The sequence below is a fragment of the Mycolicibacterium celeriflavum genome, assembly GCF_010731795.1.
Classification (GTDB): Bacteria; Actinomycetota; Actinomycetes; order Mycobacteriales; family Mycobacteriaceae; genus Mycobacterium; species Mycobacterium celeriflavum.
Window position 1 is genome coordinate 3,070,461 of sequence record NZ_AP022591.1, and the last position, 56,599, is coordinate 3,127,059.

General features: G+C 67.6%; 54 protein-coding genes (2 of these 54 only partly in view). 23 read left to right on the forward strand and 31 right to left on the reverse strand.

Translation table 11 applies throughout. The features are described from left to right. Window positions 1–296 carry the 3' portion of a type II toxin-antitoxin system VapC family toxin gene (locus tag G6N18_RS14905; RefSeq protein ID WP_109749493.1) on the forward strand. It extends 124 nt beyond the left edge of the window, so the window shows 296 of its 420 coding nt (coding positions 125–420); its start codon lies off the left edge, out of view; the stop codon is at window positions 294–296. Here G6N18_RS14905 and G6N18_RS14910 read toward each other — a convergent pair. Then, window positions 280–1,440: a glycosyltransferase family 4 protein gene (locus G6N18_RS14910; protein WP_083003772.1), complete on the reverse strand. Its 1,161-nt coding sequence runs from the start codon at window positions 1,438–1,440 to the stop codon at window positions 280–282. The genes G6N18_RS14905 and G6N18_RS14910 overlap by 17 nt on opposite strands. A gap of 34 nt (window positions 1,441–1,474) precedes the next feature. Between G6N18_RS14910 and G6N18_RS14915 the strand changes: the two genes are divergently transcribed. Continuing rightward, on the forward strand, window positions 1,475–2,263 hold the full coding sequence (locus G6N18_RS14915) for a class I SAM-dependent methyltransferase (RefSeq protein ID WP_083003768.1): 789 nt from the start codon (window positions 1,475–1,477) through the stop codon (window positions 2,261–2,263). Window positions 2,264–2,277: 14 nt separating this feature from the next. Next, the gene (locus tag G6N18_RS14920) at window positions 2,278–3,753 is read left to right on the forward strand and encodes an aldehyde dehydrogenase (protein WP_083003763.1); all 1,476 of its coding nucleotides are present in this window, start codon (window positions 2,278–2,280) and stop codon (window positions 3,751–3,753) included. Window positions 3,754–3,757: 4 nt separating this feature from the next. Here G6N18_RS14920 and G6N18_RS14925 read toward each other — a convergent pair whose 3' ends face one another. Further along, window positions 3,758–5,593 carry an acyl-CoA dehydrogenase gene (locus G6N18_RS14925; protein WP_067224469.1) on the reverse strand — a complete coding sequence of 612 codons (1,836 nt, stop codon included), beginning with the start codon at window positions 5,591–5,593 and terminating at the stop codon, window positions 3,758–3,760. A gap of 468 nt (window positions 5,594–6,061) precedes the next feature. Between G6N18_RS14925 and G6N18_RS14930 the strand changes: the two genes are divergently transcribed. Then, a complete protein-coding gene (locus G6N18_RS14930) occupies window positions 6,062–6,634 on the forward strand; it encodes a TetR/AcrR family transcriptional regulator (protein WP_083003850.1) in 573 nt (190 codons plus the stop codon). Here G6N18_RS14930 and G6N18_RS14935 read toward each other — a convergent pair. From G6N18_RS14935 to G6N18_RS14960, 6 genes are all read right to left on the reverse strand, one after another. Continuing rightward, window positions 6,631–7,152: a dihydrofolate reductase family protein gene (locus G6N18_RS14935; protein WP_083003759.1), complete on the reverse strand. Its 522-nt coding sequence runs from the start codon at window positions 7,150–7,152 to the stop codon at window positions 6,631–6,633. The genes G6N18_RS14930 and G6N18_RS14935 overlap by 4 nt on opposite strands. Before the next feature lie 82 nt (window positions 7,153–7,234). Next, window positions 7,235–8,089: an arylamine N-acetyltransferase family protein gene (locus tag G6N18_RS14940; RefSeq protein WP_083003755.1), complete on the reverse strand. Its 855-nt coding sequence runs from the start codon at window positions 8,087–8,089 to the stop codon at window positions 7,235–7,237. 60 nt (window positions 8,090–8,149) lie between these two features. Further along, a complete protein-coding gene (locus G6N18_RS14945; protein ID WP_067224476.1) occupies window positions 8,150–8,479 on the reverse strand; it encodes a DUF8129 domain-containing protein in 330 nt (109 codons plus the stop codon). An 11-nt stretch (window positions 8,480–8,490) separates the two neighbouring features. Then, window positions 8,491–8,697 carry a hypothetical protein gene (locus tag G6N18_RS14950; RefSeq protein ID WP_083003752.1) on the reverse strand — a complete coding sequence of 69 codons (207 nt, stop codon included), beginning with the start codon at window positions 8,695–8,697 and terminating at the stop codon, window positions 8,491–8,493. Between the two features lie 39 nt (window positions 8,698–8,736). Next, window positions 8,737–9,519: a crotonase/enoyl-CoA hydratase family protein gene (locus G6N18_RS14955; RefSeq protein WP_083003748.1), complete on the reverse strand. Its 783-nt coding sequence runs from the start codon at window positions 9,517–9,519 to the stop codon at window positions 8,737–8,739. Between the two features lie 115 nt (window positions 9,520–9,634). Next, on the reverse strand, window positions 9,635–10,852 hold the full coding sequence (locus tag G6N18_RS14960) for a serine/threonine-protein kinase (RefSeq protein ID WP_083003745.1): 1,218 nt from the start codon (window positions 10,850–10,852) through the stop codon (window positions 9,635–9,637). 111 nt (window positions 10,853–10,963) lie between these two features. Here G6N18_RS14960 and G6N18_RS14965 point away from each other — a divergent pair, with 111 nt between their 5' ends. Continuing rightward, window positions 10,964–11,773: a lysophospholipid acyltransferase family protein gene (locus G6N18_RS14965; protein WP_083003742.1), complete on the forward strand. Its 810-nt coding sequence runs from the start codon at window positions 10,964–10,966 to the stop codon at window positions 11,771–11,773. Window positions 11,774–11,828: 55 nt separating this feature from the next. Then, window positions 11,829–13,091 carry an alpha/beta hydrolase gene (locus G6N18_RS14970; RefSeq protein WP_083003738.1) on the forward strand — a complete coding sequence of 421 codons (1,263 nt, stop codon included), beginning with the start codon at window positions 11,829–11,831 and terminating at the stop codon, window positions 13,089–13,091. Here the strand turns inward: G6N18_RS14970 and G6N18_RS14975 are convergent. Both G6N18_RS14975 and G6N18_RS14980 read right to left on the reverse strand, forming a co-directional pair. Next, entirely contained in the window at window positions 13,078–14,496 is a 1,419-nt protein-coding gene (locus G6N18_RS14975) for a WS/DGAT/MGAT family O-acyltransferase (protein WP_083003735.1), read from the reverse strand. The two genes, G6N18_RS14970 and G6N18_RS14975, sit on opposite strands and share 14 nt — an antisense overlap. 25 nt (window positions 14,497–14,521) lie before the next feature. Further along, a complete protein-coding gene (locus tag G6N18_RS14980) occupies window positions 14,522–15,745 on the reverse strand; it encodes an alpha/beta hydrolase (RefSeq protein ID WP_083003731.1) in 1,224 nt (407 codons plus the stop codon). A gap of 162 nt (window positions 15,746–15,907) precedes the next feature. Here G6N18_RS14980 and G6N18_RS14985 point away from each other — a divergent pair, with 162 nt between their 5' ends. Further along, window positions 15,908–18,088: an acyl-CoA dehydrogenase family protein gene (locus G6N18_RS14985; protein ID WP_083003728.1), complete on the forward strand. Its 2,181-nt coding sequence runs from the start codon at window positions 15,908–15,910 to the stop codon at window positions 18,086–18,088. On the opposite strand, the gene G6N18_RS14990 is transcribed toward G6N18_RS14985, so the two are convergent. From G6N18_RS14990 to G6N18_RS15000, 3 genes are all read right to left on the reverse strand, one after another. Further along, on the reverse strand, window positions 18,089–18,529 hold the full coding sequence (locus G6N18_RS14990; RefSeq protein WP_067217506.1) for a hypothetical protein: 441 nt from the start codon (window positions 18,527–18,529) through the stop codon (window positions 18,089–18,091). Continuing rightward, window positions 18,526–19,173, reverse strand: coding sequence for a helix-turn-helix transcriptional regulator (locus tag G6N18_RS14995; RefSeq protein ID WP_083003847.1), 648 nt, complete (start codon window positions 19,171–19,173; stop codon window positions 18,526–18,528). Before G6N18_RS14995 ends, G6N18_RS14990 begins: the two co-directional genes overlap by 4 nt. A gap of 94 nt (window positions 19,174–19,267) precedes the next feature. Further along, complete coding sequence (locus G6N18_RS15000) at window positions 19,268–19,459, reverse strand: ferredoxin (protein WP_067217503.1); 192 nt, start codon at window positions 19,457–19,459, stop codon at window positions 19,268–19,270. Window positions 19,460–19,607: 148 nt separating this feature from the next. On the opposite strand from G6N18_RS15000, the gene G6N18_RS15005 reads away from it, so the two are divergent. Further along, window positions 19,608–20,510 (forward strand): alpha/beta hydrolase, encoded by a 903-nt coding sequence (locus G6N18_RS15005; RefSeq protein ID WP_083003725.1) that lies wholly within the window; start codon window positions 19,608–19,610, stop codon window positions 20,508–20,510. Window position 20,511: 1 nt separating this feature from the next. Here the strand turns inward: G6N18_RS15005 and G6N18_RS15010 are convergent, their stop codons facing one another. From G6N18_RS15010 to G6N18_RS15020, 3 genes are read right to left on the reverse strand one after another with little or no spacing between them, the layout of a single operon-like run. Further along, on the reverse strand, window positions 20,512–21,816 hold the full coding sequence (locus G6N18_RS15010; protein WP_083003723.1) for an amidohydrolase family protein: 1,305 nt from the start codon (window positions 21,814–21,816) through the stop codon (window positions 20,512–20,514). Further along, a complete protein-coding gene (locus tag G6N18_RS15015) occupies window positions 21,810–22,928 on the reverse strand; it encodes a CoA transferase (RefSeq protein WP_234806197.1) in 1,119 nt (372 codons plus the stop codon). The genes G6N18_RS15010 and G6N18_RS15015 overlap by 7 nt, the downstream gene beginning before the upstream one ends. Window positions 22,929–22,982: 54 nt before the next feature. After that, window positions 22,983–23,975: a MaoC family dehydratase gene (locus G6N18_RS15020; RefSeq protein ID WP_179962310.1), complete on the reverse strand. Its 993-nt coding sequence runs from the start codon at window positions 23,973–23,975 to the stop codon at window positions 22,983–22,985. Window positions 23,976–24,006: 31 nt separating this feature from the next. Here G6N18_RS15020 and G6N18_RS15025 point away from each other — a divergent pair, with 31 nt between their 5' ends. Beyond that, a complete protein-coding gene (locus G6N18_RS15025; protein WP_083003717.1) occupies window positions 24,007–25,155 on the forward strand; it encodes an acyl-CoA dehydrogenase family protein in 1,149 nt (382 codons plus the stop codon). 1 nt (window position 25,156) lies between these two features. Next, entirely contained in the window at window positions 25,157–25,894 is a 738-nt protein-coding gene (locus tag G6N18_RS15030) for a GntR family transcriptional regulator (RefSeq protein ID WP_083003714.1), read from the forward strand. A 50-nt stretch (window positions 25,895–25,944) separates the two neighbouring features. Here the strand turns inward: G6N18_RS15030 and G6N18_RS15035 are convergent, their stop codons facing one another. The 5 genes from G6N18_RS15035 to G6N18_RS15055 form a co-directional block, all read right to left on the reverse strand. After that, window positions 25,945–26,829 carry an enoyl-CoA hydratase/isomerase family protein gene (locus tag G6N18_RS15035; RefSeq protein WP_083003712.1) on the reverse strand — a complete coding sequence of 295 codons (885 nt, stop codon included), beginning with the start codon at window positions 26,827–26,829 and terminating at the stop codon, window positions 25,945–25,947. Then, window positions 26,826–28,376, reverse strand: coding sequence for a fatty-acid--CoA ligase FadD4 (gene fadD4, locus G6N18_RS15040; RefSeq protein ID WP_083003709.1), 1,551 nt, complete (start codon window positions 28,374–28,376; stop codon window positions 26,826–26,828). Before fadD4 ends, G6N18_RS15035 begins: the two co-directional genes overlap by 4 nt. 218 nt (window positions 28,377–28,594) lie before the next feature. Further along, entirely contained in the window at window positions 28,595–30,424 is a 1,830-nt protein-coding gene (locus G6N18_RS15045) for a phosphoenolpyruvate carboxykinase (GTP) (RefSeq protein ID WP_067217474.1), read from the reverse strand. A gap of 153 nt (window positions 30,425–30,577) precedes the next feature. Beyond that, the gene (locus tag G6N18_RS15050; protein WP_083003706.1) at window positions 30,578–32,038 is read right to left on the reverse strand and encodes a hypothetical protein; all 1,461 of its coding nucleotides are present in this window, start codon (window positions 32,036–32,038) and stop codon (window positions 30,578–30,580) included. After that, window positions 32,035–32,979: a hypothetical protein gene (locus G6N18_RS15055; RefSeq protein WP_083003703.1), complete on the reverse strand. Its 945-nt coding sequence runs from the start codon at window positions 32,977–32,979 to the stop codon at window positions 32,035–32,037. Before G6N18_RS15055 ends, G6N18_RS15050 begins: the two co-directional genes overlap by 4 nt. Before the next feature lie 197 nt (window positions 32,980–33,176). Between G6N18_RS15055 and trmB the strand changes: the two genes are divergently transcribed. The 3 genes from trmB to G6N18_RS15070 are packed head-to-tail and all read left to right on the forward strand — an operon-like array spanning window position 33,177 to window position 38,108. Further along, window positions 33,177–34,004 (forward strand): tRNA (guanosine(46)-N7)-methyltransferase TrmB, encoded by an 828-nt coding sequence (gene trmB, locus G6N18_RS15060; RefSeq protein WP_083003701.1) that lies wholly within the window; start codon window positions 33,177–33,179, stop codon window positions 34,002–34,004. Next, window positions 34,001–34,717: an NYN domain-containing protein gene (locus G6N18_RS15065; RefSeq protein WP_083003698.1), complete on the forward strand. Its 717-nt coding sequence runs from the start codon at window positions 34,001–34,003 to the stop codon at window positions 34,715–34,717. The genes trmB and G6N18_RS15065 overlap by 4 nt, the downstream gene beginning before the upstream one ends. Window positions 34,718–34,754: 37 nt before the next feature. Continuing rightward, window positions 34,755–38,108, forward strand: coding sequence for an MMPL family transporter (locus G6N18_RS15070; RefSeq protein ID WP_083003695.1), 3,354 nt, complete (start codon window positions 34,755–34,757; stop codon window positions 38,106–38,108). A 9-nt stretch (window positions 38,109–38,117) separates the two neighbouring features. Here the strand turns inward: G6N18_RS15070 and G6N18_RS15075 are convergent, their stop codons facing one another. Further along, a complete protein-coding gene (locus G6N18_RS15075; RefSeq protein ID WP_083003691.1) occupies window positions 38,118–39,257 on the reverse strand; it encodes an AI-2E family transporter in 1,140 nt (379 codons plus the stop codon). Window positions 39,258–39,331: 74 nt separating this feature from the next. Here G6N18_RS15075 and G6N18_RS15080 point away from each other — a divergent pair, with 74 nt between their 5' ends. The 3 genes from G6N18_RS15080 to G6N18_RS15090 are packed head-to-tail and all read left to right on the forward strand — an operon-like array spanning window position 39,332 to window position 41,992. After that, complete coding sequence (locus tag G6N18_RS15080) at window positions 39,332–40,396, forward strand: lysylphosphatidylglycerol synthase transmembrane domain-containing protein (RefSeq protein ID WP_083003688.1); 1,065 nt, start codon at window positions 39,332–39,334, stop codon at window positions 40,394–40,396. After that, complete coding sequence (locus G6N18_RS15085; protein WP_083003685.1) at window positions 40,378–41,628, forward strand: M23 family metallopeptidase; 1,251 nt, start codon at window positions 40,378–40,380, stop codon at window positions 41,626–41,628. Before G6N18_RS15080 ends, G6N18_RS15085 begins: the two co-directional genes overlap by 19 nt. Continuing rightward, the gene (locus tag G6N18_RS15090; protein ID WP_083003682.1) at window positions 41,615–41,992 is read left to right on the forward strand and encodes a DUF3054 domain-containing protein; all 378 of its coding nucleotides are present in this window, start codon (window positions 41,615–41,617) and stop codon (window positions 41,990–41,992) included. The genes G6N18_RS15085 and G6N18_RS15090 overlap by 14 nt, the downstream gene beginning before the upstream one ends. A gap of 41 nt (window positions 41,993–42,033) precedes the next feature. Here G6N18_RS15090 and G6N18_RS15095 read toward each other — a convergent pair whose 3' ends face one another. Both G6N18_RS15095 and G6N18_RS15100 read right to left on the reverse strand, forming a co-directional pair. Beyond that, window positions 42,034–42,414, reverse strand: coding sequence for a heme-binding protein (locus G6N18_RS15095; RefSeq protein ID WP_083003679.1), 381 nt, complete (start codon window positions 42,412–42,414; stop codon window positions 42,034–42,036). Between the two features lie 190 nt (window positions 42,415–42,604). Then, complete coding sequence (locus tag G6N18_RS15100) at window positions 42,605–43,168, reverse strand: hemophore (RefSeq protein WP_083003676.1); 564 nt, start codon at window positions 43,166–43,168, stop codon at window positions 42,605–42,607. A 349-nt stretch (window positions 43,169–43,517) separates the two neighbouring features. Between G6N18_RS15100 and G6N18_RS15105 the strand changes: the two genes are divergently transcribed. Genes G6N18_RS15105 through G6N18_RS15115 form a run of 3 tightly spaced genes read left to right on the forward strand, consistent with a single transcriptional unit; the run spans window position 43,518 to window position 47,377 of the window. Beyond that, the gene (locus G6N18_RS15105) at window positions 43,518–46,430 is read left to right on the forward strand and encodes an MMPL family transporter (protein WP_083003673.1); all 2,913 of its coding nucleotides are present in this window, start codon (window positions 43,518–43,520) and stop codon (window positions 46,428–46,430) included. Then, window positions 46,427–46,951 carry a helix-turn-helix domain-containing protein gene (locus G6N18_RS15110; RefSeq protein WP_083003671.1) on the forward strand — a complete coding sequence of 175 codons (525 nt, stop codon included), beginning with the start codon at window positions 46,427–46,429 and terminating at the stop codon, window positions 46,949–46,951. The genes G6N18_RS15105 and G6N18_RS15110 overlap by 4 nt, the downstream gene beginning before the upstream one ends. 30 nt (window positions 46,952–46,981) lie before the next feature. Then, the gene (locus G6N18_RS15115; RefSeq protein ID WP_083003668.1) at window positions 46,982–47,377 is read left to right on the forward strand and encodes a CoA-binding protein; all 396 of its coding nucleotides are present in this window, start codon (window positions 46,982–46,984) and stop codon (window positions 47,375–47,377) included. On the opposite strand, the gene G6N18_RS15120 is transcribed toward G6N18_RS15115, so the two are convergent. Both G6N18_RS15120 and G6N18_RS15125 read right to left on the reverse strand, forming a co-directional pair. Continuing rightward, a complete protein-coding gene (locus G6N18_RS15120) occupies window positions 47,374–48,063 on the reverse strand; it encodes a hypothetical protein (protein WP_083003666.1) in 690 nt (229 codons plus the stop codon). The genes G6N18_RS15115 and G6N18_RS15120 overlap by 4 nt on opposite strands. Next, a complete protein-coding gene (locus G6N18_RS15125) occupies window positions 48,060–48,650 on the reverse strand; it encodes an Rv1363c family protein (RefSeq protein WP_083003663.1) in 591 nt (196 codons plus the stop codon). The genes G6N18_RS15120 and G6N18_RS15125 overlap by 4 nt, the downstream gene beginning before the upstream one ends. A 40-nt stretch (window positions 48,651–48,690) precedes the next feature. Between G6N18_RS15125 and G6N18_RS15130 the strand changes: the two genes are divergently transcribed. Then, window positions 48,691–50,670 carry a M13 family metallopeptidase gene (locus tag G6N18_RS15130; RefSeq protein ID WP_083003661.1) on the forward strand — a complete coding sequence of 660 codons (1,980 nt, stop codon included), beginning with the start codon at window positions 48,691–48,693 and terminating at the stop codon, window positions 50,668–50,670. Window positions 50,671–50,722: 52 nt separating this feature from the next. Here the strand turns inward: G6N18_RS15130 and G6N18_RS15135 are convergent, their stop codons facing one another. Continuing rightward, window positions 50,723–51,787, reverse strand: coding sequence for a L,D-transpeptidase (locus G6N18_RS15135; RefSeq protein WP_083003659.1), 1,065 nt, complete (start codon window positions 51,785–51,787; stop codon window positions 50,723–50,725). Window positions 51,788–51,951: 164 nt separating this feature from the next. On the opposite strand from G6N18_RS15135, the gene G6N18_RS15140 reads away from it, so the two are divergent. Then, entirely contained in the window at window positions 51,952–52,245 is a 294-nt protein-coding gene (locus G6N18_RS15140) for an MTH1187 family thiamine-binding protein (protein WP_067224604.1), read from the forward strand. On the opposite strand, the gene ricR is transcribed toward G6N18_RS15140, so the two are convergent. Together ricR and G6N18_RS15150 are read right to left on the reverse strand one after the other, a co-directional pair. Next, complete coding sequence (ricR, locus tag G6N18_RS15145) at window positions 52,242–52,532, reverse strand: copper-sensing transcriptional repressor RicR (protein ID WP_067224606.1); 291 nt, start codon at window positions 52,530–52,532, stop codon at window positions 52,242–52,244. The two genes, G6N18_RS15140 and ricR, sit on opposite strands and share 4 nt — an antisense overlap. A gap of 1 nt (window position 52,533) precedes the next feature. Next, complete coding sequence (locus tag G6N18_RS15150; protein ID WP_083003656.1) at window positions 52,534–53,145, reverse strand: DUF305 domain-containing protein; 612 nt, start codon at window positions 53,143–53,145, stop codon at window positions 52,534–52,536. Between the two features lie 78 nt (window positions 53,146–53,223). Between G6N18_RS15150 and ilvD the strand changes: the two genes are divergently transcribed. Further along, window positions 53,224–54,954 (forward strand): dihydroxy-acid dehydratase, encoded by a 1,731-nt coding sequence (ilvD, locus tag G6N18_RS15155; RefSeq protein ID WP_067224612.1) that lies wholly within the window; start codon window positions 53,224–53,226, stop codon window positions 54,952–54,954. Window position 54,955: 1 nt separating this feature from the next. Here the strand turns inward: ilvD and G6N18_RS15160 are convergent, their stop codons facing one another. Both G6N18_RS15160 and G6N18_RS15165 read right to left on the reverse strand, forming a co-directional pair. After that, window positions 54,956–55,477: an MBOE_33420 family protein gene (locus tag G6N18_RS15160; protein WP_082949418.1), complete on the reverse strand. Its 522-nt coding sequence runs from the start codon at window positions 55,475–55,477 to the stop codon at window positions 54,956–54,958. 72 nt (window positions 55,478–55,549) lie between these two features. Further along, window positions 55,550–56,215 (reverse strand): O-methyltransferase, encoded by a 666-nt coding sequence (locus G6N18_RS15165; protein WP_083003653.1) that lies wholly within the window; start codon window positions 56,213–56,215, stop codon window positions 55,550–55,552. A 141-nt stretch (window positions 56,216–56,356) separates the two neighbouring features. Between G6N18_RS15165 and G6N18_RS15170 the strand changes: the two genes are divergently transcribed. Further along, window positions 56,357–56,599: the 5' portion of a type VII secretion target gene (locus tag G6N18_RS15170; protein WP_083003650.1), read on the forward strand. 471 nt of this gene lie beyond the right edge of the window; 243 of the gene's 714 nt are visible here — the first part of the coding sequence; the start codon lies at window positions 56,357–56,359; its stop codon lies beyond the right edge, outside the window.

Genomic DNA, 56,599 nt, shown 5'->3' on the forward strand with positions numbered 1-56,599 from the left:
CGTTCGAGTGTGCCAACGTCATGCGACGACAAGAACTCGCCGGAACGATCACGCCCGACCAAGCCGTACAAGCGCACACCGACCTTCTCGACCTGGCGATCGAGTATTGGCCCTACGACTTGCTTGCCGATCGAATCTGGGAACTCCGGGAGAATCTGTCCAGCTACGACGCGGCATATGTCGCACTAGCCGAGACGCTGGACGCGACCGTCATCACCCTGGACCGTCGTATCCGCGGTGCGCCGCGCCTGAAGTGCGAGATCGACACGCCGCCTCTACCTACACGACGCCGCTGACGTACTGGCCGCGGTGCACCGCTTCGAGCACCGTGCGCATGGCGGCGGCGCTCTGCTGCCAGGAGAATTCACCGCAGCGCACATGCGCTTTGGTTCCGAGTTGCTCGCGCAGCACCCGATCGGACAGCAGCTCATCCAGGCCGTCGACCAGCCCGTCGAAGTCGTCGACCAAGAGGCCGGTCACCCCGTCGACGATCGAATCGGTCAACCCGCCTGAGGACCGGTAGCCGATCGTGGGTACCGAATGCTGACCGGCCTCGATGACCGCCAACGCCCAACCCTCTTTGCGCGAAGGCAACACATGCACCCAGGACCGCTGCAGCACATGATGTTTCGCCTCGTCGTCGATGTGTCCGTGAAACGTCACCGCGTCGGAGATACCGAGCAGCGCGGCGTGCTCGACGAGTCGCTGCTCCCACCAACCGCCGCCGACGATGTCGAGCGTCAGACCTGCAATGCGGGGCCGCAGCGCCGCGACGGCTTCGAGTGCGTCCTCAATCTGCTTGTGCGGCACCAATCGTGACAACACCGCGACCCGGGGCGTCGACGCGCGCGCAACGGTCAACGTCGAGGCCGGCGCCTCGTCGAGCCCGTTGCGCACCACCGCGATCTGACTGGGACGCACGCCCAACGTCGCCAGATCGCGCGCCGACGGCAGCGACACCGTGACGTACTGGTTGCGCCGGTGCGTCCGCGGCGACAGCTTCGATTCGACGAACCAACCGATCCGACCGATGACCGCGCCTGCGACCGGCCACTGCTCGCGGTGGCAGTGGTGCACGAGCACAGCGACGCGACGCCCGTAGGCGAGACGGGCCATGAACGGGATGCCGTTCTGCGTGTCGATCACCACGTCGGGCTTCACGCGCCGCAGCGGCCCGAGCCCGATGCGGGCCAACACCATCGCCAACCCCGCCCAGATGTAGACGGTGTAGCGCCCGCCGCCACGGCTGACCCGTACCCCGTCGACGACCTCGCGTCGCGGCGCCCCCGGATAGCGGGCGGTGCGCAGCGTGACCTCGACGCCCGAAGCGACCAACTGGGCGCCGATGCGCTGCAGGTAGGCCTCGCTGCCGCCGCCCTGCGGGTGGCCGGTGTCGCGCCAGCAGAGCAGCAACACCGATTTGAGGGGACGGGCAGACATCCGCCCCAGCCTAATGGCTGCGTAGGGTCGCGCTGTGGTCACGGACCTGTTCGCTCGCCGCGCGACGCTGTCGCGGTCGCTGCGCCTGCTGAGCGAATTCCGGTTCGAGCAGCGTGACCCGGCCCGGTTCTACGGCGCGCTCGCCGAGGACACCGCCACGATGGTGGCCGACCTGTGGCACGGCGTCGACGGCTCGTCACCGGAAGGCCGTACTGTGCTCGACGTCGGCGGCGGGCCAGGCTACTTTTCGGAGACTTTCCGCGACAAGGGATTTCGGTATATCGGCGTGGAACCCGATCCGGCCGAGATGCACGGCGGTCCCGCCACGACGACGGCGGCCACGTATGTGCGGGCGTCCGGGATGGCGTTGCCGTTCGCTGACGCCAGCGTCGACATCTGCCTGTCGTCGAACGTCGCCGAGCACGTGCCGCAGCCATGGCGGATGGGGCGGGAGATGCTGCGGGTCACCAGGCCGGGCGGGTTGGTGGTGCTGTCGTACACCGTGTGGCTGGGCCCGTTCGGCGGCCACGAGACCGGGCTGTGGCACTACCTCGGCGGCGCCCGCGCGGCGCGCAGATACACCCGCAAGCACGGCCATCCGGCGAAGAACAACTACGGCTCGTCACTGTTCGCGGTGTCGGCAGCCGACGGGTTGCAGTGGGCGGCGAGCACCGGAGCCCTGGTCGCTGCTTTCCCCCGCTACCACCCGCGATGGGCGTGGTCGCTGACGAACGTCCCGGTGCTCCGAGAGTTCCTGGTGAGCAATCTGGTGCTGGTCCTGCGGCCGCCGACTGGAACAGGTTCTACTTTCGCCGCTTCGTAGGTAGTGTGACGGGCATGACACAGAGCACCACGTTTCGGACCGAATGGGACAAGCTGTTCATCGGCGGCAAGTGGGTAGAGCCGTCGTCGTTTGAGGTCATCGAGGTGCATTCGCCGGCGACCGGCGAGCTCGTCGGCAAGGTGCCGCTGGCCAAGGAGGCCGACGTCGACGCCGCCTGCGCAGCCGCCCGTAAGGCGTTCGACGAGGGCCCGTGGCCGCAGATGTCGCCGCAGGAGCGCGCGGCCGTGATCGGCGCCGCCACCAAACTGATGGAGGAGCGCGGCGACGAGCTGAAGTTCCTGCTGGCCGCCGAGACCGGCCAGCCGCAGACGATCGTCGACATGATGCAGTACGGCGCCGCGATGTCGGCGTTCCAGTACTACGCGGGCGCCGCGGACAAGTTCGCCTGGAAAGAGATCCGCGACGGCATCTACGGCCAGACGCTGGTCGTGCGGGAGCCGATCGGCGTCGTCGGCGCCATCACCGCCTGGAACGTGCCGTTCTTCCTGGCGGCCAACAAGCTCGGGCCTGCGCTGATCGCCGGCTGCACCATCGTGCTCAAGCCCGCCGCCGAGACGCCGCTGTCGGTGTTCGCGATGGCCGAGATGTTCGCCGAGGCGGGCCTTCCCGAGGGTGTGCTGTCGATCGTCCCCGGCGCCGCGGAGACCGGCCGCGCGTTGACCGCCAACCCCGAAATCGACAAGTACACGTTCACCGGCAGCTCGGCGGTCGGCAAGGAGGTCGCCAAGATCGCCGCCGAGCGGCTCAAGCCCTGCACGCTGGAGCTGGGCGGCAAGTCGGCGGCCATCATCCTCGAGGACGCCGATCTCGACTCGACGCTGCCGATGCTCGGCTTCTCCGGCGTGATGAACAGCGGCCAGGCCTGCGTCGCACAGACCCGCATCCTCGCGCCGCGGTCGCGCTATGACGAGGTCGTCGAGAAGATCGCCAACTTCATCTCGGCGATGCCGGTCGGGCTGCCCGACGACCCGAACGCCGCGATCGGCCCGCTGATCAGCGAGAAGCAGCGCGAACGCGTCGAGGGCTACATCAAGAAGGGCGTCGACGAGGGCGCACGGCTGGTCACTGGCGGCGGGCGCCCCGAGGGGCTGGACAGCGGTTGGTTCGTACAGCCGACGGTGTTCGCCGACGTCGACAACTCGATGACGATCGCCCAGGAGGAGATCTTCGGGCCCGTGCTGGCGGTGATCCCCTACGAGACCGAAGAGGACGCGATCCGCATCGCCAACGACTCGGTCTACGGGCTGGCCGGCAGCGTGTGGACCACCGACAACAAGAAGGCCCTCGAAATCGCCTCGAAGATCCGCACCGGCACCTACGCGGTCAACATGTACGCGTTCGATCCGGGCGCGCCGTTCGGCGGCTACAAGAACTCAGGTATCGGCCGTGAGAACGGCCCCGAGGGCATCGAGGCCTACGTCGAGCACAAGAGCGTGCTGCTGCCGTTCGGCTACACCCCCGAGGACTGACGCTTCAGAACGCGGCTTCGGGTAGATCCATCACCTCGAGGCCGACCTTCTCGACGATGCGACGCCGGGCGCTCAACGGCGGCAACATGTTCTTGGCGAAGAAGTTTGCGGCGGCGACCTTGCCGGTGTAGTACGCGCGGTCGCTGTCGGATACGTCGCCGTCCATGGCCGCCAGCGCGATCTCGGCCTGGCGCAACAGCAACCAGCCGATGAACAGGTCGCCGACCGCGAGCAGGAACGGCACCGACTCCAGACCGACGCGGTACAACTCGCGCGGGTTCTCCTGCGCGGAGATCAGGTACCCGGTCAGCGTGGCCGTCATGGCCTGCACGTCCTGCAGCGCAGCGGCCAGCAGGGCGCGGCCCTCGGCGAGCTCGGCACGCGCGGTGTCGCTGGCGATGAACCGCTGGATCTGGTCGGACACGTGCGTCAATGCCGTGCCTTGGTCACGGGCGATCTTGCGAAAGAAGAAGTCCTGCGCCTGGATCGCGGTGGTGCCCTCGTAGAGCGAGTCGATCTTGGCATCGCGGATGTACTGCTCGATCGGATAGTCCTGAAGGAAGCCCGAACCGCCCAGCGTCTGCAGCGATTCGGTCAGACACTGGTATGCGCGCTCGGATCCCACGCCTTTGACGATCGGCAGCAGCAGATCGTTGACGCGGTCGGCCATCTCGGCGTCGGCACCGGAGACGATCTGCGCGACGACGCTGTCCTGGTGGGCTGCCGTGTAGAGGTAGAGCGCCCGCAGCCCTTCGGCATAGGACTTCTGCGTCAGCAGCGCCCGTCGCACATCGGGGTGGTGCACGATCGTCACCCGCGGGGCGTTCTTGTCGGTCATCTGGGTCATGTCGGCGCCCTGCACCCGGGTCTTCGCGTAGTCCAGCGCGTTGAGGTAGCCGGTCGAGAGGGTGGCAATCGCCTTGGTGCCCACCATCATTCGGGCGTATTCGATGACTTTGAACATCTGGGCGATGCCGTTGTGGGTGTCGTTGACCAGCCAGCCCACCGCCGGCACGCCGTGTTGGCCGAACGTCAGCTCGCACGTTGCCGACACCTTCAGCCCCATCTTGTGTTCGAGGCCGGTGACGAAGACTCCGTTGCGTTCGCCGATTTCACCGCTGTCGGGGTCGAAGTGGTACTTCGGCACGACGAACAGGCTCAGCCCCTTGGTGCCCGGCCCGGCGCCCTCAGGCCGGGCCAGCACCAGATGCATGATGTTCTCGAACAGGTCGTCGGTGTCGCCGTTGGTGATGAACCGCTTCACCCCGTCGAGATGCCAGGTCCCGTCGGGCTGCTGGACGGCCTTGGTGCGGCCGGCGCCGACGTCCGATCCCGCATCGGGTTCGGTGAGCACCATCGTCGCGGCCCAGTTGCGATCCACCATCAACTCCGCCCAGTGGCGCTGTTGCTCGTTGCCGATGCCGTTGAGGATGTGGGCCATCGTCGATCCGGCGTGGTAGATGAACACCGCCGGTTGGGCGCCCAGCGGCAACTCGTTGATCGCCCACTCCACGACTGCCGGGGCGGGCACTCCGCCGATCTCCTCGGCCATTCCGACGCGGAACCACTCGCCCTGATGCCAAGCCCGGAACGACTTCTTGAACACTTCGGGCAGGGTCACCTCGTGGGTGGCCGGGTCGAAAGTCGGCGGATGCCGATCGGACTCGGCGAAGGACTCGGCGACCGGACCCTCGGCCAGGCGGGCGGCCTCGTCGAGCATCTGCCGCACCGACTCGCCGTCGAGGTCACCGAACTCGCCGGTCGCCAGCGCCTTGTCGAGGTCGAGTACCTCGAAGAGGTTGAACTCGAGATCGCGCACGTTGCTTCGATAGTGGCTCATGACGAGCGCCTTTCACTCTCGGCGTCGAGGCCGAGCGTAGCCGTCCGGTCAGGCGCTGACCTGCACTTCGCGTGGAGAGCGAGAGGCGGGCGAAATTATGCCGTAGGCCATAATCAACGGTCTTGACTTTGCGCACGGGCACCCAGCGCCCGTCCGCTACCTGCGCACGCTCCTGTCGATTGTGATGTGGAATACAACCATTGCCTCGTTGTGTTGCTGGTTTTATGCTGTTTGTCATAAACAGGGAGGCGCCCGATGTGGGTCATTGAGGTCAACTTCGCCGGCCCACCGCTTCACGCATCACGTGCATGACCGCCGTCGGCCGGTCTTCCGGTTCAGCCCACGTGCCCACGGTTGGCGTCCGGCGCTGATGCGTCGCACACGCGCAGCCTGACCACTCCCCTGGAGGTAGTCCTGTCAGCCGCTCCGACCAAGACCACCAGCAAGCGGGTTTCGACCCGCACCAAGATGTTGATCAGCGCGGCCGAGGTGCTGCGGGAACGCGGTGCTGCCGGCCTCACCATCGACGAGGTGCTGGCCCGCAGCGGCGCACCGCGCGGCTCGGTCTACTACCACTTTCCGGCGGGCCGTAACCAGATACTGACCGAGGCCCTTCAATACGCCGGTGAGGCGATCACCGAGGTCATCGACGAGGCCGCGACCAAGGGCGGCATGTATCTGGTGCGCAAGTTCGTGGCGTTCTGGAACGAGCTGCTCGTGGAAAGCGATTTCGTCGCGGGCTGTCCGGTGGTGGCGGCGGCGATCGGGTCGGCCGACGACGAGCCCCGGTTGACGACCGTCGCCGGCAGCATCTTCGGCCACTGGCGCGATGCGCTGACGCGCGCGTTCGTCTCCGACGGTTTCGACCAGACCGACGCGGCCTCACTCGCGATCACGTGCATCGCCGCGCTGGAGGGGGCGGTGGTGCTGTGCCGATCCACCCGCACGGTGGACCCGCTGCGCGACGTCGCAGAGCAGCTCGAATTCCTCATCAGATCAAGGGAATTCATTCGTCGCTATGGTGTTCCGGACCGGCGCTAGGCCGTTCGCCACCGGGCGCAGACGAACTCCCTGTTGACCGCCGCCTCGACCAGAGTCCATTCCGAACGCACCGGCAACACCGGTGAGCCCGCGCCGAGCGAACACGGCGCGTAGCTCACGACCATCTCGTCGATCAGGCCCGCCGACACGAACTGCCCGGCGATGTCACCTCCGCCGACGACCCAGACATCCTTTCCGGCTGCGGCCGCGACCAATTCGGGGTGTAGGTCGGCGACGTCGCCGGCAAAGGTCCGCACCGGGTGCCCGCGCTCGACGATGTGCTGTCGTCGCGTCATCACCCAGGACGGTTGCTCGTACATCCAGTCGCCCGGATGGTTACGCACGATCCATTCGTAGGTTGTCGAGCCCATCACCACAGCGCCGATCGTGGCGATGAACTCCTCGTAGTTGAAGGGTCCGCTCGGATCGATGTCGCGGCTGGTCAGCCAGTCCAGGCTGCCGTGGTCGTCGACGATGTAGCCGTCCATGCTGGACGCGGTGTAGTAGACGGTCGCCAAATCAGTTGCCCCTCATCCATTCCAGTGGTTCGCCGAATATGGTCGCACCGCGCGCGGAATGACATGACAATTTCTGTTGCGTTCAGCGGTCGAGGACTTCGTGGATGCGGGCCTCGATGTCGCGGTGCTCGCCGAGGTCGTGCAGATCTATCCCGAAGCGGTCGGTCAGCGTGGTGAGGACGTCGGCGGCGGTGTCGAACCGAACTCGTTCTGTGCTTCCGCCGCTGTGGATTGCCAGGTTGCGTCCCCGCAGGTTCCACCGGGCGTCGTCGGTGATCAGTGCCGCCGACAGGCCGGTGACGAAGCCGGACTCGGGATGGGTTGACACATACCAGCTTCCGACTTCGAGATCGATCTGCGGCTGCGGCCGGGTGTCGAAGGTGTACAGCGGCTGCCACTCGCCGCGGATCTCGGCTTCCAGCAGGTAACCGTCGACATGGTGACGCAGCCGGTAGGGCTCATGACGGGTGCTCTGCACGGGTCCGACCTCCAGCCGGATCGGCGATGAGAGAGTCTGCCCGCCGAACCCGACGTCCACCAACCACGGTTCGTCGTCTCCGGGAACGCGGACGGAGAGGGCCTCGTGGGTCTGCGCCGGCAGTGCGCCGGAGGGGTTCATCCACACCACCCGGCCAGCAAGCCGTTGCACGCCGTAGCCCAACTCGGCCAGCGCGTACCCCATCAGGCCGTTCTGCTCATAGCAGTACCCGCCGCGCCGGCGGTTCACGAGCTTGTCGGCGAGCGGGCCCACGCTGAGGTCGGCGACCGGGATGCCGAGTAGGGGATCGAGGTTCTCGAAGGGAATCGACCGGTTGTGCGCGGCGATCAGCCCGCGCAGGGTATCGAGCGTCGGTTGCGTCGATCCGGTCAATCCGATGCGGCCGAGGTAGGCCGCGATGTCGAGGCTTACGTCCAGGTCCGTCGGCGAAGATGTCATGCGAACAATCCTGCGACCTCAACGGCCGTTCAGGTCAACACCGGGCCGACGGCGCCACCCTCAGGGCTTGCCGCGCGCCGGAGTCTGATTCGCGACGCCGTGCCGCAGTGGGGTGTTGGCCTCCGCCGCCGTCGATTCCTGCACGGACGAACCGCCCGGCGTTGCACTGACCCCGGGGGCGTTGGCCGGGTCGCCCGGCGACGGCTCCGCGCCGTGGGTCAGCTCATTGAGCCGCGCATGCAGCACCTCGAGCACCGGGATCCGGTTGCCGTGCTCGGTCTCGTGCTCGAACACCGCGCGTAGCGCCGGCTCGTCGAGCGCCCGGATGCGGTGCCGCAACTCGGTAATGGGCAGCTGGTCGTAGTCGGCAATCGGCAGGTCTTGCGCCATGCGCTGTCTCCTTAGAGGTGAGGGAGGCCGTCGGTTGGCGAGGGCACCGCTGCCGCGGGTCCGTCGGCGCGTCCGCGGTACCGAACGACCAGCGCGGCAACCGCGCCGATACCGGCGAGCGCCAATGTCGGCCACAGCGCGGCCTGCACCAACCACAGTCGCCGCTGTGCTCTGAAGATGCGCTTCCGCGCGTGCCGCGCCCGGGTCAACGTTTCCACGCCTAACGGTTGCCCCGGGCGACGGCTGCAGAAACCCCGCTACGTTCCCGTCCACTTCGGCGCTCGCTTCTCGGCGAACGCGATCGCGCCTTCCTTGGCGTCGTTCGACATGAAGACGGGCCCGAAGATCTCGACCTGCTTCTTCCACATCTCCTGGGAGTTCCAGTCGCGGGATTCAACGATGATCCGCTTGGTCGCCGCCACCGCCAGCGGCCCGTTCGCGGTGATCTTCTCCGCGAAGGCGATCGCCGCCTCGAGCGCCTGGCCCGGCTCGGCGAGCACGTTGACCAGGCCGAGCTCATGTGCGCGTTCGGCGGACAGGCTCTCACCCGTCAGGGCGAGCTCCATCGCCACCGCGTACGGAATCCGCTGCGGCAGCCGCAGCAGGCCGCCGCCGCCGGCCACCAGGCCACGCTTGACCTCGGGAATGCCGAACGCCGACTCCTTCGACGCCACGATCAGGTCGGTGGCCAGCGCCAACTCGCAGCCACCGGCCAGGCAGTAGCCCTCGACGGCGGCGATCAGGGGCTTGGCGGGCGGCCGCTCGGTGAAGCCCATGCCGCGACCCTCGATCGCGACGTTCTCGCCGCGCGCGAACGCCTTGAGGTCCATGCCCGCGCTGAACGAGCCGCCGGCTCCGGTGAGGATGCCCACAGACAGGCCGGCCTCGGCGTCGAGTCGGTCCATGGCGTCGGCCAGGCCGCGGCTGACGTCGGCGTTCACCGCGTTCCTGGCCTGCGGCCGGTTGATGGTGATGATCAGGATGCGGTCGCGCTGTTCGACCAGGACGACTGGTTCAGTGTTGTCACTCACGCGGCTGATCGTAACGGCCTAGGCAGGCAGTCGGTTGCGCGCTCCAGTGTGAATCTGACGACGCTTTTCAGCAGTTTCCGTCGCCAGGTTCACAAACGGGCCGGTAGCGGGGTGCGTGACCCCGTCAGTCGTCCTTCTTGCCATTGCCGTTGCCGTTGCCGCGACCGTTGCCGCGGCCCTGCTCGCCTTTCTTCTCGTCCTTCTTCTTCGGCTCCTCGAAGACCGGTGACGCGGCCGTCGGCGGCGGAGGCGGTGTCGCGGTCGGAGGCGGCGGTGGTTGCACGGGCGTGCTGGTGTTGATCGGTTGTGGCGACTGTGTGCTCGATGACGGGTCCAGCGCCAGCGCGAGGCCGGAGACGACGAACGCGACGAACCCGGCGGCCGCCAGCAGAAGCTTGCGTTCCCGGCTCATCGGCCGCCGCCGTGGCGCCGGAGCGACGTAATAGTTGGCGGACGGCGCGAGTGGTTGAGCCATGACCTTCGTCGCCGGTCGCGGCGCGGACGCCGGCGCGGGTCCCAGCAACAGCGCGGAGGGAGCGCCCGTCAGCGCGGCGCGCATGTGCTCCGCGCTGCCGAACCGCTGGCTCACGTCGCGGCCCATGGCCCGGTCGATCGTCGCGGCCAGTACCGGATCGATATCCGGGCGTATCGCGCTGATCGGCGGAGGCGGCGTGTCGAGGATGGCATGCAGCAGCGCGGCCGGATTCTCCTGAGGGAACGGCCGCTGCCCCGTCAGCGCCTCGTAGCCCATCACGCCAACCGCGTACAGGTCGTCGGCCGCCGACGCCGGCGCTCCTGCGACCCGCTCCGGGCTCATGTAGGCCATCGTCCCGACCAGCTGGCCGGTCGCCGTGAGCGCGGCGCCCGCCGTCTTGGCGATCCCGAAGTCGGCCACCTTCATCGCGCCGCTGTTCGGGGCGATCAGCACGTTGCCGGGCTTGATGTCGCGATGCACTATGCCCGCCGCGTGCGCGCAGCCGAGCGCGCCGAGCACGTCGTGCAGCATCGCGCGGACCCGCTCCGGCGGCATCGGCCCCATCGCGATGTCGTCGTGCAGCGTCCGCCCGGGCAGGCGCTCCATCACGATGAACGGGGTGCCGTCGTGCTCGCCACAGTCGTGCACCGCGACGATGTTGGGATGGTTCAGTCCCGCGGCGGCACGAGCCTCGTCCTCGAACCGGCGCCGCATGTTGGCGTCGGCGTTGAACGCCTGGTACAGCAGCTTGATCGCCACCGGCCGCTGCAACCGGGTGTCCCACCCGTCGTGGACCTCAGCCATCCCGCCGCGACCGAGTACGCCTCGCAGCTCGTAGCGGTCCGCAAGGAGGTCGCGGCCGTCCATGACGAATAAGGTAGCCGTAGCCGCAAGGAGGCAAACAAGCGCCGTTTGGCCTGGACAGCGCCGGTCGGCTAAACTAGAACACGTTTCAGTTTTCGATCCGGAGGAGATCCGATGGCCACCCCCGACACAGAGCCGTCGCAGCTCACCAAATGGGATCCGAAGCTGACCGAACGCTTCATGTCCGTCACCCGGCCTTTCCTCAAGCGCTACTTCCGATCTGAGGTGCGCGGCCTGGAGAACCTGCCGGCAGGCGGGGCGCTTGTGGTGTCCAACCACTCCGGCGGCATGATGCCGATGGACGTACCGATCCTGGCCGCGGACTTCTACGCGCACCACGGCTACGACCGCCCGCTCTACACCCTCAGCCACGACATGCTGATGGCCGGCCCGACGGGCGAGTTCTTCCGCAAGATCGGCTACATCAGCGCCAACCACCGCAACGCCGACGAGGCCCTACGCTCGGGCGGTCTGGTCGTGGTCTTCCCCGGCGGCGACTACGACGTGTACCGCCCGACGTTCTCGGAGAACGTGATCGACTTCGGCGGCCGCACCGGTTATGTGAAAGCCGCGCTGAACGCCGGTGTGCCGATCGTCCCGACCGTCGGCATCGGCGGCCAGGAGACCCAGATCTTCCTGTCGCGCGGGACCTGGTTGGCCAAGCGCCTCGGGCCGATCGCGCGCCTGGCCCGCGCGAAGATCGTGCCGATCTCCTTCGGCTTCCCGTTCGGGCTGTCGCTGGTCGTGCCGCCCAATATCCCGCTGCCGTCGAAAATCGTCATGCAGGTGCTTGAACCGATCGACATCGTGGCCGAGTTCGGCGAAGACCCCGACATCGACGAGGTCGATGCTCATGTGCGCCACGTGATGCAACGCGCGCTCGACGAACTGGCCACCGAGCGCCGCCTACCGGTGCTGGGCTAGCGCTGGGCTAGCGCCGATGTTTTGCCGGCCGTCGCCCGGGCTATGACGGGGTTTGATGACTAAACGCCGCTATCCGCTGCTTCGCGCAGTGGCCGAACTTGCCAACGCCGCCAACGGAGTTCAACCGCTCGGCCGCGAGGGCTACATCACCCTGCCGGTGTTCGCCTTCGGCTGGCCCACCACCGAGATGTCGCCGGTGTACATGGCGGTCTCGATGCTCGACGCGCTGCGCCGCGGCCTGCGCGGTGACTTCCGAGGCGCTCGGGGCCGAATCGCGTTGGTACTGACCGCAATCGCGTGGGCGCTGCTGGGGCTGATCCACTACCGCAACGTCAAGTCGCAGCCGTACTTTGAAGAGCCGCTGCGCGAGGCGCTTGGCGAGGACTACGAGCGCGTCGGGAACCGGTCGCAGCCGGCCCGGCGGCGGGCGCAGATCGGCTTCTGGCCCCACGACTTGATCAGGCGCCGGTACGTCGAGAAGGCCAACACCATCCAGTACGGGCCACACCGCCGCGTCAACCGCGCCGACATCTGGCGCAGCAACGACCTGCCCCGCGACGGCAAGGCCCCGGTGCTGCTTCAGGTGCCCGGCGGGGCGTGGGCCATCGGCATGCGGCGGCCTCAGGCCTATCCGCTGCTGGCCCACATGGCCGACCGCGGGTGGGTGTGCGTCTCGATCGACTACCGGGTCAGCCCGCGGCACACCTGGCCCGCGCACATCGTCGACGTGAAACGGGCGCTCGCGTGGATCAAGGAGAACATCGCCGACTACGGCGGTGACCCCGACTTCGTCGCGATCACCGGCGGCTCGGCGGGCGGTCACCTGTCCTCGCTCGCCGCGCTGACACACGATGATCCGCAGTGGCAACCCGGGTTCGAGGACGCCGACACCTCCGTCGTCGCCGCCGTGCCGATCTACGGCCGCTACGACTGGGTGTCGGCGAAGGGCTCCGGGCGCAAGGAGTTCATCGCGTTCCTGCAGAAGTTCGTGGTCAAGAAGCGCATCACCGAGCACAAGCAGGTTTTCGTCGACGCTTCGTCGATCATGCGGTTACGTCCCGATGCGCCACCGTTTTTCGTGCTGCATGGCCAGGACGACTCGATCATTCCCGTCCGGGAGGGCCGCGAGTTCGCCGAGGCGCTGCAGAAGGTGTCGACGTCGACGGTCGCCTACGCCGAGATTCCGCACGCCCAGCACGCGTTCGACTTCTACTACGGGTCACCGCGGGCGCACTACACCGCGCAGGCGGTCGAGAAGTTTCTGTCGTGGGTGCACGCGAAGAAGACCGAGCAGCCGGTCGCCGCTACTGCGCCATAGCGCTTTCGATCACCGTCAGCTCGTCGGAAAGCCCTGCAGCGCGGCGAATCTCGATGAACGCCTCGATCATCGCGTCGGTCAATTCGTGCGGGTCTTCCAGCGTGGCGCCGTCGGACAGCACGGAGATGTTGAGCTGGTCGACGTAGCTCCACACCGTGATGTTCAACCCACTGCCGGTGGTGAGCGGACCGACGGAGTAGATCTCGGTGACCAGCGCGCCGCCGACGCGACCGGGTTCACGCGGGCCGGGCACGTTGGAGATCGGCAGGTTCAATATCTTGTTCTGGCCGTCCTTTTCGGCCAGCCAGTGAAACAGCCGCTCGGCCGGAGCGGGCGGAAAATACGCCGACCACCGGCTCACCAGTTCCGGCCCCATCAGGTGGTGGGTGTCCTTGGCGTCGGTCGCGGCCTCGTGTACGGCGCGCACCCGCTCCAGCGGGTCGTCGAGCTGGATCGGCACCACCATCATGACGCCGGTGAAGTAGTTGCCCGAGATGCGATCCGGCGAGAAGTCGAAACTCACCGGCACTGAGGCCAACAGCGGGTGGTCGGCCTGGCCGTCGTACTTCAGTGACAGTCCGCGCAACGCGCCGGCGGAGATCGCGAGCACCATGTCGTTGATCGTGACGCCCAGGCGCTTCGCCGTCTCCTTGACGTCGGCGAGCGCCAGGGTGGCGGTGGCGAACTTGCGCTGCGCGTCGACCCGGTGGTTCATGAACGACGGCGGCGGCGTGAACGGCCTGGTGAGCTCGGCCGAGAACTTCTTCGAGCTCTTGCGTACCCGCTGGATGCCCTGCGCCGTGTAGCGCACGACCCCGGGCAACCGGCCGATCTGTCGCATGTGATCGGCGAACGCGGTCCGCACCAACTCCGCCCGGCCCGGTGGCGGGTCGGTGGCATAAGAATCGCGCTCGGCCTGCGGTCCGGTCTGCGGGTCCATCCCCCGGGCCAGCAGATTCGCCGACGCCACCCCGTCGGCCAGAGCGTGGTGGATCTTGCCCAACACCGCAATTCGGCCGTTGGCGAGGCCCTCGATGAAGTACATCTCCCACAGCGGCCTGCTGCGATCCAGCGGTGTGCTGGCGATCCGGCCGACCGCATCGTCGAGTTGCCGGCGGCCGCCGGGACTGTCCACGCGGTACGGACGCACGTGGTACTCGAGGTCGACCTCGCAGTTCTCCCGCCACATCGGGTGGTGGATCTTGAACGGGATGTCGACCAGTTCGTAGCGGAACGGGTCGAGCTTGTAGAGCCGTCCGTGGATGACGCGACGGAACTCCTCGATGCCGAATTGCCGGTCGCCCAGTTCGGACAGGTCGATGACCGCCAGCTTGAGCGTGTGCATGTGTACGGACGGCGTCTCGCTGTAAAGCAGCACGGCGTCCCAGCCGCTGAGCCTCTTCACCTCGTCACCCCCACTCCGGAGGTGCCTATATAACCTCTTTGGCGCCGATCAGCGACCGGTTTCGGTGTATCTGGTTGAGGAACAGGCCGATTGCCGTCGCCACCGAGCCGGTCCGGGCCCCGTCGGTCATGTCGAACGCATGACCCGCGCCCGGCAGCTCGATGTAGCTGACCACCGACCGGGATACCGCACGCATCCGCTCGACGAACGCGCGGGCCTGGGCGACCGGGATGACGCTGTCGCCGCTGCCGTGCACGACCAGGAACGGCGGGGCGTTCCGGTGGACACGGGCGATCGGCGACGCCTTGCGGAAGACGTCAGGGTGGTCGGCCAGTTTGCGCTTTACCACCACGCGCTCGAGGAAGTCGACGAACCGCACCCGCTCGACCGTGGAGCGATCCTCCCAGTCGTAGCGACCGTAGATGGGAATGACCGCGTCGACAGACGTGTCGGAGCCCTCCGGCAGTTCGGCCTGCAGTTCCGGATCATTGGGTGTGAGGCCGGCGAGCGCGGCCAGGTGTCCGCCCGCCGAAGTGCCCGCGACCGCCACGAAATGACGGTCGCCGCCGAACTTGTCTACGTTGGCCCGCGCCCACGCGATCGCGGTCTTGACGTCGGTGATGTGCGCCGGCCACGGGTGATGAGGGGCCACGCGGTAGTCGATGGACAGGCACACCCAGCCCTGCTGGGCGAGGTGGCTCATCAGGGCGTAGCCCTGCAGCAGTCTGCTGCCGTGGACCCAGGCGCCGCCGGGCACGAAGAGCAGCACGGGTGCGGGCTGGGACGGCAGTTCCTCGGGCCGCCACACGTCGAGCAATTGTGACGCCCGCGGACCGTACTGCACCGACGTGCGGTACACGCTGCGCCGATGTTCGCGGATGTTCCACAGCGGCGGCACCGATTGCGGTGCGGGCCAGTCGATTGCGAGGTCCTTGGCGTTGACGACGCCGCGCAGCGCGGCCTCGGTGATGGTGTTGGTGCTGTTGCGCTCAGACCGCTTGAGTTCTGCGTTGCCCGGACTCAACCAGGACTTCGCCGTCGCGTTCAGGAAGTCGGGCAGATGGCGGTAACCCCACACCCCCATCGCGGTCGCAGCGCCAAGTGGCTCAAGGTGTTTACCGATGACCGGCAACGACGCCGAAGCGACACTCATCGCCATCATGTAGTCCGACGGGCCGGCGTTGAGGAACCATCGCGCACGGGTCCAGAAGGTCGGTCCGGGGTACCGGGGCTCCGGTCGTTCGGGCATTGCGCGAGCGTACCCCCGCGCCCCGGGCGCAAACGACAACATTCGGGAAGTGTCTACGCATGACATTTCGCGCCCAGATTGTGACGGCCATCACCTATACCGTGACCTGCGTGTTCGGGCTAGCTTGAGGCGACGACCGTCAACCAGATGAGGACTTCAACCGTGAGCAAGTCAGCGCTAGCCATCACCGAAGAGCACATCGACCTGGCCGATTCCGTGTTTGGCCAGCTCAAGCGGGTCAAAAGCCGGGCGGCCGCCCGCGCCACCCTCGAGGACGGGTCCGCACATCCGGCGGAGATCTGGTCGGCGGCGGCTGATCTGGGATGGCCGGGACTGGCCATCGCCGAGGAGTACGGCGGGTCCGGAGTCGGGCTCGCGGAACTGGCGGTCGTGCTGGAGGCCCAGGGCCACGAACTCTGCCCCGGCCCGTTCCTGCCCAGCGTGGCCGCTGCCGTGGTGATCGACCGGTGTGCGCCGGATCCGGTTCGGGCGCAACATCTCCCGGGCCTCGCCGATGGCAGCGTCGTCGGGGCCCTCGCGCTGTCGGGCAGCGTGACCGTCGGATCGGATCTGACCCTCACCGGTGACTGCCCGGCGGTGTTGGGTGCGCCGGACTCGAACGTGCTGGTCGTGGTGGCCGGAGACGATGTCGTGGTGGTCGACGCCAGCCAAAAAGAATCAGCCGACGGTGTGACGGTGACCGCACTGGAGTCCATGGACACCTCGCGCAGCGTCGGAGCGGTGGCGTTGCGCGGAGTACCGGTCGCAGAGGACCACATCATGCGGGGCGCGGCGCGCAAGGCGCGCACGGTGTTTCGGATTCTGGCATCCGCCGAGGCCGTCGGGGTCAGCTGGGCGACCTTGGAGATGGCCGTCGAGTACGCCAAGGTGCGGGAGCAGTTCGGCCGCACGATCGGCACCTTCCAGGCGGTCAAGCACCACGCCGCCAACATGCTCGTCAATGCGGAGGAGACCGCCGCCGCCACGTGGGACGCCGCCCGCGCCGACGATCTCGACAGCGCATGGTTCGCCGCCGCGGTCGCCGCATCGCACGCGATCCGCACGCAGGTCTTCAACGCCCAGACCAACATTCAGCTACACGGCGGAATCGGCTTCACCTGGGAGCACGACGCCCACCTCTACCTGCGTCGCGCCCGCACCCTCGCCGCTTTGATGGCCGAGGCGGGCGACCCCCTCCTCGACATCGTGGAGGCCCAGCGCAGCGGTCAGGCGCACGGCGCCACGTTCACGTTGCCGCCCGAGGCGGAGCGGTTCCGCGAACAGGCGCGCGAGGCCGTCGCCAAGCTGCGCTCCCTGCCCGACGAGCAGCGGCGCGACTTCCTCGTCGACTCGGGTTATCTTGTGCCGCACTGGCCGAAGCCGTGGGGGCGGGCGGCAGACGTGCTCGAACAGCTGGTGATCGAGGAGGAGTTCGGCGGCGTCGAGCGCCCCGACATGGGGATCACCGGCTGGGTGACGCTGACCATCGCTCAGGCGGGCACCGACGATCAGCGGGAGCGGTGGGTCGAGCCGGTGCTGCGGGGGCAGGTGATGTGGTGTCAGCTGTTCTCCGAGCCCGGTGCCGGATCTGACGCCGCCGCCGTGCGGACGTCGGCGAAGAAGGTCGACGGTGGCTGGCGGGTGACCGGCCAGAAGGTGTGGACCAGCCTGGCGCACCTGTGTCAGTGGGGTCTTGCGACGGTCCGCACCGATCCCGACGCGCCCAAGCACGCGGGCGTGACGATGATGGCGATCGACATGAACGCCCCTGGTGTGACGGTGAACCCGCTTCGCGGACTGACGGGTCACGCGCACTTCAACGAGGTGTTCTTCGATGACGTGTTCGTCCCGGACGCCGATGTGGTCGGCGATGTGAACAAGGGTTGGCTGGTGGCCCGCGCGACGTTGGGCAACGAACGCATCTCGATCGGCGGCGGCTCGGGCGGAGCGACCGGCTTCACCGCAGAGGATCTGGTCAAGCTGCTCGACAACGCACCCGCCGAAACCGCGGCGTATTTCGTGCGGCGAACCGGTGAGGTCATCGCCGAGACGCACACGCTGCGGCTGCTGAACCTGCGCCGGGTGACGCGGGCCATCGCAGGGTCGGACCCGGGACCGGAGGGCAACGTCACCAAGCTGCTGGTGGCCGAGTCGGGTCAGCGGATGACGGAGCTGGCCATGGAATTGGCTGGTTCGGCGGCGGTCGTCGGGCAGACCCCGACATTGACGCAGTCCTATCTCGGCAACCGGGCGATGACCATCGCGGGCGGTACTTCGGAGATCACCCGCAACACCATCGCGGAGCGAATTCTTGGCCTGCCGCGTGACCCGCTGCTGAAATAGTCAGACCAGCAGGGCGACTCCGCCGACGATCAGCGCGATGACTTTCACCGTCTCCAGCCCGACATAGCCGTAGTGGGCGCGTGAGCGACCGTGGCCCGACGGGTTCTCGGCCGGCGGCGTCGACAGTACGGCGTCGGAACGCCGGTTCAGTGCCGGCCGAACCGCCACCAGTTGCACAGCCAGCACGACGACGGCGACGACGATCGCGACGACGGCGGTCGTCGAGAAACCGTCGAGCAGAATGGCGATCAGCAGGATGACGGCCAGCGCGACCTCGATTGTGTTGAGCGCGCGAAATACCAACCGGCCGATGCCCAGTCCGATTTGTATGGAAACCCCGGGCGCCCGGAACTTCAGCGGCGCTTCGATGAACGAGATCGCGACCACCATGCCCAACCAGACGAAAGTAGCCGCCGTTGCGATTGCATGTGCGACGGTCATGAAACTCTCCTCTTCGGTGCCAGATCAGCGACACACAGCCCGGGTTCTGCGAACGGAATCAGCGCGTCCACGGTGAGCGGCGCGTCCCAGGCCTCCAGCGCGCCTTGCATGAGACCGAGATGCACCGGACATATCACGTCTCGCCGGCTGTCCGCCAGCTCCAGGAATGGGCAGTTCCGCAACCCGATCTCGCCGAAATCGCCATCTCCGGAACGTCTTTCGGGCGCGAACCCCAGCTCGGCGAGCAGCCCGGTGAGCCGGTCCAGAGCCTGATCCGCCTTCGGGGCATCGTAGGCGTCGTGCGCGATGGCTTTCTCCTTCGCCCACGTGCGCCCGGCAGCGACCGCCCGGCCCTGCGGGTCCCGTTGGCGCGCGAACGCGTCGGCCAGAACGGTCGCCAGCATTCGGTAGTCGCGGGGGCCGTCGGGGTCCATACCCGTTGCAGCACGGAACATCCGAGGCGGGCGGCCCGGCTTGGTACGGCTGGGTTTGATCGTTTCGGCCCGTCCACGTTTGACCAGCGCTTCAAGATGAAATCGCGCGGTGTTGGGGTGGATCGACAATCGTTGCGCGACGTCGACGACACTCAGGGGCGTCCCTGCATCCCGCAGTGCTGCCAGCACGTCATCATGCCGTAACGCCATCATCGCTCCTGTCGCGACAGTTGCACTCCCTGGTATTTATACAACTCCATGTTGTAATAACAACGTAGTCCCCGGAGCGCTGGCCCGAAAGCCCCTAGTCCTCTCGCGACAGCGCCGCGCGCGGACACTCAGCGACGGCCTTCTCGGCCTGCGCCTCCAGTTCGACCGGCACCGGATCGACGATGGCCACTGCGTAGTCATCATCGTCGAGTTCGAACACCTCGGGCGCGTACTTCACGCACATCGCATTGCCCTCGCATCGATCGCGGTCCACCACGACGCGCATGACGCCTCCTTGACCTCGACGGATCTATCTTGCCGCAGCAGTGAGTTTATACAGCTATAACTGTGCAAACAATGGGAGCGCCACCCCAAGACGGCCCACCGGCCAATTCACCTGCCCAGCTCGGCGCGGCCCTGGTAATACTTGTCGAATGCCGTCCAGCCGCTTCCATCCCGATTTGCGCCGCGCCGCCCGGCTCGTCCCCAAGCAGGTGATCACGCCCGTGACGTTGCCGATCGTGCGGATGGTCACCCGGCGGATGTGGCGGCGGGTACCCCGCGACGTCGAGGCGCTGACCTTGCCGTCGGGTGTCGGCGTTCGGCTGTACCGGCCGACGGGCACCAGCGGGACGGTCCCCGCGCTGCTGTGGATCCACGGCGGAGGTTTCCTCATCGGACACCCGGGCCAGGACGACCAACTGTGCCGCCGATTCGCCCGCCGTCTCGGCGTCACCGTCGCGTCCGTCGACTACCGACTGGCGCCCGAGCATGCTTACCCGACGCCGCTGGAGGACTGCTATTCGGCGTTGACCTGGTTGGCGGCGCTGCCGTCGGTGGATCCCGGCCGCATCGCCATCGGCGGCGCCAGTGCGGGCGGCGGATTGGCCGCTTCGTTGGCGTTGCTCGCCCGCGATCGCGGCGAGGTGGCGCCGGCTGCCCAACTGCTGGTGTATCCGATGCTCGATGACCGCACCGTGGACCGACGCGGGCTGGACAATCCCGGCCATCGCCTGTGGAACCAGTCGAGCAACAAGTTCGGCTGGTCGGCCTATCTGGGCGACGCCGACCCCGCCGTCGCAGTGCCCGCGCGGCGGGAGGACCTGGCCGGCCTGCCGCCGGCGTGGATCGGGGTCGGAGACCTGGACCTCTTCCACGACGAGGACCTCGCCTACGCCGAACATCTGAAGGCCGCCGGGGTGCCCTGTGACGTCGAGGTCGTCGAGGGGGCCTTCCACGGGTTCGACGGCATTGTGCCGAAAGCCTCGGTGTCGCAGCAGTTTTTCGACAGCCAGTGCGCGATGCTGCGGCGGACGCTGGCTCCCGCGGCGGCCTGAGTCAGCCGCGCTCGAACACCACCTCACCCTCGACCACGGTCGCGGCGACCAGGTCCGCATCCAGTTCGCCGAGCACTTCGGCGGGTGGCGCGGCGAGCACGACCAGATCCCCCGGCTGACCCGCCGCGACGGCGCGGGGCTCGGTAGGCCGGTGGGCGTGACCGAGAAACATGTCCAATGCCGTTCGCGCCGCGATGCGTTCGCCGGCGTTCAGCACCGCACCGCCGGCGGTCACGCGTCGATCGGCGGCACGCATCGCTGCCCACGGGTCGTCGTCGCCGAACGGCATGTCCGTCGACAGCGCGACCGGGATCCCGGCGCGGAGCAATGAGTTGACCCGCCACAGCTCATGATGCTCGGCGGGGGGCACGTCTTCGAGATATTGGTCGCCACGTTCGGCGACGAAGTTCGGCTGCGTCACCACGGTCACCCCGCTTTCCGCGAGGGATGCGATGGTGGCGTCGGGAACCACGGCGGCGTGTTCGATGCGGTCGTTCAGATGCGCTCCGACTGCGTCCAGGGCGGCCAGCGTGAGGACCAGTTGCGCTGCTGTCACGCAGTGCACCGCGACGGGTGCGTCGTCGGCGCGCCGTTCGGTGATCCACCCGATCAGCTCGTCGAGGTCGAGATCGGTGTCGTGCAGGATCCGCTTGCCGGGGGCCAGACAATGGACGCGCTGGCGCAACTCACCGTGCCGATGCGCCTCCATGAGCTTCACGATGTCGGCGACGTCGAGGTCCGGCGTGGCGTCCGTGACACCGGTGACGCCGAAACGGCTGAGCCGCCTACTTACCTCGTCCAGCCCGCTTTCGTTGCGCTGCAACGTATCCGACCACGACCGGTCGGCGCTGCGCAGCCGCCCGTCGGGATGCTCGGCCATTCCGACGTGCGCCAACCCCATCGAGTTCAACGTCCACAGCACGCCGCTGCGGTGCTGTACCCGCACCGGCACCGGTGGGGACAGCTCGTCGAGCACGGCGCGGTCGAGCGGGCCGGCGACCGCCTCGTGGTAGCCGACCGCCCTGATCCAGCCGTCGGCGCCGATGGCCGCGGTGGCCAGCACACGGGCAAGGTCGGCGCGGTCGCGCACCTCGGCGGGACCGACCCGCACCGACATCAGCGCCGCGGCGGCGGACCGCAGATGCACGTGATGGTCGTGCAATCCCGGGATGACGGTTCGACGGTCGGCGTCGTAAATCTGCTCGCCGGGAAGTGGTCCCAGGGTCTGATCGACGGCTGCGATCTGTTCCTCGACTCGGATGTCGACGACGGTGCCGTCGAGCAGCGTTGCCCGCTGAATCAGCAAGGAGCGAACCGTCGCTGGGTGATCAGCTGTTCTACTTCGTCGTTGTCCGCGCCGAGCGGGGCCGCTGGTGTGGACGGTTGCGGCGTCTTCCCACAACGTGTTTGGTCCTCGAGCGGCAATTGTGCGTAGGTGGCGGCGACGGCGGCCATCGACATCTCGATCAACTCGCCGCCGCCGCTGCGCAACGACTGCACCACTGCCAAGGCCGCCTCCAGGCCGGTCAGCGGGTCGGCGATCGCGTCGCCGCAGAAGACCGGATCTTCGGTGCCTCCGCAGACCAGGCCGCCCGACACGGCGGCGTCGTCGCCGAATGCGACCCAGTTCGCGCGGTCGCCGTCGGCGCCGTGCCCGGTGACCCGAAGCCACACCCGGCCGTCGCGGGGCGGTACGTCGGTCGGCGCCAGGCCGCGGCGTGCCAATGCGGAGGGCCGTGACGACTCGATCACCACGTCGGCGGCGGCGAGCAGCGCCCGTAATCCGGCGGGCTCGTCGAAATCGACGACATACGAAAGCTTTCCGGCGTTCATCCAGTCGAAGAACGGTTGCGGTCCGCTGCGGGCGCCGTCGGGTCGTGCCGCACTCTCGACCTTGACCACCGTCGCGCCCGCAAGCGAAAGCAGCTGTGCGCACAGTGGACCCGCCCACATCGCGGACAGGTCCGCGACCAACAGGCCGGCCGGGCCACGCGTCGCGGTGGCCGCGCCGAACGGATACACCCGCGGCGACTCGGCGGGTGTCTCGGCCAGCGCGGCTACGGGCAGCCCGAGCAGCCGGGCACGCTCGGCCACGTCGGCGCAGTCGCGATCGGCGACCCAGCTCTGCACGGCCGGCCATGGGTCGTCCACCCCGTCGGCCCCCAGCAGCGCGGGCACGGCGTCGATGTCGTCGGGGCGGGACAGCGTGAGCGCACACCAGCCGTCGCGGCTCGACATGAGGCGCGTCGCGCCGCCCGCCGAGACCCGCCCGTTCGGTGTCAGACCCAGGAGCGCGGCGCGTCCACCGATCAACTCTGCTGCGTCGACCTTGATGCCGGTGAACGTCTCGTAGGCGTCGGCGACCTGCCGCGCCCGCTCGAGCACGGCGGTCGGGACAGTCAACGACGTCGACGTCACATCCCCATTGTCGGCTGACTTCGCAAGCGCTCACACCCGGGGGTGGGCTCGCGCTCAGAACTGCAGTGCGCTGAACCGCCAGTCGAGCACCTGGCGGTCCGGTTCGCCGACCTCATACACCAGAGATCGCAACGTCAGCACGCCTCCGCGGCCCTCCGGCAGCGGCGCCGCCCCCTCGACGTGCAGTTCGCTGTAGAGCGTGTCCCCTTCGTACACCGGCCCGGTGTGGTCACAGGACTGCCAGCCCAACACGGTCACGAGGTTGGGCAATAGTCGGGTGGCCTGGGCCAGCGCCAGCCCGATGGTGTGCCCTCCGTAGACCAGCCGCTGACCGTTGACCCGCCAATCGTGGTGTGTCGCTGCGATGTTGAGCGTCAGCCGGGCGAGTTCAGGCGCGCTGCTGACCACGTCGGCGGTGCTGTGCAGGGCGGTTCCCGTCAGGCCGGCGTCGAAGCCCGGACCCTGGACTTTGGCACGGTAGGCCTCGGCGTTCCAGTCCGACGTCGGGTCCGGCGTGGGTAGGCTCTCGGCGCCGATCGTCGACAAGTCGTCGGTGTGGCCGGTATCGGCGGCCCCGTCGCGCAGCGGCAGCATCGCGCAGCGGTGGAAGTCCAGCACCAGGCGACCGAGGTCGTCGACGGTGGTCATCCGCAACGCCGCCAACCCGGTCCGCGCACGCCCCGGTCGGACCGAATTCTGTTTCAACCCCACCACCTCGGTGCGCGTGAACAGGGTGTCGCCGATGACCGGGAAACGGTGAAACACCAACCCGCGGTAGAACAAGTTGGCCTTGACCCGTTGGGTGACCAGCGTGGTCTGGCCGATCGCCACATCGCACACCAGCGCCGGATGCGCCAGCGGACCGGTCGCTCCGGTCACGGCCATCGCCAGCTCACCATCCAGCGCCAGGCGCAGGCGATCCCCGACAATCGACTGGTGAACGGCCGCCGCGCCGGTCGTCAATGTCATTGAGGGTGCGGTGTCGAAGACCTGTCCGACCTGCAGGTCGTCAAAGTACGGACCGCTCACGGATGCCCACTCTGGCATTCGGCCGCACAAAGTGTCAATATGGCCGTACATGAACGACGAAGAGACCATGCTGGTCGCCACCGTGCGGGCATTCGTCGACCGCGAGGTCAAGCCCCGGGTGCGCGACGTCGAACACGCCAACGAATACCCCGAGGCGTGGATCGAGCAGATGAAGCAGATCGGAATCTACGGTCTGGCGATACCCGACGAATACGGCGGTTCGCCGGTGTCGATGCCGTGCTACGTCGAGGTGACCCAGGAGCTGTCGCGCGGCTGGATGAGCCTGGCGGGGGCGATGGGCGGGCACACCGTCGTCGCCAAACTGCTCACGCTCTTCGGCACCGAGGACCAGAAGCGGCATTACCTGCCGGCAATGGCCACCGGTGAAATGCGCGCCACGATGGCGCTGACCGAGCCCGGCGGCGGTTCGGACCTGCAGAACATGTCGACGACTGCGCTGCCGTCCGAGGGCGGCGGGCTGACGATCAACGGCTCGAAGACGTGGATTTCCAATGCCCGACGGTCGGGGCTGATCGCGCTGCTGTGCAAGACCGATCCGGCCGCCACCCCGCGGCACAAGGGCATTTCGGTGGTGCTCGTCGATCAGGGTATGACGGGACTGTCGGTGTCGCGTGACCTACCAAAGCTCGGGTACAAGGGCGTCGAGTCGTGCGAGTTGGTTTTCGAGGACTGCCGCGTGCCCGCCTCGGCGATCCTCGGCGGTGAACCGGGCAAGGGCTACGCGGAGATGATGAAAGGCCTTGAGACAGGCCGTATTCAGGTGGCTTCGCGGGCGCTCGGAGTGGCGACGGCTGCGCTGGAGGACGCACTGCGCTATGCCCAGGAGCGTGAGAGCTTCGGTCAGCCGATCTGGAAACACCAGTCGATCGGCAACTACCTGGCCGACATGGCAACGAAGTTGACCGCCGCGCGCCAACTGACGCGGTATGCCGCCGAACGTTACGACAGCGGGGAGCGCTGCGACATGGAGGCGGGCATGGCGAAGCTGTTCGCCTCCGAGGTCGCGATGGAGATCGCACTCGACGCGGTGCGCATCCACGGCGGCTACGGCTACTCGACGGAGTACGACGTCGAGCGCTACTTCCGCGATGCGCCACTGATGATCGTCGGCGAAGGCACCAACGAGATCCAACGCAACGTCATCGCCGCGCAGTTGGTGGCCAGGGGCGGAATCTAGCTTGCGAGTCCCGCCGGCGTATCAGACCCTGCGCGAGCAGCTTCGCGACGAGATCGCCGCCGGCCGCTACCGCGACGGGGTTAGGCTGCCGACTGAATCGGAACTCGTTGCCTCCCATGGCCTGTCTCGGCAGACGGTGCGCCGGGCGTTTCAGGACCTGGTTGCCGAGGGCATGGTGTACCGGGTGCCGGGCCGCGGCACGTACGCCAGCGACTCGGGTCGACGCTACCTGCGTCAACTCGGCTCGATCGAAGACCTGATGAGCCTGTCAGACGACACCACGATGCATGTGCTCAGCGGATTGCGCAGGCGTGTCGACGTCGACGCGGCCAGTCGGCTTCGCCTCGATGACGATTTCGTGTTCACGGTGGTGTTCCGGCGGTTGCACGGCGCCGATCCGGGGGTGCCGTTCGTGCTGACAACGGTGCATCTGGCGCCGACGGTCGCTGCGGCGGTGTTGGATTCGCCGCAGTTGGCCGACGGAGCGGTGGGCACGCAAACGGTGATCGGGTTGCTCGAGCCGCACCTCAGCGCGCCGATTGCCGAAGCCGCACAGTCGATCACGGTCGCCCCGGCCGACACGGTGGTCGCCGACGCGGTCGGCTGCGAGCCGGGGCATCCGATGTTGCGGGTGGACCGGTTGTATTCGGATGCCGGCGGTCGGCCCGTCGAGCTGTCGGTCAGCCATTTCCTGCCCGAGCAGTACACCTACCGGGTGACGTTACGCCGTTCGGGTTAGCGGGATTTCGGTGTAGTTCGTCGCGGCATGCGCGACCAACTACACCGAAATCACACGATCTCGTCGATCAAACCCCACCGCAGGGCCGTGGGCGGGTCGATCGTTCGGCCGGACAACACCAGATATGCCGTGCGCCACCTGCCGATCCGACGCGTGACGCTAACCGTCCCGCCGGCGCCGGGAATCAGGCCGAGGCTCAGTTCGGGCAGCCCGAAGACCGCGTCGGCGCCGGATCGGACATGTCCGCAGAAGGCGGCCATTTCGAGACCGCTGCCCAACACCTGACCGTGCACCTCGGCGCGGCACCGCTCCCCCAGCCGCGCGGTCAGTTCGTCGAGCACCAGCGCCGGGCTGTGGCGGGTCCGGGCGAAGTGCGCGCTGGCCGGATCGGCGAAGCTGCCGAACTCGGCCAGGTCGCCGCCACTGCAGAACGACGGGCCGTTGCCGGACAGGATCACCTCGGTGATCGAGGGGTCGAGGCGCGCGACCTCCAACGCTTCCAACAGCGCGGCGCGGGCGTCGGTGGAAAACGCGTTGTGCCGCTGGGGCCGGTTGAACCGGACCTGCAGCGTGTCCCCGACGCGTTCGGCCTCGACGGGGTCTGGGATGTGGGGCAGTTTCGCCGGTCCGCGCTCGGCGAGCCAACGCGCGAACTCCGGGCCTGACTGCAGCGTCGAGTACGCCAGTGATTCGGTGATGACACCGGTGAACGCCGGCGCGGTCGGGTCGATGGCGCGCAGCACGTCGTCGCAGATGCCCGCCGCGTGCGGCCAGCGCGCGCATCGCTGTCGTAATTCGTTTAGCGCGTCGGACACCGAGGGCACGGTGACGACCCGCCGGTCGTCGGTGTCGTCTTCGGACAGCGTGAGAGTGGCTTCGGCCGTTGGCGATCCGGTCGCGACGGCCACACCGCCCGCGAGCTCGATGTGCGTCACGAGTACTTCTTGATCAGCTCCTGCTTGTACAGCTTGCCGGTGTCGGTGCGCGGCAGCTGCGCCTCGAAGTCGATCGACCGCGGACACTTGTAATGCGCCAACCGATCCCGCAGCCACGCGAGCAACTCGTCGGCGAACTCCTCGGTGGCGTCGGCCGGGTCGACGGTCTGCACCACACCTTTGACGCGTTGGCCCATCTCGTCATCGGGAAGGCCGAATACCGCGGCGTCCAACACCTTCGGGTGGGTGATCAACATGTTCTCGGCTTCCTGCGGATAGATGTTGACGCCGCCGGAGATGATCATGTGATGCCTGCGGTCGGTCAGGTACAGATAGCCGTCCTCGTCGACGTAACCGATGTCGCCGACTGTCGTCCAGCCGCGCTCGTCGCGCGACTTCGCGGTCTTCTCCGGGTCGTTGAGGTACTCGAACGTGTTTCCGCCCTCGAAGTAGATCTCGCCGGGCTCACCGGGCGGTAGCTCGTTTCCGTCCTCGTCGAGGATGTGCAGGCTGCCCGTCATCGGCTTGCCCACCGAACCGGGGTGCGCCAGCCAGTCCTCCGCGCTGATCAGCGTCGAGCCGTGTGCCTCCGAGGACGCGTAATACTCGTCGATGATCGGCCCCCACCAGTCGATCATCTGCTTTTTGATCTCGACGGGGCACGGCGCCGCGGCGTGGATGACCCGCTTGAGGCTGGACACGTCGTACGAATCACGCACCGCCTCCGGCAGTTTCAGCATCCGGGTAAACATTGCAGGGACGAACTGACCGTGCGTGACGCCGTACCGTTGGATGGCGTCCAGCGCGCTTTCGGGATCGAACTTCTCCATCACCACGGTCGTGTAGCCGGCGGCCTGCACGGTCATCGACCACACCGACGGCGCCGTGTGGTAGAGCGGCGCGGGGCTCAGATACACCGAATCCGGCTGCATCCACACGGCAACGAGCATGGTCATCAGGCCCGGCGCCTCCGCGGGCGACAGATGCGGAAGCGTGCGCTTGATGCCCTTGGGGCGGCCGGTGGTGCCCGACGAGTACTGAAGGAGGTCACCTTCGATCTCGTCGGCGATCGGCGTATCGGGGTGTTGGGCAACGCATTCCGGGTAATGCTGCCAGCCGTCGAGATCGCTGGAGGCTCCTGTCGCCGACCGATCGGCTCCGTCGGCGATGATCAGCAGCTCTGGCAGGCCGCGGGGCAGCTCATCGGCGAGGCCCTCCAGCGTTTTTCGCAGCGCGGCCGAGCCGACGATCCCCTTCGCATTGCTGTTGTCGACGATGTAGGCCGCCTCGGCCGCGGTCAGGTGCGTGTTGATGGGCACGTAGTACAGACCGCTGCGTCGCGCCGCCCACATCACGGCGTGGAAATGCTCGTTGTTCTCCATCAGTATGGCCACCGTGTCGCCCTCGACGAGCCCGGCCTGCCGGAAGTGGTGAGCCAGTCGATTGGCGCGCGCTTCGAGCTCGCCGAAGGTCACCACGATTCCCGCCGGATGTATGACGACAGCTGGCTTGTCGGGGGTGGCCTCGGCGTGTTCGCGGATCTGCATGGCCCGACTTTACGACGCACCTAATTGACAGGTGTCAAGAGGGGTGGAAACCCTGGTCGCGAAACTCGGGAACCTCGAGAACGAACTGATTTCAGGTCGGAGCCGACGCACGTTCGCGCGTAGCGAGCGTGCGCAAAGTGGCGTAATTCAGCGGCGCGCCGTGTGCAGGCACGCACATCCCCAGCTTGCGCGTGGGCCCACGCGCAGGAGAAGGTGACTTACTCGGCTTCGGCGTCCAACCGGTGCTTGAGCGCGTCGAATTCGTCCTTGATGCCGGTCGGCAGCTTCTCGCCGACGAATTCGAACCACTCCTCGATCAGGGGGATCTCCTGACGCCACTCGTCGACATTGACCTTGAGCGCGGCGTCCACGTCGGCCGGATCGACGTCGAGGCCCGACAGGTCGAGATCCTCGGCGGTGGGCACGGTGCCGATCGGCGTGGTGCGGCCACCGGCCTTCTGCTCGATCCGGTCGATGATCCACTTCATCACGCGGCTGTTCTCACCGAAGCCCGGCCACAGGAAGCGGCCGTCGTCGCCGCGACGGAACCAGTTGACGAAGAAGATCTTCGGCATCTTCGACTCGTCGGACTGCTTGCCGATGTCGATCCAGTGCGCGAAGTAGTCACCGACGTTGTAGCCGAGGAACGGCAACATCGCCATCGGGTCGCGGCGCACGGTGCCGACCTTGCCCTCGGCGGCGGCGGTCTGCTCGGAGCCCATCGTGGCGCCGATGAACACGCCGTGCTGCCAGTCGCGGGCCTGCGTCACCAGCGGCACCGTCGTCTTGCGGCGCGCGCCGAACAGGATCGCCGAAATCGGCACGCCCTGCGGGTCGTCCCACTCTGGGGCCAGCGTCGGGCACTGCGACATCGGGGTGCAGTAGCGCGAGTTCGGGTGCGCGGCCTTCTCTTCCGAGTCGGGCGTCCAGTCGCGGCCCTTCCAGTCGATCAGGTGCTGCGGATCGCCCTCGAGGCCCTCCCACCAGACGTCGTTGTCGTCGGTCAGCGCGACGTTGGTGAAAACCGTGTTGCCGGCCTCGATCGTCTTCATCGCGTTCGGGTTCGACGACCAGTTGGTGCCCGGCGCGACGCCGAAGAAGCCGAACTCGGGGTTGACGGCGTAGAGGCGGCCGTCCTTGCCGAACCGCATCCAGGCGATGTCGTCGCCGATGGTCTCGGCGCGCCAACCCGGAATCGTGGGCTGCAGCATCGCGAGGTTGGTCTTACCGCATGCCGACGGGAACGCCGCGGCGACGAAGTACGCCTTGTTCTCCGGCGAGATCAGCTTGAGGATCAGCATGTGCTCGGCGAGCCAGCCCTCGTCGTGCGCCATCGCCGAGGCGATGCGCAGCGAGTAGCACTTCTTGCCAAGCAGCGCGTTGCCGCCGTAGCCGGAGCCAAAGCTCCAGATCTCGCGGGTCTCCGGGAAGTGGCTGATGTATTTGGTGTCGTTGCAGGGCCACGGCACATCCTTCTGGCCGGGCTCCAGCGGCGCGCCGATCGAGTGCAGCGCCTTGACGAAGAACCCGTCGGTGCCCATCTTGTCCAGCGCGGCCTTGCCCATCCGCGTCATCGTGCGCATCGACACGACCACGTACTCGGAGTCGGTGATCTCCACGCCGAGCTTGGGGTCCTCGGCGCCAAGCGGGCCCATGCAGAACGGCACCACGTACATGGTGCGGCCGCGCATACAGCCGCGGTACAGGTCGGTCATGGTCTGGCGCATCTCGGCGGGCGCCATCCAGTTGTTGGTGGGGCCGGCGTCGATTTCCTTCTCGGTGCAGATGAAGGTCCGCGACTCCACGCGTGCGACGTCCGACGGGTCAGACAGCGCGAGGTACGAGTTCGGCTTCTTCTCGTCGTCGAGACGTGTGAAGGTGCCGGCCGCCACCAGTTGCTCGCACAGCCTGGCGTTCTCCTCGTCGGATCCGTCGGCGAACACCACGCGGTCGGGCTGCGTCAGTTCGGCGACCTCTTGAACCCAAGCGAGCAGACCCTTGTGCTTCGTCGGTGCGGTGTCCAGACCTGGGATGGTCGCTGCGGTCATGAAAATCTCCTGTGTCTGTCGCTGCCAGGACCCAAAGCTCCGTATGCGCCACCCAGACAGGAATGGGCAGCGTTGCGGTTTCCTATACCGAGGTTATCGCGGGTGAGATACCCGCGGGGAATCGGGATATGTCCGATCACTCACAGGAACGATTCAGAAGGCCGTTTTCCGCGGGGTTTGGTCCAGTTCGGTCCGTACCGCGTCGAGCGCCCGCTGCAACGACGGCAGGCGCTTGTCGCGAACCACCGCGGCGCGGGCGGTCTGCAGCGCATGTTCGCGCAGTTCGGCGTCGATCTCGGCCATCTGTCCCTCGGCGGCGACGGCCTCGCGCTCGTCGCGGGCGGTCGACTCCGATGTCAGCGCGCTTTCGGTGGCCAGCACCCGCGTCGCCACCCGCTCCTCGAGTGCGGACTTCACCTTGGCGGTGACGTCGTTGACCCAGCGGTCCAGCACGGCCCGGTCGTGCAGCAGTCCGCGGATGCCCACCACCCACACGGTCAACGCCAGCCCCACCAGCCCTCCTGCGACCAGGCCGGCGATGGTGAGCCCGGGCGCCAGTCCGGTGAACAACCGCGTCACCGCGAGCGCCACGCCCAGCCCGAAGCCTGCGCCGAGGATCATCGTCAGCTGTGTCTCCAACCGTCGCGACTTCAGCGGCGGCCCTGTGAGCTCGGGGACGGACGGCGGAGCGGGAACCGGCGGGGCGGTCAGGTCGAGTTGGGCCGCCATGTCGGCGAGGTGAGCGGTGATGCCCTCCTCGACCTCCGCGAAGACCTCACCGGCCCGCTCACGCACCTGCGACTCGAAGCCGCCGAGTCGGCCGCGGGTCAACTGCGCCGCGTCCTCGGCGAGTTCGGCCCGCACCGACGTGCACCGGTTGCGCGCGAAGTAGCCCAGCTGGACGCGGGCCTGCTGAAGCTGAGTGCGCAGCGCGATGGCGTGCTCGGACTTCGACTGCCGACGGTCCCGCACGATGTCGTCGCGGGCCTGCTGCAGGGCCCGCACCCTGGCCCGCCGGTCCGCGCCGTCGCCGTCGGAGCGACATCTATCGATCGCCGAGTCGAGCCGAGTTTCCCACGCCCGCAGGCGGTTTCGCCGTAAAAGTTCGGGATCGGCCAGCCGTTGCCGCAGCAGGCCGACGAGTTCATCGACGCGTGGCTCGCCCAGATCCGGCGCCGCTGCCGTACCCACCCACGGCACGTGCGCGTACCGGGGCGACCACCCGGCCAGCACGGACCGGTTGGCGGCGAGCACGTCGCGCCAGTTGCGGTGGGTGTCGATCTTCGCCACCACGCCGACCACCAGATCGGTATGCGGGGTGACCAGATCCATGAGCTCACAGTCGGATTCGGTCAACGGCGACACCGCCGACACCACGAACACCACCGCGATGGGCGCGTCGGTCCGGGCCAGTTCGTCCGCCTCGACGAAGGTGTGCTCGGGCAGCCGCTCCCGCAGCGCCGCCGCGACGCTGGTGGTGCCCGCCAGCCAGGGCCCGGTCACGAGCACGACGTCTCGCGCTCGCACCTCGGGCGGGGCCAACCCCGGTTCGACGGCGGCGACCACCGCGTCGGCTGAGGCGAGCGGATCGGTACTCGTCGCGCCCGACGTCACCGCGACCGTCCGAGCAGGCGCAACGAACCGCGGCTGATGTCGGCCGCGCAGGCGCGGTGCAGCGCGTCGACTGGGCCGCAGCCGTATCGGCGCCACCGCACGGCGCGGCGCAGGTGGGCGGCCGGGTCGTCGCCGCGGTCGACGGTCATGCCCACAGCCTCGACGACATCGACCGCCGCCGTCATCACCGCGAGTGTCGCCTCGTCGTTCACCAGCATTTCGGCCAGTCGGCGATCACCGGATTGCGCTGCCACTGCGCGCAATTCGCCCACCGCGGCCCGAAGACGCCGGTACCGCAGCGGCGCACCCGCCGCGTGGATGTGTTCGACGACGCGATCCAGTTGGCTGAGCCGACGCAGGTGGCCAGGTAGCGACTCAGCGGTCGCCCCGCTATCGAGTGCCAGCACCGCGTGCGCGATACCGAACCGGTCGAGCGCACCGAGCAGGGCCTCGCGCACCTCGCGCGACAGCGGGTGCGGCGCTTCGACGAACGCGTCGGTCGACGTCAGATCGGCGGGTTGGGTGCGCAGTGTCTGCAGCGCGCCGACGAGATCGCCGTTCAGATCCACGTCGGCGAGCAGCGCGATCATCGGCGCCGTCGGAACGCCGGTCAGCGCGCGGATGTGGGCGGCCCGGCGGTATGCCAGCGCCACTGGCCCGTCCGCGCCGAAGCCGGTCAGATCGGCCTTGTTCAGCACGACGACCGCTGGCCGGTCCCGCGATATCAACGCCCGATCCTCGGGTTTGAGCGCTTCGGCGATCACCACGACCTCGACGTCGGCGCCCTCGGACGAAACCGGCACGCCGGCGCCGGTCAATGCAGCGGCCATGGTCGCGCACCCGACCCCGTCGCGGCCGCGCACCGCAACCCGCGTCGGCGCGGTGAGGCGCCGGATGATCGGTGGCAGCCGCGGATCGCGGCTCTCTTCAGCGAATCGCATCAGGGCGTCGACGAAAATCTGGCGACCTTCTTCCGTCCGTGGGGCGCCACATCACACCGTGTCCCCGTCTGACGATCGTGACACCTCGGTCGTCACGGTGTGAATGGCCGCGACACAGCTTGGGGACAGACCGCCGTACCAGCCGAAGGCAACTGTTGGGTATCAATCTGTACCACGATGCGGGTACTCCAGTCTGGATGAGCCACCATGGACGGATGCATCTGCCCGGGCCCGATGTCGCCGACGCCTCGGCTCCGAGGCCCGATGTCGCCGACGCCTCGGCTCCGAGGCCCGATGTCGCCGACGCCTCGGCTCCGAGCCCCGATGTCGCCGACGAGCACCGCTATCCCCGGGTCACCAGCTTCCGCACCAGGCGCACCGCGCTCTCGGCCGCCCAGCAGGCGACGTGGGAACGCCTGTGGCCCGAGATCGGCATGCATGCGCGCGACGGCGGCCGACCGGTTCCGCAACTGGACACCGAGGCGTGGTTCGGCCGGTCGGCGCCCGTCGTGCTGGAGATCGGCTGCGGGGCCGGCACCTCGACGCTGGCGATGGCCAAGGCGGAACCTCACCTCGACGTGGTCGCGGTGGAGGTGTATCGGCGCGGGCTGGCCCAATTGCTGAGCGGCATCGACCGCGAACATGTGACGAACATCCGGCTGGTCCGCGGCGACGGCGTCGACGTGCTGCAGCACATGTTCGGACCCGACTCGCTGACCGGTGTGCGGGTGTTCTTCCCCGACCCGTGGCCCAAGGCCCGCCACCACAAGCGGCGGCTGTTGCAACCGGCCACCGTCGCGTTGATCGCCGACCGGCTGCGACCCGGTGGCGTGCTGCACGCCGCGACGGACCACGCCGGTTACGCCGAACACATCACCGAAGTCGGCGACGCCGAGCCGCGGCTGCGTCGCATCAGCCCGACGGATTCTCTTCCGATCTCCGTCGAGCGGCCGGTCACCAAGTACGAGGGCAAGGCGCAGCACGCCGGCAGCGCCGTCGCAGAACTGCTGTGGGAGAGAGTATGAGCCTCACAGAAGACATCGGGCATATAGAAGAGGTGGCACCACCCGAAGCCGCCACGCCACCGGCGGCCGACGCGGTCGCCCGGGTGCTGCTGGTCTGGGACGCGCCCAACCTCGACATGGGTCTCGGCTCGATCCTCGGCGGCAGGCCGACGGCCGCACACCGGCCACGGTTCGACGCGCTGGGCCGCTGGCTGCTGACGCGGACGGCGGAGCTGTCTTCCCAGCTCGCTGGCGCCGGCCGGACTGTCACGCTGGAGCCCGAGGCCACCGTCTTCACCAACATCGCCCCGGGCAGCGCCGACGTCGTCCGGCCGTGGGTGGAGGCGTTGCGTAACGTCGGCTTCGCGGTATTCGCGAAACCGAAACTGAACGAGGACAGCGATGTCGACACCGACATGCTGAACCACATCGCGCTGCGCCGTAGCGAGGGTCTGGCCGGGGTGCTGGTAGCTTCGGCCGACGGCCAGGCCTTCAAACAACCGCTGGAGGAGATCGCCCGCGACGGCATCCCGGTCCAGGTGCTCGGATTTCGCGAACATGCAAGCTGGGCGCTAGCGTCGGATACCTTGGAGTTCGTCGACCTGGAGGACATCGAAGGTGTTTTCCGGGAACCGCTACCGCGAATCGGCCTGGATTCGCTGCCTGAGCAGGGGGCATGGTTGCAGCCGTTCCGGCCGCTGTCCTCGCTACTGACCTCGCGTGTCAACAACTGAACTGCGCGGGTCGCCGCTGACTTAGTTAGGAGCTCAAGTGTTCGCCTGGTGGGGTCGAACGGTGTACCGATTCCGGTACATCGTCATCGGCGTCATGGTCGCGCTCTGCCTCGGTGGCGGTATCTACGGCATCAGCCTCGGCAGCCACGTCACCCAGAGCGGCTTCTACGACGACGGCAGCCAGTCGGTGCACGCGTCGGTGGTCGCCGACGAGGCGTACGGCCGCGACCGCACCAGCCACATCGTCGCGATCCTGAGGCCCCCTGACGGCAAGAAGGTCAACGACCCGGCCTGGATGAAGCAGACCGTCGACGAGCTCAACAAGCTGGTCGAGGACAACAGCGACAGGATCGTGAGCTGGGTCGGCTGGCTGCGCGCTCCCGACGCCGAATCGCAGACCGTGCAGCAGATGAAGACCGCGGACCTGTCCCGCACGTTCGTCAGCATCCCGCTCAAGGGCGACAACGACGACGAGATCCTCAAGAACTATCAGGCCGTCGAAGACCAACTGCTCGAGGTCAATGACGGCAACATCCAACTCGCCGGCCTGCAGCCGCTGGCCAGCGAGTTGACGGGCACCATCGGCGAGGACCAGCGGCGCGCCGAGGTCGCGGCCATCCCGCTGGTCGCGGTGGTGCTGTTCTTCGTGTTCGGCGGTGTCATCGCGGCCTCCCTGCCGGCCATCATCGGCGGCCTGACGATCGCCGGCGCACTGGGCATCATGCGGTTGTTCGCCGAGTTCATGCCGGTGCACTTCTTCGCCCAGCCGGTGGTGACCCTGATGGGTCTCGGTATCGCCGTCGATTACGGGCTGTTCATGGTCAGCCGCTTCCGCGAGGAGATCGCGGAGGGCTACGACACCGAGGCCGCGGTCCGGCGCACCGTGATGACGTCGGGCCGGACCATCATGTTCTCCGCGGTGATCCTGGTGGCGTCGTCGGTGCCGCTGCTGCTGTTCCCGCAGGGCTTCCTGAAGTCCATCACCTACGCGATCATCGCCTCGGTGATGCTGGCGGCGGTCCTGTCGGTCACGGTGTTGGCGGCCGCGCTCGCGATCCTGGGACGTAACGTCGACTCCCTCGGTGTACGCACGCTGGTGCGCTTCGCCAAGCCGGACACGATCGGGTCGTATTCACCCAACGGCCGCCGCAATCCGCTGGCCGTCCCATCAGTCGTCCTCGGTGTGCTGGTCCCGTTCGCCGCGATCCCGGTCGGCCACCTCGCCCGCGCGCAGATCCGCCGCACGCACGACGACGGCGCGGGTCTCGCGCTGATCGGCCTGGTGCTCGGCTACATCGGTTCGTTCGCGTGGCTCACCTACGGACTGTTCGCGGTGAAGGACACGGTCGGCTCGGCGATCTTCTGGTTGCTGCTGGGCATTTTGATATTCGTCGCGGGCACCATCACGGTGCTGGCGCTGGCCCGGTTCAGCCCCACCGTGCGCAAGCCGACGGTCCTGTGGCTCGACTGGCTTGCCGAGAAGACCCAGAAGACCAAGACCCGCGCCGAGGTCGAGAAGGGCTTCTGGGGCAAGCTGGTCAACCGCGTGATGAAACGCCCGATCGCGTTCGCCGCGCCGATCGTGATCGCGATGATCCTGTTGATCATCCCGTTGGGTCAGTTGTCACTCGGCGGCATCAGCGAGAAGTACCTACCGCCGAACAACCCGGTCCGCTCGGCTCAAGAGGCCTTCGACAAAACGTTCCCCGGGTTCCGCACCGAACCGCTGACCATCGTAATCGAGAACAACAACGGTGATCCGGTCACCGACCAGCAGGTCGCCGAGATCCGCAGCGAGGCGATGGCGATACCGGGGTTCATCGAAGCCGACGACGACCCCGCCAAAATGTGGCAGGCGCGTCCCCATCAGGAGAGCGGCACGAAGGACCCGTCGATCCGCGTCATCCAGAACGGTCTGGAGAACCGCAACGACGCCGCCAAGAAGATCGAGGAACTCCGGTCCATCACGCCGCCGCGCGGGCTGTCGATCTCGGTGGGTGGTACCCCGGCACTGGAACAGGACAGCATTCACAGCTTGTTCGACAAGCTTCCGCTGATGGTGGCCGTGCTGATCGTCACCACGACCATCCTGATGTTCCTGGCGTTCGGGTCGGTGGTGCTGCCGATCAAGGCCGCGGTGATGAGCGCGCTCACCCTCGGTTCGACGATGGGCGTGCTGACGTGGATGTTCGTCGACGGGCACGGCTCCGGCCTGATGAACTACACGCCGCAACCGCTGATGGCGCCGATGATCGGGTTGATCATCGCGGTGATCTGGGGGCTGTCGACCGACTACGAGGTGTTCCTGGTCTCGCGCATGGTGGAAGCGCGGGAACGCGGCATGTCCACCGCCGAGGCGATCCGGATCGGCACCGCGACCACCGGTCGGTTGATCACGGGTGCCGCGCTGGTGCTGGCGGTCGTGGCGGGCGCGTTCGTGTTCTCCGACCTGGTGATGATGAAGTATCTGGCCTTCGGCCTGCTGATCGCGCTGCTGCTGGACGCCACGATCGTGCGGATGTTCCTGGTCCCGGCCGTGATGAAGCTGCTCGGCGACGACTGCTGGTGGGCGCCGCGGTGGATGAAGCGCATCCAGGAGCGGATGGGGCTGGGTGAGACCGAACTGCCCGACGAGCGGAGGCGGCCCGCGGTGCGCGACTCCGCCGATCCCGAGGCGTTGGTCGGTGCGGGTGCGCCCGCGCCGCGTCGCCCGTTCGACAGGCCCCGCCCGCCGCACGATCCGACGCATCCCGCCGTCGAGGGGTCGTCGCGCCCCGGCGCCACCCGCGTCGCGGCACCGCCGCGGGCGAACGCTCCATCGGTAGCGGGCACGACGCGCATTCCGAGCGCCGCCAAACCTCCGGCGCCGCCTTCTGACGAACCGCCGACCACGCGGTTGTCGATGGCCAAGAACGCCGTGCGTAACGCGGTGACCAACGCCGCCGCCGCGACCCGGCAGGCTGCCCGTCCGCCGGCGCCGCCGCCCGCCCCGCCGTCACGGCCTGCGCGGGAGGAACGTGAGATCGAGTCGTGGCTCGGCGAGTTGCGTGGGACCGGCACGCCACCCGCCCCGGCCGCCCCGCCCGCCCCGTCGGCACCGCAACGACCGTCGGCCGAGCCCACCAGGGCGATGCCCGCGGGGAACCCGCAGGAAGGCAGGCGACAACGTCGGCCCGAAGCGCCTCCGGCGCCGGACAACGAGCCGACCACCGCCATTCCGACACCAGGGGCGGACCCTGACGCGACAACGGCCATCCCGACCCCGGGCAAGCAATCGGACGACGCCGAGGCGGCGACCGAAAAGCTCAACACCCGCGAGGACGAGGAACGTCAGCGCCGCGGCGGTGGGCTGAGCGCGCAGGACTTGCTGCGCCGCGAAGGCAGGCTGTAGCCCCGCCGGCTACCGCTCCTCGACGTCGTCGGTCTCGGCTCGGACCAACGGCCCGTCCCCGGCCTCCTGCGCGGCTTCCTCCGCGGCCGGGTCGCTCGCGGTGAGCACGCGGATCGAGCTGTTGAGGAATGCGAGCACCGGCACGGCCAGAAGTGCTCCGACGATGCCCGCCAAGACGCCACCGCCCGCGATGACCAGGACGATCGCCAGCGGGTGAATCGACACCGCACGACCCATCACCAGCGGCTGCAGGACGTGGCCTTCCAACTGCTGGACCGCGATGACGAGGGCGAGGGTGATCAGCGCGTAGATGATGCCTTTGGCGATCAACGCGACGACCACAGCGAGGGCGCCGGCGATCACCGCACCGACGAGCGGAATGAATGCGCCCAAGAACACGAGCGACGCCAACGGCAACGCCAACGGCACGCCCATGATCGCCAGGCCGGTGCCGATTCCGACGGCGTCGACGAGCGCGACCAGGAACGTCGCCCGCACGTAACCGATCAGAGAGTGAAAGCCGGCCCGCCCGGCGTCGCGGACGCGCTCGCGCACGTTCGCCGGGAAGATCCGGGTGACGAACGCGTAGATGTTGCGCCCGCCTTGCAGCAGGAAGATCAGCGTGAACAACACCAGCACCGCACCGGTCACGATCTCGGTCACCGTGCCTGCCGTCGACAGCGCGCCGGTCGTCACCCTTTCCTGGTTGTTCTGCAAAGCCTCGATCGCGGCGTTGCCCGCGTTGTCGATCTGTTCCCGGCTCAGGTGCAGTGGGCCGTCGATCAGCCAGTCGCGGACACCGTCGATGCTGCGGCTCACCTGCTCGACCAACGCCGGTGCGCCCTCGATGAACTGGCTGACGACGAAGGCCAGAATTCCTCCGACAACGGCGAAGCCGCCGAGCAACATCAGCGCAACGGCACCGCCGCGCGGCGCGCCGCGCCGGTCGAGAAAGTCGACGGCCGGCATCAGCAGGGCCGCCAGGATCGTCGCCAACGCCACCGGGACGACGATGATCTCCAGTCGCTTGAACAGCCACAGCAACGCGACGATGGCGGCGAGAATCATCAGCAATCGCCACGACCACGCAGCGGCCTTGCGAACGAGTGGCGAAACCGCCTCGTCATCGAAAGAAGTGCCCTCGGGCATCCCGATAGCGTAACGCCCGCAGCATCCTGGGCCGGATCTGCGGAATCGGCCACGCCACGCACTACCCTTACCCCGTGGCCCACGACGCGCCTGCGAGTGCAGCCCGCAGCCAGGGGCACTCCACGCGAAGCAGGTACTGGTGGCTGCGGTGGGCTGTCTTCGCTGTCGTGGTCGTCGTGCTGACCGTCGAACTCGGCCTGGTGTGGGATCAGCTCGCCAAGGCGTGGCACAGCCTCTACACGGCGCAGTGGTGGTGGGTGCTGGCGGCGGTCGGCACCGCGCTGGCGTCCATGCACTTCTTCGGCGACATTCAGCGCAAGTTGCTGCGATCGGCGGAAGTTCCTGTGCGGCAGTGGCGTTCGCAGGCGGCGTTCTATGCGGGCAACTCGCTGAGCACGACGCTACCGGGCGGGCCGGTGTTGTCGGCGACGTTCATCTACCGCCAGCAGCGACTCTGGGGTGCGACGCCGGTCATCGCCTCCTGGCAGCTGGTGATGTCGGGGGCGCTGCAGGTAACCAGCCTGGCGCTGCTCGGGTTGGGCAGCGCGTTCTTCCTCGGCGCCAAACACAACCCGTTCTCGCTGATCTTCACGCTGGCCGGCTTCATCATGCTGATCGTGCTGGCGCAGGCGGTGGCGTCCCGGCCGGATCTGCTCGACGGCGTCGGCGTGCGGGTGCTGTCATGGGTGAACTACCTGCGCGCCAAACCGGCCGACAACGGGCTGACGAGGTGGCGTGCGACGCTGGCGCAACTCGAGTCGGTGAAGCTGAGCCGAAGCCAGCTCAGTGTCGCGTTCGTGTGGTCGATGTTCACGCTGGTGACCGGTGTGGGCACGCTGCTGTTCGCCTGCTACGCCGCGGGCGGACGGCCCTCACTGCTCGGCGTGATCGTGGCGTACGTCGCTGCCCGCGCGGTCGGGTCGATCCCGTTGATGCCCGGCGGGTTGCTGGTGGTCGAGGCGGTGCTGGTGCCCGGCCTGGTGTCGAGCGGAATGACGTTGGCGTCGGCGATCTCGGCGATGCTCATCTACCGGTTGATCAGCTGGATCTTCATCGCGGCGATCGGATGGGTGGTGTTCTTCTTCATGTTCCGCACCGAGACCGACGTCGACCCCGACGCATGCGACAAGCAGCCGTAGCGGTTCTCGGCGTCGCGGCGCTGCTCGCCGGATGTTCGCCGGCACCCGAACAGCCGTCCGCGACGTCGCCGACGGGGTCGGCCCAATCCTCGACGCAGGAGTCGCCGCCACCCGGGCCGACCCGCAGGCCCGCGCCGTCGGTGGCCACCCCACTCGTCGGCGAGGCGATCACCCAACCCGTGCCGGTTCCCGCCACCGACGGCAAGACCCACCTGGTGTACGAGATCAGCCTGACGAACGTGTTGCCGAACGAGGTGACACTGACGTCGGTCACGGTGCTGGATCGCGACGTTGCGCTCTTGGACCTGTCCGGCGACCAGTTGACGCAGTGGACTCGGTTACTCGGAACACCGGCGCCGACAACGACACTCGGTCCGGCGCAGACGGCGGTCGTGTGGTTCGACCTGGCGCTGGAGCGCGACGCGCCGATGCCGACCCGGCTCAGGCATGCGGTCAAGGTGTCGAACCCGGAGCCACAGGTGCCGCTGTTCCCCGGCACCCAGACCGTCGACATCGCGCCGGTCGACGTGCAACTCCGCGAACCCGTCGTCATCACTTCGCCGCTGGCGGGACCGAACTGGATCGACGGCGGCGGATGCTGCGGCACCAGTGCGCACCGCACCGCCCTCAACCCCATCAACGGGCGCCTATGGGCCGCAGAACGATTCGCGATCGACTACGTCCAACTCGATCGGAACGGCCGGCTGGTCACCGGCGACCCGTCGAAGCTGGAGAGTTTCGCCTACTTCGGGGCCGATATCCACGCCGTCGGCGACGGCGTGGTGGTCTCGGTGCTCGACGGCCTACCTGAGCAGGTCCCCGGCCGGAACCCCACCGGGTTGCCGTTGGAGCAGTACGCCGGCAACCACGTCGTACAGGACCTCGGCGACGGGAACTATGCGCTGTACGCCCACCTCAAAACCGGCACTGTGGCAGTCAAACCGGGCGACCGCCTGACGGCGGGCCAGGTGATCGGACACGTCGGCAACACCGGCAACTCCAGCGCTCCGCACCTGCACTTCCATGTGATGAGCTCACCAGATCCGCTCGGCTCCAACGGATTGCCGTTTGTCTTCGACGAGTTCCGGCTCGATGCGCGCCTCGCCGACGACGACGCCATCGACGCCCTCTTTGACGGGGATGCGGCGGCGCTTGCGCCCGAGTTCACTGCGCGCGACGAAAAGGCTGCCATGCCACTGGAATTGGATGTGGTGACCTATGCCGATCGATAGCCGGGAGCACACCCGGCCCGCGCTGGCGGCGCTGGCAACCGACGTGTGCTGCCTGATCGTGTTCGCCGCCATCGGCAGACGCAGCCACGCCGAGGGCGTCGACCTGGCCGGCGTCGCTGCGACCGCGTGGCCGTTCCTGGCGGGCGCGGGGGCCGGGTGGGCGCTGTCCCGCGGGTGGCGGCGACCCTACGCGCTGCTCCCGACGGGGATCGCGGTGTGGGTGTGCACCGTCGTGGTGGGGATGCTGCTGCGCAAGCTGACGTCGGCCGGCATCGCACCGAGTTTCATTGTGGTGGCCACGATTTCGACCGCAGTGCTGCTACTGGGTTGGCGCGCCGCCATCCTGGTCATGACCCGCCGCTGACACCGTCAGCAGCGGGCGCGATGAGTAGGGCGCGAACAGGGCTAGCTGTCCGCGAGGCCGTCGCCGTTGGTGTCGCCGCAGCGGTTCTTGATGTCAACCAGAGGCTGGCGAATCCCGGTCAACTCGGCCCTCACCTGAGGGTTGGAGTTCAGGTAGTCCTGCACCTTGCCCCGGACCTCGTCGCGCGGCAGGCCCTCGAGGCTGGTGAAGAACCAGTTCACATCCGGATGGCTGAAAAGATACGCGGAAGTCGCTGCCGAGACTCCGGACGCCACTCCGGCGAGATCGGCCGCCGTGCAGTTCGGCGGCGCGGGCTGGGCCGAAGCCGTTGGCATGGCACCGAGGAACATCGCACCGGCGATCGCGCCGGTGCCGACCGCGCCAGCTACCGCACGTCGCGCACTACGGGCCGAGAGAACCATGGTTGAGCTCCTTCATCGGAAGTGGAGTGGCCGTAACCTGGGCGGTTACTGACGAAGACCAGCTAGGACCAACGCTGAAAAGCTAAGCAGAATGTCGGCAGACTTTCTCGCCTTGCAGTCAACCAATCCTGAAAAACTCCGAATCCGCAGCTCAGTTGACCCGTTGCGGGGTGCTGCGCGCCGGCTCGGGTCAGGGCAGACCGGCGACGGCCGATCCCGGCGTGGACGCGGTGCCCTGCGAGACCGGCGCCGCCGCGGGCATGTGTGCCGTGGGAACCGCGCCGGGAAGGCCCGCGTTCTGGGCGGCGGGCGTCTGTGCCGGCAAACTCGCCTGCAGGCCGCCACCCTGCTGCGCGGCCTGCAACAGACCCGCCACCTGAGGCAGCGTGAACGGCAGTTTGCACTTGCCGGACAGGCTCGCCAGCGGCTGCTGCAACTGCTGCATGTCCTCGGCCACTTCCGGGTTGGCATCGAAGTACGTCTTCACCTCGGCCAGGGACTGCGGCCCCGCCTGCTGCTTGCTGATCGTCGTCAGAGCCTGGTTCGTCTGCGGGTGCTCTTCGAGATACTCGCCGGTCGACGTGGCCACTTCACCGATCGTCCTGGCAAGCTCGCTGGCCGCGCACGGGTCCTGCGCGGCGGTCGCCGACGGTGTCGCCGGCGTCACGAGCGCGGCCACCACGGCACCGCCGGCGGCGGAGGCAGCAAGAACACCGAAAAGCCCTCGACGCATCACCCCGGTGGTCGTTTTCATGGACAACTCCTTACGATTTGCGGACGGTGTCCACATTTCGAACAACCCGCAAACACTCTCGCGATGGACGGCAATCAGTCCCCGACGCCGAAAACGGCCGCCTAACATCCTGCCATCCGGCCCGCTGCGCCCGCCAATTCCGCGGGCAGGACGCGCGGGGCGTCCCAGCTGACGAACCATCGCGGTAACGGCCCGCGATCCGTTCGCGAGAAGTGGATTAGAGCAGCTCGAGGCGTTGCTGGCAGATTGCTCGGGGACCACTGAAGGACGCGGCACCTTACCGCACACTGTTGTACGCTTCGGCTACGAAACGCCGGGGAGAAAGCGGGGGTTTCCAATCCAGCAGTTCATGATGCGCTTGAGTGGCAACCTGCGCAGATATCGCTGGGCGGTGTTCGCCGTATGGCTGCTTCTCCTGGCCCCGGCGATCTGGCTCGCGCTCAACCAGTCCAGCCACCTCACGGGTGGCGGCTTCGAGGTCGAGGGTTCGCAGTCGCTGCGGGTTCAGCGGCAACTAGAAGAGCATTTCCCCGATCAGGGCGCCTCCCCCCTGGCTCTGGTCGCCGCGCCGCGCGCCGACGCCTCGTTCGAGGACATGAACGCGGCCGTCGCCCACCTCGAACGCCTCGCCGCCGAGGTGCCCAGCGTCAAGGTCGTGCCCAATCGGCAACAGCCGCCGCCCCAACCCGATCGCCCGTACGTCATCACTCTGCAGCTGGACTTCAACAACACCGGCGCGGTCGACGTCGCCAAACGACTGCGCCAAAAGGTCGGCATCGACGGCGAGGATCCCGGCGAGTTCCGCGACGGCAAGGTCAAGCTGTACGTCATCGGCCAGGGCGCGCTGGGCGCGGCGGCCACCCAGGCCACCAAACACGACATCGCCCAGGCCGAGCGGTGGAACCTTCCGATCGTCCTGATCGTCCTGCTCGCGGTGTTCGGGTCGCTGGCGGCGGCGGCCGTGCCACTGGTGCTCGGCGTCTGCACGGTCGCGGTGACCATGGGCATCGTCTATCTGGTGTCGATGGTCACGTCGATGTCGGTGTTCGTGACGTCGACCGTGTCGATGTTCGGCATCGCGCTGGCCATCGACTACTCGCTGTTCATCCTCATGCGGTTCCGTGAGGAACTGCGCGCCGGCCGCGACCCGGAACAGGCCGCCGACGCCGCGATGGCAACGTCCGGCCTGGCGGTGGTGCTGTCCGGGGTGACCGTGATCGCCTCGGTGACCGGGATCTACCTGATCCAGACTCCGGTGCTGGTGTCGATGGCGACCGGCGCCATCCTCGCCGTCTCGGTGGCGGTGCTCACCTCCACCACCCTCACGCCTGCTGTGCTGGCGACGTTCGGCCGGGCGGCGGCCAAACGCTCGTCGTATCTGCACTGGTCGAGGCGATCGGAAAGCACCCAGTCGCGGTTCTGGACCCGGTGGACCGGGTGGGTGATGCGCCGACCGTGGCTGTCGGCGCTGGCCGCCGCGGCGCTGCTGGTGGCGCTGGCCGCGCCGGCGTTCTCGATGATGCTCGGCAACAGCATGCAGCGTCAGTTCGAGCCGACCCACGAGATCCGCGGCGGGGTCAACGCGGCGGCCGAGGCGCTAGGCCCCGGTGCGCTCGGCCCGGTTCGGGTGTTGGTGACGTTCCCGGAGGGCGACGCCGCGTCGGCGCCGGCCAAGGAACCGATGCTCGACGCGCTCCGCCAGCGCATCGCACAGGGCCCCAACGTGGTTTCGGTCAGCCCGCCCTCGTTCGGCGAGGACGGCCGGCAGGCGTTGCTGTCGGCGGTGCTGTCGGTCGACCCCGAGGACATGGGTGCGCGCGAGACGGTCGACTGGATGCGTGCCGAATTGCCGAAGGCTTCCGGCGTGGAGAACGTGCAGGTCGACGTCGGCGGCCCGACGGCGTTGATCAAGGACTTCGACGACCGGGTGTCTGCCACTCAGCCGCTGGTGTTCGTCTTCGTGGCGTTGATCGCGTTCCTCATGCTGCTCATCGCGATCCGGTCGGTGGTGCTGGCGATCAAGGGCGTCCTGATGACCGTGTTGTCGGTGGCGGCCGCCTACGGCAGCCTCGTCGTCGTGTTCCAGTGGGGGTGGCTGGAGGACCTGGGCTTCGAGCAGATCTCGTCGCTGGACAGCACCATTCCTCCCCTGGTGCTGGCGATGACGTTCGGCCTGTCCATGGATTACGAGATCTTCCTGTTGACCCGCATCCGGGAACGGTTCCTGCTGACGCGCAACACCCGCGACGCGGTGGCCTACGGCGTGAGCACCAGCGCCAGAACGATCACCAGCGCGGCGCTGATCATGATCGCGGTGTTCATCGGTTTCGCGTTCGCGGGTATGCCGCTGGTGGCGCAGTTGGGCGTGGCGTGTGCGGTGGCGATCGCGGTCGATGCGACCGTGGTGCGGCTGGTCCTGGTGCCCGCGCTGATGGCGATGTTCGACGAGTGGAACTGGTGGCTGCCGCGCTGGCTGGTTCGCATCCTGCCGTCGGTGGACTTCGAGAAGCCGCTGCCCAAGGTGGACACCCCCGACTTGATCATCATCCCCGACGATCTGTCGTCGCTGGGCCCGACCGGCTCCGAGCTGCGCATGGTTGTCAAGTCGGCGGCCAAGTTGAAAACTCTTGTGCCGCAAGCTGTCACGGTCACCGATCCGCTGGCCTTCAGTGGCTGCGGCGCGGCCGGCCCCGCCACGAAGATGCGCAGCGCCGAGCGGCTCAACGGCGGCCACCGCAACAGCCGAAACGGCGGCGGCACCGCACTGGCCACCGCCGCGCCGCCAGTACATCCGGTGACGATGTGGGGCGGCCGATTGTCGGTCGCCCTCGACGCGCTGGCGACCGCGTCGGACTGCGAGGGTGCGCCGATGGAGCGGCGCAGTCCGATGGAGACCACCAATGTCCAGCTGCCGACCGGTGACCGGCTGCAGATCCCGACGGGCGCGGAGACGTTGCGGCTCAAGAGCTACCTGCTCATGTGCCGGAACACCACCCGCGACTACGCGGAATTCGTTGATCTCGTCGAGTGCATGGAGACGCACACCGCGGCAGAAGTGCTGACCGCGATGGACCGGTACTACTGTGGTCGGCAGTCGAGGAAACAATGGGTGGCGACCCAGCTGGTGCGCCGACTGGCCGACCCGACGCCTTCCGACGAGCACGACACCCGGATGTCGGGCCCCGAGGCGGAGGCGGAGTGGGCCAAGGTCAGAGAGCGTTGCCTGTCGGTTGCGGTCGCGATGCTGGAGGAGGCGAGGTGACGGTGACTCCCGACATCCGGGATACCCGCCGCCGCGGGGGTGTCCCCCCCGAACAGCGCCCGGCACCGCCCGCGCCGAAGCCGACGGCCGACGAGCGGCCCGTCGAGTTCTGGCCTACCTCTGCGATCCGCGCGGCGCTGGAGACCGACGACCTCGCCGTCTGGCAGCGCATCGTCGCGGCGATCAAGCGGGATCCGTTCGGCCGTACCGCCCGCCAGGTCGAGGAGGTCCTCGAGACGGCGCGGCCGTACGGAGTGTCCAAGGCCCTCGCCGAGGTCCTCACCCGGACCCGCGAACACCTGGAAGCCAACGAGCGCCAGGAGGTGGCCCGCCACATCCGCGCGCTACTGGAGCACTCCGGGCTCGGCCCGCAGGAATTCGCGTCGCGAATCGGGGTGCACGCCGCCGACTTCGCGGCCTTCGTCAGCGGCAAGACCAGCCCATCGGCGGCGTTGATGGTGCGCATGAAGCGGCTGTCCGAACGGTTCGCCCGGATGCGGTCGAACCGGCCCGACAGCTGACGCCGGTCGGTCGCTGGGTATACGCCGGGAATGGACCTCGAGGAGATTCTGCGGGAAACCCGCACGGTGGCGATCGTCGGCGCATCGCCCAATCCCGACCGCGCCAGCCATGAGATCTGGACGTACCTCAAGGCGGCCAGCGATTACGAGTTGTACCTGGTGAATCCGACGGTCGACGAGATCGAGGGCACACCGGTCTATCCGTCGTTGGCAGACCTTCCCGTCGCGCCCGATCTCGTGGACGTGTTCCGCCGCCGCGAACACCTGCCCGGCGTCCTCGCCGACACCGTCGCGGTCGGCGCCAAGGTGCTGTGGCTACAACTTGGCCTGTGGGACGAGCAAGTCGCCCGCGACGGCGCCGCCGCGGGGTTGCGGGTCGTGATGGACCGCTGCATCAAGGTCGATCACGCCCGCCTTCTCGGTTAGCGGGAGTGGATCGGCGACACGTCGTCGACCATCCAGCGGCCGTCTTTTTTCGACAGCGCGACCCGCAACGCCAGCACTGCGGTGTCGGTCGGCTTGCCCGGCGAGTTCTGCGTGGCGTGCAGGATCACCGCGACGCTGGCGACGTTCGGCCCGATCGCCTCGATGCCCGCGGACACGGTGCTCGCCTGCGCGGATACGTTTCGGCTCGTCAAATCCTCTGCCACCGAGGAGAATTCGTTCTTGAACGCTTCGGCTCGTTCCGGCGACATCATCGCCGCCGCCCGGTCGATCGACGCCGTGGGGCTCTGCGGGGTGAACGTCGCCGACGCTTCGGCGACACTGCTGGCGATGCCCACCACCTCAGTGCTGTCGTTGCGCAGCGTGCGGTCGGGCACCGTCCATTCCAGGTAGCCGACCAGCACCGCGGCCGCCAGCGCCCCCGTCGCGATCGCGGTCACTCCCAGTCGTAGCCCCGGACCGTCGTCGTCGGTGCCGACGGTCACCGCATCGCGGCGCGCCAACACTCCGTTGACCACGACGCCCTCGACGATCAGCAGGCACAGCACCGAGCACACCGCAACCCACCACAGCGGCCAGGCCAGCGCGATGCCGATGTACACCAGCGCCGCTATCGCGGCAAGCGGAGCGGCGACGTCGAATGCGGCGACCCGCCAGGCGTTCCTCATCGGATCGGCTCCAACCGCGAGATCATCAGCTTGCCGTCCACGTCGGACACGTCCAGCCGCAATGTCCAACGCACGGTCTGCGGCTTCTGCTCACCGGCGTTCTCGCTGATCGATGTCGCGACCACCAGAACGGTGTCGGTGCGCGACGCGAACTCCGTCACCGCGGGCTGGGAGTTCGGCGGTCGCGCCCCGTCGGGTCCGGGCTGCGGATGGCGGAGCGACTCGACGGCCACCGAGTCGATCTGACCGGTGGTCTGCGTCTGCAGTTTCTGCACGAGTTCGCGATAGGGCTCGACCGCCGCGTCGAAGTCGGCGTTGAGCTGGCCGACGGTGTTCTCGTGCAGCTTGACCAGGTCGGACTCCACGGTGTCCTTGTTCATGTTGATCAGCACGCTGGTCCAGTCGGCCGCGGCCTGCATGACGCGGGCCCGATACCTCAGTTCGTCGGTGTCGGCACGGTGCTGCACCCAGATCAGCGCAGCCAGCGCCACCGCGATGACTGCGATCACCCCCAGCACCGCCGACGCGATGCCGAAGCTGGTGAAGACGGGACCGTCTTCGGCTGCGGTGGGCTGGTCATCGGGCATGCGCGTGAGGGTACCGGCAAGGCTCTGGCACCCTGGTGGGGTGACTGTAGAAGCAATCCGATCGGGCATCGACCTGAGCCACGTCGACACCCAGGCCCGCCCCCAAGACGACCTCTTCGGCCACGTCAACGGCCGGTGGTTGACCGAGTACGAGATGCCCGGCGACCGTGCCACCGACGGTGCGTTCCGATCTCTGTACGACCGCGCCGAGGAGCACGTCCGCGACCTGATCACCACGGCGGCGGCATCGGGTGCCGCGTCGGGCACCGACGAACAGCGCATCGGCGACCTGTACGCCAGCTTCATGGACGAGCGGACCGTCGCCGCGCGCGGTGTGCAACCGCTGCTGGAGGAGTTGGCTGCGATCGACGCTGCCGACAGCCCCGAGGCGCTGGCCCGGGTGCTGGGTGCGTTGCAGCGCACCGGCATCGGCGGCGGCACCGGCGTCTACGTCGACACCGACTCCAAAAACTCCACGCGGTACCTGCTTCACTTCAACCAGTCCGGTCTGGGACTGCCGGACGAGTCCTACTACCGCGATGAGCAGCACGCCGAGATTCTCGCCGCCTATCCGCAGCACATCGCGGCGATGTTCGGGTTGGTCTACGGCGAGGGCGATCACGACGAGACCGCGGCAGGCATCGTCGCGCTGGAGACCAAGCTGGCCGCCGCGCACTGGGACGTCGTCAAGCGTCGCGACGCCGACCTCACCTACAACCTGCGCGCCTTCGCCGACCTGCCCGCCGAAGCGCCCGGATTCGACTGGACCGGTTGGATCGCCGAGCTGGGCACGTCTCCGGAGGCGGCAGCGGAAGTCGTTGTCCGCCAACCTGATTACCTCACCGCATTCGCGGCGGCGTGGTCAGGCGAGGATCTAGAGGACTGGAAACGCTGGCTGCGGTGGCGGGTCATTCACGCCCGCGCGTTCCTGCTGACCGACGACCTGATCGCCGAGGACTTCGCGTTCTACGGCCGTCGACTGTCGGGCACCGAGCAGATCCGCGACCGGTGGAAGCGCGCGGTGTCGGTGGTGGAAAACCTGATGGGCGACGCGGTCGGCAAGCTCTACGTCGAGCGGCATTTCCCGCCACGCGCCAAGGCGCGGATGGACGAACTCGTCGCCAACATCCGCGAGGCGTACCGCGTCAGCATCAATTCGTTGGACTGGATGACGCCGGCCACGCGGGAGAAGGCGTTGGCCAAGCTCGACAAGTTCACGCCGAAGATCGGTTATCCCGTGAAGTGGCGCGACTATTCGGATTTGGTGATCGAGCGCGACGATCTTTACGGGAACTACCGGCGCGGCTACGCCTTCGAGTACGACCGCGAGATGGCCAAGCTCGGCGGACCCGTCGACCGCGACGAGTGGTTCATGACGCCGCAGACCGTGAATGCCTACTACAACCCCGGCATGAACGAGATCGTCTTCCCCGCAGCGATTCTGCAGCCGCCGTTCTTCGACGCCGACGCCGACGACGCCGCGAACTACGGCGGCATAGGCGCGGTGATCGGCCACGAGATCGGGCACGGCTTCGACGATCAGGGCGCCAAGTACGACGGCGACGGCAACTTGGTCGACTGGTGGACCGACGAGGACCGCACCGAGTTCGGGGCCCGCACAAAGAAGTTGATCGAGCAGTACGAAGAGTACGTGCCGCGTGCGTTGAGCAACGGGCACCACGTGAACGGCGCGTTCACCGTTGGGGAGAACATCGGCGACCTCGGTGGGCTGTCGATCGCCCTGCTGGCCTACCGGCTGTCACTCGGTGGCCGCGAGGCGCCCGTCATCGACGGATTGACGGGCGAACAACGGGTTTTCTATGGCTGGGCTCAGGTGTGGCGGGCGAAATCCCGTGACGCCGAGGCCATCCGACGACTCGCGATCGACCCGCATTCACCGCCGGAGTTCCGGTGCAACGGCGTCATCCGCAACATGGACGCGTTCTACGAGGCGTTCGGCGTGACCGAAGGCGACGCGCTCTACCTAGAACCCGAACGGCGCGTACGCATCTGGAACTAGGGATTTCGGTGCGCTACCAGTCGCGCAGCGATCAGTAGCGCACCGAAACCGCTCAGAACATCTGCCAGTCCGACGCGCCGTCGGGCTTGTTGTAGGAGCCGGTGGAGTTCTTGATGACAACCGCATCACCGCTGCCGAAATTGTCGAAGAACCACTTCGCGTTGGCTGGACTGAGGTTGATGCAGCCGTGGCTGACGTTTTCCTCGCCCTGCGAGCCCACCGACCACGGCGCGCTGTGCACGAACGTGCCGAGGTTGTCGATGCGGACTGCGTCCTTCACCTTCAGCTTGTAGCCGTCGGGCGAATCCACCGGCACACCGTAGGTGGACGAATCCATCACGATCTCCGGGAACTTCTCCAGCACGTAGTAGGTGCCGTTGGGGGTGTCATGGCCCTTCTTGCCCATCGACACCGGGAAGGTCTCCACTAGCTCGCCGTTGCGGTGGACCTCCATCTGCAACGACTTGTTGTCGATGGTCGCGACGAGTTGCTCGGGCACCGTGAAGCTCGACTTGGTGCCGGACGCGTCGATGTTCACCACGGTGCCCGCGGGCCAGAAGTCCTGCGGACGCCACCGCACCTGGGTGTCGGTGGTCCAGTAGAAGCGGCCAGGCACCGGCGGGTTCGACGAGATGTGGATGGCTTGTTCGGCCAATGCACGGTTGGCGATCGGCCGTTGGAAGTTGATGTAGATCGGCTTGGCAGCGCCGACGATCGAGCCGTCGGTCGGATTGAATGACGGCGGTGCGAACACCGGCGCCCCGACATAGGGCGTGGGGTTCTGCCCGGCGGGGGTGCCCTCCGGGATCGGATGCTGCTGAGCCAGCGGATCGGGGGGCCCGAAGAACGGGTTCGATGACGGCGGCGGCGGCGGAGCCTCGGCCGGCGGGGCGGGCGGGGCCGGCGCGGGGGCCGCCAACGGATTCGCAGGCGGTGGCGGCGGTACTCCCGGTGGCGGCGGTGGCGGGGCTGGCGCTACTGCCGGGTTGACGGGCGCCGGCGGCGGCGGCGGAACACCAGGTTGAGCCAGGGCTGACGGGCTGCTGAGCACCATCCCGCCGACGAAACCCGCCGCCAGGATGGCAGTGAGCACTCGGCTGCGCTTTGGCCTGCGCATACATAACCTCCCAGTCGCAGAACTCCAACCAGTGTGGCATAGCGCGCGGAGCGCCGACCGCCGTGCGGGCCGCCCCGAAACCTGGGCAGCGCTCAATCCACACCCTTGACCTGCATTGTTCATCGTCGTCGGACTCCCAGTGTTACCGGTGGCAGGCTGGTCGAATGATTGTGGCCTTCAGTGTGAGCCCGATGGGCGCAGATGAGAGTGTCGGCGACGCCGTTGCCGAAGCGGTGAAGGTGGTCCGCTCGTCGGGACTGCCGAACGAAACCAACGCGATGTTCACCAACCTCGAGGGCGACTGGGACGAGGTGATGGATGTGGTGAAGCGGGCCGTCGACGCAGTCGCCGCAGCATCGCCCCGGGTGAGCCTCGTCCTCAAAGCCGACATCCGCCCCGGCCACACCGATCAGCTCACGGCGAAGGTCAGGCGCATCGACGACGCGCTGGGCGGCTAGGACCGCACCAGGCGCGCGATGGCCGCCGACGCCTCGGCCAGCTTCACGTCGGCCTCCTCACCGCCCTCCGCCACGGCTTGGGACACGCAGTGCCCGAGGTGTTCGTCCAGCAGTCCGAGCGCGACCGACTGCAGCGCGCTGTTGACCGCACTGATCTGGGTGAGCACGTCGATGCAGTACTTGTCGTCCTCGATCATCTTCGCGATACCGCGGACCTGGCCCTCGATGCGACGCAGCCGCTTGGCGTAGTTTTCCTTCTGTTCTGAATAACCATGTACTGCAGTCATTTCAGCCCTTCAACATTCGGTTCATCTGGTCGATCTCGGCCTGCTGGGTGTCGACCATCGTCTGCGCCAGGCGCTTGGCGTCGACGTTCTCACCGTTCGCAAGCTCTGCTTGGGCCATCTCGATCGCCCCCTGGTGGTGGCCGATCATCGACTGGAGCCACAGCGTGTCGAACTCGGGACCGGACAGAGACTTGAGTTTGGCCATGGTGGCGTCGTCGACCATGCCCTGCATCGCGCCATGCCCGCCGTGTCCACCGTGCCCGGTGTCGGAGTCGGGGTTTTCGTTCCACTGCACGAGCAGCACCTCCATCGCCCGGATCTCGGGCGCCTGCGCGGCGGAGATCTGCTCGGCGAGGGCTTTCACCTCCGGATTCGTGGAGCGCTCGGGCACCAACGCCGAGAGCTCGACGGCCTGCTTGTGGTGCGGGATCATGTTCGTCGCGAAGGCGACGTCGTCGGCGTTGAAGCCGGCCGGTTCCCCGCTGATCACGGGCTCTTCGGGCTGCTGGTGTTCGGTGTGACCGTCGGAAGCGGGACTGCTGCAGGATGCCAGCAGCAGCGCGGCGGCGAGGGCGGTCAGGACAGTGGTGAGGCGAGCGATCAACGACGTCATGACCCCAGACTACCGCATACCCCGCCGGGGTATAGATATTGGTTTGGCCGGGTGAAACGCCGAAGGCATACTTGTTTGATGCCCTCACAGACTCCGGACCCCGAAGCCGGCCGTCGGGCGGAGCCCGACATCAAGCCCCGCAGTCGCGACGTCACCGACGGACTCGAGAAGGCCGCCGCCCGCGGGATGTTGCGCGCGGTAGGCATGGAGGACGCCGACTTCGCCAAGCCGCAGATCGGTGTCGGGTCGTCGTGGAACGAGATCACGCCGTGCAACCTTTCGCTCGACCGTCTCGCCAAGGCGGTCAAAGACGGCGTGCACGCGGCCGGCGGGTTCCCGATGGAGTTCGGCACCATCTCGGTGTCCGACGGCATATCGATGGGCCACGAAGGCATGCACTTCTCGCTGGTGTCGCGTGAGGTCATCGCCGACAGCGTCGAGACGGTGATGATGGCCGAGCGGCTGGACGGCTCGGTGCTGCTGGCGGGGTGCGACAAGTCGCTGCCCGGCATGCTGATGGCCGCCGCACGCCTCGACCTCGCCAGCGTGTTCCTCTACGCCGGGTCGATTCTGCCGGGCAAGGCCAAGCTGTCCGACGGCACCGAAATGGACGTGACGATCATCGACGCGTTCGAGGCGGTCGGCGCGTGCGCGCGCGGCCTGATGTCCCGGGCGGACGTCGATGCCATCGAGCGCGCGATCTGTCCCGGCGAAGGCGCCTGTGGCGGCATGTACACCGCGAACACGATGGCCTCGGCCGCCGAAGCGCTCGGCATGTCGCTGCCCGGTTCGGCTGCGCCGCCGGCCACGGATCGCCGACGTGACGGGTTCGCCCGCCGCAGCGGCGCGGCGGTCGTCGATCTTCTGCGTCGCGGTATCACCGCGCGCGACATCATGACCAAGGAGGCGTTCGAGAACGCGATCGCCGTCGTGATGGCGTTCGGCGGGTCGACCAACGCGGTGCTGCATCTGCTGGCGATCGCCTACGAGGCGAACGTCAAGTTGACCCTCGACGATTTCACGCGGATCGGGCAGAAGGTGCCGCACCTCGCCGACGTCAAGCCGTTCGGCAAGCATGTGATGTTCGACGTCGACCGCATCGGCGGCGTGCCGGTGGTCATGAAAGCCTTGCTGGATGCTGGTCTCCTGCATGGGGATTGCCTGACGGTCACCGGTCAGACGATGGCCGAGAATCTCGCGCACATCGCGCCACCCGACCCGGACGGCAAAGTGCTGCGCGCCCTGTCCGATCCGATCCACCCAACCGGCGGCATCACGATCCTGCACGGTTCGCTGGCCCCCGAAGGGGCGGTGGTCAAGTCGGCGGGCTTCGATTCGGATGTGTTCGAAGGCACCGCAAGGGTTTTCGAGCGCGAGCGCGCCGCGCTGGACGCGTTGGAAGACGGCACGATCCAAGCCGGCGACGTCGTCGTGATCCGCTACGAGGGGCCCAAGGGCGGTCCCGGGATGCGCGAGATGCTGGCGATCACCGGCGCCATCAAGGGCGCCGGGCTCGGCAAGGATGTGCTGCTGATGACCGACGGGCGATTCTCCGGCGGCACCACCGGGCTGTGCGTCGGACATGTGGCACCCGAAGCCGTCGACGCCGGCCCCATCGCGTTCCTGCGCGACGGCGACCGTATCCGCCTCGACGTCGGCAACGGCACGTTGGATGTGCTGGTCGACCCAAAGGAATTCGAGGCGCGCAAGGCCGGCTTCGAGCCGTTGCCTCCGGTGTACACGACGGGTGTCCTGGCGAAGTACACCAAGCTGGTGCACTCGGCGGCGGTCGGCGCGGTCTGCAACTAGATCAGCTGGGCGGCGGCGGGTCGATGGGCGTCAGCCTGATCGGCACCCAATGCGTGCCTGGGCCTTCACCGGGGCAACCGGCTCCTTTGGTGACGAGAGTCCGCTCGCCGAAGAAGCTGCCGTCAGGGTTGGGGATGAGGTAGTCCGACCGTAGGGCCTGCACGGCGCTGCTGGGATCGTTCCGATCGCAGAAGTACGGATACTCGCCGCTGGTTTCCCAACGGTCGTTATTCCATCTGTACTCGTAAACCAAGGGGGCACCCGGATTACGGGCGTGGTCGTCCTTGTTGTCCCAACGCACGACACAACCGTTCAAATCGCAGTGGGTGGTGAACGGGACAGGCACGGTTATCGGATTCATCGGCGTCGGCATACCGTTGAACGTCTGCTTCGAGAAGTCGATAAACACGTCGTAGAACCCGTACAGCGGCGGTGGTTCAACGCGATCCGCGTGGGCCACTGGCGACAGGACCAGCGCGGTGCAGCCCGTGAACACGGCGATCGAGAAAGCCTTTGACGACACGAGAACCTCCTCCGTCGCGAGCCCCCGACAGCCGGAGAGCCCTTCGGGCTCTGGATAACACAATTCCGTGGGCTACGCGGTGATACGAGCGACGGCGAAGCCGTCCCAACCTTTGGTGCCGACGGTTTGGATCGCGGCGGACTCCAATTGCGGGTGGTTGCCCATCATCTCGAGCATCTCGCGGACGGCTTGTGCTTGGCGATCGTCGGGGGCCGGGTCGAGAACGCGTCCGAAGCGAGCAATGTTGTCCACCACGATGATCGAGCCCGGGTTACCCAGCTTGATAGCCCACTCGACATAGGCGACGTTGTTCTCTTTGTCGGCGTCGATGAAAGTGAGGTCGAAGGTGTCCCCGCGCTCGGCGAGGGTGGGCAGGGTGTCGAGTGCCGCTCCGACGATGATCTCGATGCGGTCTTGCACGCCCGCCCGGATGAAGTTCTCCCGCGCGATCGCGGCGTGCTTGGGTTCGAATTCGAGGGTGACGACGTGACCGTCGGGTCCGACGCCGCGGGCGAGGTTGATGGTGCTGTAGCCGGCAAGTGTGCCGATCTCCAATACACGGGTGGCCGACGACAGGGTGGTCAGCAAGTAGAGGAGCTTGCCGTGTTGCGCGGAAACCTCGATGGCGGGCATCCCGGCCGCGTCGGCGGATTCACGGGTTTCCCGAAGTGCGTCGTCTTCCGTGCGAAGGATGCGGTTGAACAGGTCGTCGAGCGCCTTCGGATCGGGTTCGGCCACAGGGCAACGCTAGTCCAGCGGGTCGCTTTTGCATGGTAGGGGCGTCAAACTGCTGACGAGGCTGATATTGCTGGTCCGGTAGCATTTGCTCCGTGATGCCGGAGGGGACTCGCCCAACGCTGAGCATGGTGCGGGGTGACGATGACTGAAGTCCTGCGGGTCGATACGGGCTTGGTGCGCGAAGCGGGTGGACGGTTGCGGGGAATCGCCGCCGACATCCCCGAGCCGCCGACTGTGTACAGGCCGACGGGAGCCGACGCGTTGTCCGCGGCGATTGCGGCGAAGGTGGCCGAGGTCGTGGATCCGGTGCTCGCACAGATGCCGGTCACCAAGGAAGAGTTGACCAAGTACGCGGTGAACGTGGTCAACGCCGCGAACACATAC

Bases quoted from the DNA above. Each gene is read 5' to 3' on its own strand.
- G6N18_RS14940 (WP_083003755.1), bottom strand. From the start codon at position 8,089: ATGACATCTTCGCCGACGGACCTGGACGTAAGCCTCGACATCGCGGCC.
- G6N18_RS15085 (WP_083003685.1), top strand. From the start codon at position 40,378: ATGCGACAAGCAGCCGTAGCGGTTCTCGGCGTCGCGGCGCTGCTCGCC.
- G6N18_RS14995 (WP_083003847.1), bottom strand. From the start codon at position 19,173: ATGGCGTTACGGCATGATGACGTGCTGGCAGCACTGCGGGATGCAGGG.
- G6N18_RS15150 (WP_083003656.1), bottom strand. From the start codon at position 53,145: ATGACGTCGTTGATCGCTCGCCTCACCACTGTCCTGACCGCCCTCGCC.
- G6N18_RS15125 (WP_083003663.1), bottom strand. From the start codon at position 48,650: ATGCCCGATGACCAGCCCACCGCAGCCGAAGACGGTCCCGTCTTCACC.
- G6N18_RS15045 (WP_067217474.1), bottom strand. From the start codon at position 30,424: ATGACCGCAGCGACCATCCCAGGTCTGGACACCGCACCGACGAAGCAC.
- G6N18_RS15025 (WP_083003717.1), top strand. From the start codon at position 24,007: ATGAACGACGAAGAGACCATGCTGGTCGCCACCGTGCGGGCATTCGTC.
- G6N18_RS15120 (WP_083003666.1), bottom strand. From the start codon at position 48,063: ATGAGGAACGCCTGGCGGGTCGCCGCATTCGACGTCGCCGCTCCGCTT.
- G6N18_RS14930 (WP_083003850.1), top strand. From the start codon at position 6,062: ATGTTGATCAGCGCGGCCGAGGTGCTGCGGGAACGCGGTGCTGCCGGC.
- G6N18_RS15135 (WP_083003659.1), bottom strand. From the start codon at position 51,787: ATGCGCAGGCCAAAGCGCAGCCGAGTGCTCACTGCCATCCTGGCGGCG.
- G6N18_RS15115 (WP_083003668.1), top strand. From the start codon at position 46,982: ATGGACCTCGAGGAGATTCTGCGGGAAACCCGCACGGTGGCGATCGTC.
- G6N18_RS14925 (WP_067224469.1), bottom strand. From the start codon at position 5,593: ATGAGCCACTATCGAAGCAACGTGCGCGATCTCGAGTTCAACCTCTTC.
- G6N18_RS15065 (WP_083003698.1), top strand. From the start codon at position 34,001: ATGAGCCTCACAGAAGACATCGGGCATATAGAAGAGGTGGCACCACCC.
- G6N18_RS15055 (WP_083003703.1), bottom strand. From the start codon at position 32,979: ATGCGATTCGCTGAAGAGAGCCGCGATCCGCGGCTGCCACCGATCATC.
- G6N18_RS14945 (WP_067224476.1), bottom strand. From the start codon at position 8,479: ATGGCGCAAGACCTGCCGATTGCCGACTACGACCAGCTGCCCATTACC.
- G6N18_RS15005 (WP_083003725.1), top strand. From the start codon at position 19,608: ATGCCGTCCAGCCGCTTCCATCCCGATTTGCGCCGCGCCGCCCGGCTC.
- G6N18_RS15020 (WP_179962310.1), bottom strand. From the start codon at position 23,975: ATGCCAGAGTGGGCATCCGTGAGCGGTCCGTACTTTGACGACCTGCAG.
- G6N18_RS15075 (WP_083003691.1), bottom strand. From the start codon at position 39,257: ATGCCCGAGGGCACTTCTTTCGATGACGAGGCGGTTTCGCCACTCGTT.
- G6N18_RS14910 (WP_083003772.1), bottom strand. From the start codon at position 1,440: ATGTCTGCCCGTCCCCTCAAATCGGTGTTGCTGCTCTGCTGGCGCGAC.
- G6N18_RS14920 (WP_083003763.1), top strand. From the start codon at position 2,278: ATGACACAGAGCACCACGTTTCGGACCGAATGGGACAAGCTGTTCATC.
- G6N18_RS14960 (WP_083003745.1), bottom strand. From the start codon at position 10,852: ATGGACGGCCGCGACCTCCTTGCGGACCGCTACGAGCTGCGAGGCGTA.
- ricR (WP_067224606.1), bottom strand. From the start codon at position 52,532: ATGACTGCAGTACATGGTTATTCAGAACAGAAGGAAAACTACGCCAAG.
- G6N18_RS15100 (WP_083003676.1), bottom strand. From the start codon at position 43,168: ATGAAAACGACCACCGGGGTGATGCGTCGAGGGCTTTTCGGTGTTCTT.
- G6N18_RS14970 (WP_083003738.1), top strand. From the start codon at position 11,829: ATGACTAAACGCCGCTATCCGCTGCTTCGCGCAGTGGCCGAACTTGCC.
- fadD4 (WP_083003709.1), bottom strand. From the start codon at position 28,376: ATGCAGATCCGCGAACACGCCGAGGCCACCCCCGACAAGCCAGCTGTC.
- G6N18_RS15000 (WP_067217503.1), bottom strand. From the start codon at position 19,459: ATGCGCGTCGTGGTGGACCGCGATCGATGCGAGGGCAATGCGATGTGC.
- trmB (WP_083003701.1), top strand. From the start codon at position 33,177: ATGAGCCACCATGGACGGATGCATCTGCCCGGGCCCGATGTCGCCGAC.
- ilvD (WP_067224612.1), top strand. From the start codon at position 53,224: ATGCCCTCACAGACTCCGGACCCCGAAGCCGGCCGTCGGGCGGAGCCC.
- G6N18_RS14990 (WP_067217506.1), bottom strand. From the start codon at position 18,529: ATGACCGTCGCACATGCAATCGCAACGGCGGCTACTTTCGTCTGGTTG.
- G6N18_RS15105 (WP_083003673.1), top strand. From the start codon at position 43,518: ATGATGCGCTTGAGTGGCAACCTGCGCAGATATCGCTGGGCGGTGTTC.
- G6N18_RS15095 (WP_083003679.1), bottom strand. From the start codon at position 42,414: ATGGTTCTCTCGGCCCGTAGTGCGCGACGTGCGGTAGCTGGCGCGGTC.
- G6N18_RS14965 (WP_083003742.1), top strand. From the start codon at position 10,964: ATGGCCACCCCCGACACAGAGCCGTCGCAGCTCACCAAATGGGATCCG.
- G6N18_RS15090 (WP_083003682.1), top strand. From the start codon at position 41,615: ATGCCGATCGATAGCCGGGAGCACACCCGGCCCGCGCTGGCGGCGCTG.
- G6N18_RS14980 (WP_083003731.1), bottom strand. From the start codon at position 15,745: ATGCCCGAACGACCGGAGCCCCGGTACCCCGGACCGACCTTCTGGACC.
- G6N18_RS15140 (WP_067224604.1), top strand. From the start codon at position 51,952: ATGATTGTGGCCTTCAGTGTGAGCCCGATGGGCGCAGATGAGAGTGTC.